General features: G+C 43.9%; 29 protein-coding genes and 2 pseudogenes. 21 read left to right on the forward strand and 10 right to left on the reverse strand.

Annotated features, from left to right (window positions below; translation table 11 throughout):
• The 7 genes and pseudogenes from QUA90_RS24115 to QUA90_RS24145 all read left to right on the forward strand — a co-directional run.
• Nucleotides 1-1257 (forward strand): annotated as a pseudogene (locus QUA90_RS24115) (hypothetical protein); the annotation flags it as partial.
• Nucleotides 1258-1271: 14 nt separating this feature from the next.
• A complete protein-coding gene (locus QUA90_RS24120) occupies nucleotides 1272-2267 on the forward strand; it encodes a hypothetical protein (RefSeq protein ID WP_333448148.1) in 996 nt (331 codons plus the stop codon).
• Between the two features lie 23 nt (nucleotides 2268-2290).
• Nucleotides 2291-3376, forward strand: coding sequence for a hypothetical protein (locus QUA90_RS24125; RefSeq protein ID WP_333054920.1), 1086 nt, complete (start codon nucleotides 2291-2293; stop codon nucleotides 3374-3376).
• Between the two features lie 186 nt (nucleotides 3377-3562).
• Complete coding sequence (locus QUA90_RS24130) at nucleotides 3563-4147, forward strand: hypothetical protein (protein ID WP_333448149.1); 585 nt, start codon at nucleotides 3563-3565, stop codon at nucleotides 4145-4147.
• 195 nt (nucleotides 4148-4342) lie between these two features.
• Nucleotides 4343-6340: a hypothetical protein gene (locus QUA90_RS24135; protein ID WP_333448150.1), complete on the forward strand. Its 1998-nt coding sequence runs from the start codon at nucleotides 4343-4345 to the stop codon at nucleotides 6338-6340.
• A 109-nt stretch (nucleotides 6341-6449) separates the two neighbouring features.
• Nucleotides 6450-7253 (forward strand): hypothetical protein, encoded by an 804-nt coding sequence (locus QUA90_RS24140; protein WP_333448151.1) that lies wholly within the window; start codon nucleotides 6450-6452, stop codon nucleotides 7251-7253.
• Nucleotides 7254-7721: 468 nt separating this feature from the next.
• Nucleotides 7722-10076, forward strand: coding sequence for an ATP-binding protein (locus tag QUA90_RS24145; RefSeq protein WP_333448152.1), 2355 nt, complete (start codon nucleotides 7722-7724; stop codon nucleotides 10074-10076).
• Nucleotides 10077-10224: 148 nt separating this feature from the next.
• Here QUA90_RS24145 and QUA90_RS24150 read toward each other — a convergent pair whose 3' ends face one another.
• Both QUA90_RS24150 and QUA90_RS24155 read right to left on the reverse strand, forming a co-directional pair.
• On the reverse strand, nucleotides 10225-11148 hold the full coding sequence (locus QUA90_RS24150; RefSeq protein WP_333314157.1) for a ParB/RepB/Spo0J family partition protein: 924 nt from the start codon (nucleotides 11146-11148) through the stop codon (nucleotides 10225-10227).
• Nucleotides 11145-11900, reverse strand: coding sequence for a ParA family protein (locus QUA90_RS24155; protein WP_333314159.1), 756 nt, complete (start codon nucleotides 11898-11900; stop codon nucleotides 11145-11147). The genes QUA90_RS24150 and QUA90_RS24155 overlap by 4 nt, the downstream gene beginning before the upstream one ends.
• Before the next feature lie 402 nt (nucleotides 11901-12302).
• Here QUA90_RS24155 and QUA90_RS24160 point away from each other — a divergent pair, with 402 nt between their 5' ends.
• Complete coding sequence (locus QUA90_RS24160; protein WP_333314164.1) at nucleotides 12303-12524, forward strand: hypothetical protein; 222 nt, start codon at nucleotides 12303-12305, stop codon at nucleotides 12522-12524.
• A gap of 545 nt (nucleotides 12525-13069) precedes the next feature.
• Here QUA90_RS24160 and QUA90_RS24165 read toward each other — a convergent pair.
• Nucleotides 13070-13261, reverse strand: a complete 192-nt coding sequence (locus tag QUA90_RS24165; RefSeq protein ID WP_333314167.1) for a hypothetical protein — start codon at nucleotides 13259-13261, stop codon at nucleotides 13070-13072.
• A 10-nt stretch (nucleotides 13262-13271) separates the two neighbouring features.
• A pseudogene (locus QUA90_RS30535) lies at nucleotides 13272-13382 on the reverse strand (hypothetical protein); the annotation flags it as partial.
• Nucleotides 13383-13438: 56 nt separating this feature from the next.
• Here QUA90_RS30535 and QUA90_RS24170 point away from each other — a divergent pair.
• The 5 genes from QUA90_RS24170 (at nucleotide 13439) to QUA90_RS24190 (ending at nucleotide 20580) form a co-directional block, all read left to right on the forward strand.
• A complete protein-coding gene (locus QUA90_RS24170; RefSeq protein ID WP_333314169.1) occupies nucleotides 13439-13645 on the forward strand; it encodes a hypothetical protein in 207 nt (68 codons plus the stop codon).
• A gap of 152 nt (nucleotides 13646-13797) precedes the next feature.
• Nucleotides 13798-14061 (forward strand): HNH endonuclease, encoded by a 264-nt coding sequence (locus QUA90_RS24175; protein ID WP_333230116.1) that lies wholly within the window; start codon nucleotides 13798-13800, stop codon nucleotides 14059-14061.
• A 66-nt stretch (nucleotides 14062-14127) separates the two neighbouring features.
• Nucleotides 14128-14823: a hypothetical protein gene (locus QUA90_RS24180; RefSeq protein WP_333448153.1), complete on the forward strand. Its 696-nt coding sequence runs from the start codon at nucleotides 14128-14130 to the stop codon at nucleotides 14821-14823.
• Nucleotides 14820-15581 (forward strand): DUF1822 family protein, encoded by a 762-nt coding sequence (locus QUA90_RS24185; RefSeq protein ID WP_333448154.1) that lies wholly within the window; start codon nucleotides 14820-14822, stop codon nucleotides 15579-15581. The genes QUA90_RS24180 and QUA90_RS24185 overlap by 4 nt, the downstream gene beginning before the upstream one ends.
• Nucleotides 15582-15639: 58 nt before the next feature.
• The gene (locus QUA90_RS24190) at nucleotides 15640-20580 is read left to right on the forward strand and encodes a CHAT domain-containing tetratricopeptide repeat protein (RefSeq protein WP_333448155.1); all 4941 of its coding nucleotides are present in this window, start codon (nucleotides 15640-15642) and stop codon (nucleotides 20578-20580) included.
• A 354-nt stretch (nucleotides 20581-20934) separates the two neighbouring features.
• Here the strand turns inward: QUA90_RS24190 and QUA90_RS24195 are convergent, their stop codons facing one another.
• Entirely contained in the window at nucleotides 20935-21909 is a 975-nt protein-coding gene (locus QUA90_RS24195; RefSeq protein WP_333313947.1) for a tyrosine-type recombinase/integrase, read from the reverse strand.
• A gap of 746 nt (nucleotides 21910-22655) precedes the next feature.
• Here QUA90_RS24195 and QUA90_RS24200 point away from each other — a divergent pair.
• Nucleotides 22656-22892 carry a hypothetical protein gene (locus QUA90_RS24200; RefSeq protein WP_333448156.1) on the forward strand — a complete coding sequence of 79 codons (237 nt, stop codon included), beginning with the start codon at nucleotides 22656-22658 and terminating at the stop codon, nucleotides 22890-22892.
• Nucleotides 22893-23580: 688 nt separating this feature from the next.
• On the opposite strand, the gene QUA90_RS24205 is transcribed toward QUA90_RS24200, so the two are convergent.
• Nucleotides 23581-23835 carry a hypothetical protein gene (locus tag QUA90_RS24205; RefSeq protein WP_333448157.1) on the reverse strand — a complete coding sequence of 85 codons (255 nt, stop codon included), beginning with the start codon at nucleotides 23833-23835 and terminating at the stop codon, nucleotides 23581-23583.
• A gap of 6 nt (nucleotides 23836-23841) precedes the next feature.
• On the opposite strand from QUA90_RS24205, the gene QUA90_RS24210 reads away from it, so the two are divergent.
• Nucleotides 23842-23994 (forward strand): hypothetical protein, encoded by a 153-nt coding sequence (locus QUA90_RS24210; RefSeq protein WP_333448158.1) that lies wholly within the window; start codon nucleotides 23842-23844, stop codon nucleotides 23992-23994.
• 426 nt (nucleotides 23995-24420) lie between these two features.
• Here the strand turns inward: QUA90_RS24210 and QUA90_RS24215 are convergent, their stop codons facing one another.
• Both QUA90_RS24215 and QUA90_RS24220 read right to left on the reverse strand, forming a co-directional pair.
• Nucleotides 24421-24696: a hypothetical protein gene (locus QUA90_RS24215; protein WP_333448159.1), complete on the reverse strand. Its 276-nt coding sequence runs from the start codon at nucleotides 24694-24696 to the stop codon at nucleotides 24421-24423.
• Nucleotides 24678-27665, reverse strand: coding sequence for a DUF3987 domain-containing protein (locus QUA90_RS24220; RefSeq protein WP_333448160.1), 2988 nt, complete (start codon nucleotides 27663-27665; stop codon nucleotides 24678-24680). The genes QUA90_RS24215 and QUA90_RS24220 overlap by 19 nt, the downstream gene beginning before the upstream one ends.
• 290 nt (nucleotides 27666-27955) lie before the next feature.
• Between QUA90_RS24220 and QUA90_RS24225 the strand changes: the two genes are divergently transcribed.
• Nucleotides 27956-28321, forward strand: a complete 366-nt coding sequence (locus QUA90_RS24225; RefSeq protein ID WP_194060227.1) for a helix-turn-helix domain-containing protein — start codon at nucleotides 27956-27958, stop codon at nucleotides 28319-28321.
• A 154-nt stretch (nucleotides 28322-28475) separates the two neighbouring features.
• On the opposite strand, the gene QUA90_RS30540 is transcribed toward QUA90_RS24225, so the two are convergent.
• The gene (locus tag QUA90_RS30540; RefSeq protein ID WP_194060228.1) at nucleotides 28476-28676 is read right to left on the reverse strand and encodes an LD-carboxypeptidase; all 201 of its coding nucleotides are present in this window, start codon (nucleotides 28674-28676) and stop codon (nucleotides 28476-28478) included.
• Between the two features lie 50 nt (nucleotides 28677-28726).
• Between QUA90_RS30540 and QUA90_RS24230 the strand changes: the two genes are divergently transcribed.
• The 5 genes from QUA90_RS24230 to QUA90_RS24250 all read left to right on the forward strand — a co-directional run bounded on the left by QUA90_RS24230 (nucleotide 28727) and on the right by QUA90_RS24250 (nucleotide 40098).
• Entirely contained in the window at nucleotides 28727-31126 is a 2400-nt protein-coding gene (locus QUA90_RS24230) for a sacsin N-terminal ATP-binding-like domain-containing protein (protein WP_333448161.1), read from the forward strand.
• Entirely contained in the window at nucleotides 31123-36636 is a 5514-nt protein-coding gene (locus tag QUA90_RS24235; protein ID WP_194060230.1) for a hypothetical protein, read from the forward strand. Before QUA90_RS24230 ends, QUA90_RS24235 begins: the two co-directional genes overlap by 4 nt.
• Nucleotides 36637-36638: 2 nt before the next feature.
• Nucleotides 36639-39329, forward strand: coding sequence for an SNF2-related protein (locus QUA90_RS24240; protein WP_194060231.1), 2691 nt, complete (start codon nucleotides 36639-36641; stop codon nucleotides 39327-39329).
• A 132-nt stretch (nucleotides 39330-39461) separates the two neighbouring features.
• A complete protein-coding gene (locus QUA90_RS24245; RefSeq protein ID WP_333448162.1) occupies nucleotides 39462-39812 on the forward strand; it encodes a hypothetical protein in 351 nt (116 codons plus the stop codon).
• A complete protein-coding gene (locus QUA90_RS24250; protein ID WP_228056889.1) occupies nucleotides 39781-40098 on the forward strand; it encodes a helix-turn-helix domain-containing protein in 318 nt (105 codons plus the stop codon). The genes QUA90_RS24245 and QUA90_RS24250 overlap by 32 nt, the downstream gene beginning before the upstream one ends.
• Nucleotides 40099-40715: 617 nt before the next feature.
• Here QUA90_RS24250 and QUA90_RS24255 read toward each other — a convergent pair.
• On the reverse strand, nucleotides 40716-40973 hold a 258-nt coding region (locus QUA90_RS24255), incomplete at its 5' end, for a hypothetical protein (protein ID WP_333448163.1).

Genomic DNA, 40973 nt, shown 5'->3' on the forward strand with positions numbered 1-40973 from the left:
GCAGCCGATGCAATAGCCGCTAATATCCCAGTAGTCGGTATGGACATCTCAGCAGGAAGCGGCAGTACCTTTGAGACCGCAGTGAAACTGTTAGGCGACGACGGTGCGTACTACGACATCACCTCTGGCAGCTCGAATCTACTCGAAATACCCGATTTGAGGCGTTTTGACAGAGAAGAGCGATCGCGCCGACTAGACCAATGGAAAGAGTTTATCAGAAAAGCGCTGACTATTATCAGCATGGGCAAAGTCCGCGACCCAAAATTAGCGCAGCGAGTCGATGCCATTTTGCTGCTAACTCTGAAAAAATTTCTGGAAGACCCAGACATTATCGAGCGCTACAATACGGCTTTTGAAAAAGGCTGGAAATCGACCGCGTGGCAAGAAATGCCAACCCTCACAAACCTCCTGAAATTCTGCACAAAAGAGCAACTAAACCTACAAAACTTTACCGACTTCGACCGCATTGCCATCAACCAAATTATCACTCAATGTAACGCCTTACTAGCGTCACCTTTAGGGAAAGCAATTGGCAGACCGAGTACATTTTCACCCGAACCCGCTGTTAAGTTTTTTGCCCTTAGCGGTTTGGGTAACGAACAAGACCAGTATTTAATGGCCATTAACGCCCACGCTGCTTGCATCCGCAACGCACTTTCTCACCCTAAAAGCCTATTTATCGGAGATGAACTTTCGATTTTGTTTAAAAAAGATGGATTTGCTGAAGTAGTAGGCGAACTCTGTGCAGTGGGTAGAAAAAATGGCATTTCAGTGCTCTTGCTATCCCAAGATATCGACAGTATTTGCGATTGTAGTGCGGGAACTATGATTATGCAAAACATGGTGTATCGAATTACCGGAAGATTGACATCAAACGGAGCCACTTCTTGGATAAAAAATTTGGGATATCCGGCTGAAATTATTAGCCAAAATGCCACAGAAGCTTTCCTTCCCCGAGCTGCCGACCTTTATTCCAATTGGCTAATTGAAAAAGGAGGTCGTTTCTGGCAAAGCCGATACTATCCAGGCGAAATGATATTAGCAAGTGTGGCTAACAATCAAGCTGAATTGATGGCTCGTGCGCGAGTGATGGCTCAATATCCCAATACGTTAAAAGGGCAATTGCTAGCACTCAAACAATTTGCCTCTGAATACGTACAAGCTGTTAAAGAAGGACGTTCATTAACCAATATTGGCAAGAATGCAGTCACTGATATCAATGGACACAAATCCCCTCAAGACCTTATTGCTAGCTAGACGGAGAAAAACCGATGAAATCACCGAAATTTCTTGTCAAACTTGCCCTCGGCATTCCTGCAATTTGGCTGAGCTTAATACTAAATTCTGTTGAAGCAAAAGCTCAAACCTATGACAGCAATCCGACTGCAACACAGCTTCCCAGTTTAAACAATCCATCGGGCAGCACTTTCAACCGCTCCAGCTTCACAGTGCCCAATCAACAAATAGAAAGCCAAATTCAAAAATCAGCTAATAACTTCTTGAACAACCAGAAAGAAATAGGAGGTATAGAAAACACAATTAGCGACATAACAGGCGAAATTTCAGATACCATCTCCACCATCTCCGACAGCATCTCAGGCATCTGGGACAATTTGTTAAACAAAGTAGAAAAATTCAGCAGTGAAATAGAGTCCACCCTCTCTTCATTCCTGGGAGAATTGAAAGTTCCAGACCTAAAAGAAGCAGTTAAAAGCATAATGGACGGCAACACCTCCGAAAGCGAAGGGACAAAACTATCCGCTGCTTTAGAGAAGAGACCGCAAGATTCTTACAGCCTCAAAGAGAATACCGCAGAACTCGCAGAAAGAGAAAGTGCTGTCAGTGAAGCCAATAAAGCCACTCTCAGTAAAGAAGCTCAACAAAAGCAAGCTCAGATGAAAGAAATTGTCCAGCAGAACGTAGAGCAAACTAATCGCGAGAGCCAAAATTCAATGGAATTGGGTGCTGATTCAGAAGGTCAAGATGTCACCCAGAACATTATGAGAAACATATCTCAACAAAGTGCGCTCGCAGCTCAACAAGCAGCCTTATCAGCAGAAAATCAAAGTGCCTTAGTCATGCAGGGCCAGCAAGCTCAAATTGACCGCAGTCTTGCCAACATTCTCAACGCTCAACAAGCTGAAGAACTCAACGAAATTAACACAGCCCAGAGAAGGCAGGATGCTGCGGCTGCTACCGCTTCTTCTACTCAAGCTGGATTGTTTCAAATGCCGGGAGGCATCGCTCTAGGGGCAAACGAAGACTGAAATCACAGCAAGGAGATACCGCAATGTTTATACAATTTATTGCCCAAACTAGCACAGCAGGACAAGCCCTGGACACTCTCTCTGATGCCATAGAAGTCTCTCAAAAAACTATCGAATCGTGGAATTTAGTTTGGTTTAACACCTTCAATACTCAAGAATCCTCTCTCTGGATTGCCTTAGTTAAACTAGGACTAATTCTGGCCGGAATGTCTGTTACTTACCTCGCTGTCACCACCGGGAAAGAAATCATCGAAAAACAGTCTTGGTCAGAGTTAGTAGCCATGTTTATCTGGCCGCTTGTGATTGTAGTATTTCTCAGTAACAACGGCAAAGTCTTAGCTGAAAGCATCAAATTTATTAAAGCTGTAGGTAGCACTCAAGTTCAGGAAATTATGAAGATTCAAGTCGGAGAAATGACCTTCAGAACTGCCCTGAGCGACGTTAACCTCACCAGTGCTGGCAAAGAAGAGATTGAGAAACTCTATAGCGAATGCCAGGGCAAAGTTGGAGAGGCTTTAGTCCAATGCTGGAACAGCAAAAAAGAGCCTGCTCAACAAATTCTCCAGGCAGCCGAACAGCAAAATGGAGGACCTCTCAAAAGCTTGCAGCGATTTGTCGAAAACTTAGGCAATGTTGCCAATCTTCAAGATATAGGAAATGGCGATTTTGCAGGGCAAGTTTTTAGGTCTACTATCTTACCTATCATTCGCTTAATTCTTAGATCGGTACAGTGGGCATTTGTCAACATTTTAGAAGCAGCATTGTTGCTAACAGCTTTATTCGGACCGATGGCAATGGGTTTATCACTATTGCCGCTGCAAGGAAAACCCATCTGGGCTTGGTTAATCGGATTTATGTCATTATTTGGAGTGCAATTAGGCTACAACATCGTCGTTGGATTAGTCGCTGTAGTGATTGTCAAGTCCGATGCAGAGTTAGTTACAGATATCGCCTTTTTATTCTTTTTAGCTGTGTTTTCTCCTACTCTTGCTGTGTTAATTGCCAAGGGTGGAGGAACCGCTTTGTACAGTGCGATCGCTAATAGCACCAAACAGCTTACAGATATTGCCAGTAACGCGATTGGTCTTGTTGCCGGAAAACTCCTTTAGGACTGAATTCGTCCACCCAAATTTGTTCAAATTTACCACTACTCAACCTGAGAATTTATGAATGTCAAATTCAAGCAATCACAACCCTTACTCCCTGAATCTAAAAACACCTTAGCCTTGTGCTTTGTTCTACTAACAAGCTTTGTTTTTCTCCTGACAATTACTGTTTTAGTGAATACAGTCAGTTTGAGATCTTTATCTCAAAAAAAAGTTACCTTTGTCCAGTTAAAAGACGGAACCGCAGCCCGAATTGCAGAACAAGATGAGTTTTACAGAGAGCCTAAAACTATCCAAACTTTCGTGTCAAGTTGGGTGAATTTAACCTGGGCTTGGTCAGGCAAAATACCCGGCACAAATGACCCCGACCCCGGCATTAAAGTTAAAGGCAGTACCAAAGTTCCTACAACTGCTTGGATGGGTTCATTGATGATGGAGTCAGAGTTTGGAAAAGCTTCCCTTGTCGAACTTGCCCCACTCGTTCCTAACACCATCTATTCAGGAAAAACCCGCTCTGGAGTCTATATCTCTCACATAGGAGAACCCAGAGAAATAAAAAGAGGAGTTTGGGAAATAGATGTAATTGCTACTCGCGTAGTGCTAGAGCAAGGCATTGGAGAAAGCCGAGAACAGTTTAATCGAACCTTCACCATCAAAGCCGTAGAAATTCCCAAATCCCCTCTCCAAGAAAACGCTAATGAATTAGAGAAGACTATTCACTCTTTGAGAGCAGCCGGATTAGAAATTTCCCGAATTGTTGAATTTAAACCTTAGAGGGGGAAGGGGAAGGAGTACCGCCCCTACAGAAACCGATTTGTTTGTATTTCACTTACCTGACAAGTGCTGTATATGAACTTCAAGCGGTTGTATTTAACAACAAAGAAGTCGTGATTTTCGGCTCTTTCCCACTCACAGAAAAGCCAATCATTTGTTAATTAACCATCGTAATAAGCAACAACCGAGGTAGCCATGAGTAATAGACAAGAATCTTCAAACAATTCTCATCCAACAAAGTTGACAGCAGCAGAATTTGAGCAAAAGAATTCACTCCCTCTTGATAGCGAAAGTATCCTTAATAACGATAGTAGCAAGATGTCAGAAGATAACTTTTCCCCTTCCCCTTCCCCCTCGCAAGATGATATTGACGAGAACTTCATTGCTAACTTTGACCCCAATGCACCCCTAACATTGGAAACTCAATATCAACTTGCTCAAGATGAGGAAAGACCACTGCCCCCGCCTGTTTCCGAAAGAGGCGTTCCTAGAGCAGTGACAATGCTGCTGTTGACTGGTGGAATACTATTGCTAGGACTGCTGATTTGGCAATTTATCAAGCCTAAATCACCTCGCGAACCTATCGCACAATCAACACCAAAAGAAAGCTCTTCTGGCACCATTAAAGATGAAAAACCGGAGTTGCTGGCTAAATTAGCTTACCAAGACCAACAAAAACTGTTAGCCGAAAAACCGCAAAAAACCGCAAAACCCAAAACAGAACCGTCGCCCAAACCGTCAAGAGCCCCGCGAACTCCTCGAACTCCGCGTCCAGTCGCTACCCGGAGCGCTGCACCGCCACCTACTCCTCTACGCGAACCCCTACCCGCACCCAGAACAGTAGTGCGGACGGTAACACTACCCGCACCCATACCTCAAAGAGTACCCTCAAGAACACCCGCACCGGCCCCCATACTCAAACCGTTAATACCCCCACCTTTAATTCCAACTCCAACAGAAGAAAAAATCGACCCGTTTGAGCGGTGGAACCAACTCGCCCAACTCGGACAAATTAGGGGAAATTTTGACCCTAACCGAATAGCGAATGCCGTGAGTGCAACACCGGACACTCCAGCGACAACAAGTGCTACCGCCACCGCTAGTACGAACCCAACTCCAACAACTGAATTCCTAACAGTCAATATCGGCAACCAAAAGTCGCAATCCTCATACGTTTCTTTGGAGCAAATCCCAGAAAAACTATATAGCCACCCAAATAACGCCAGCGGGGAAAGGCTACACCCGGAGTTTCCTTATGGAGAGGACAGCCTCGAAACCACCGACAACTCCCAAAACCCCACTAACCAATTAACTCCGGCTTCCTTTTCCCCCCAAACAAGTTCCGATTCTACTGATAACTCAATCGACACGGAGGCTCGACTGAGCGCTCGTCCAACGTCCTTGCCCGATACAGAATTTCAAACCCTTTCCCCAGAAGCTGCTCCAGAGGCTTCTGCCTTAACAAATTCCCCAACCCTAGAACAAGTAAATTCCCCAGGGGCAAAAGGCATTCTCAACCGCACGCCCCAAACAGCTCAGGTTCCCCTTGGAACCACAGCCAACGGCGTAGTTTCGGTTCCCCTGCTGTGGGATGAAGGCTCAGGCAAACAGCTTTACGACAAATTTGCCGTCACCCTCACAGCCGACTTCACGGCAACTGACGGCTCTATTGCTTTTCCTGCCGGCACGGTTGTCATTGCCAAAGCCAGCAACGTCAGCAAAACCAATCGCATGGTACAAGCTACTGCTGTGGCGCTCGTCTACTCTGATAGAAACGGTCAGATTAAACAGCAGCCCATTCCAGAAGGCGCAATTTTGATTGCAGGAGAGGGCGGACAGCCGCTGATTGCTTCAGGCTACTTCGACCCTGGTTCAGATATTGCCGGACAGGATATCCTCACCGCAGTGCTGTCGGGAGTTGGACGAGTCGGTCAAGTGTTCGCAGAGCCTAAAGTCAGGAGCTCTAGCAATATTAGCGGTAGGTTTGGGAGCCGTACAACCACCGTTGAAAGTCGAGACCCCCAAATTTGGTCAGCCGTCCTCGATGGCTTCTTCAGCCCCCTAGCAAAACGGATGGAAAGCCGCTCAGATAGAGCAACTGAAGAACTTTTAAACCGCCCTAATGTAGCTGTGATTAACAAGGGAACCCCGGTTTCTATTACTGTTAACAGCTTTCTCAACATTTACCGATAACCAAACCGTTGGTAAACGGTTAAGTCGCCCCAACGCGACTGCGGCGATTAGTAAAGGAAATCCCCGTTTCTACTGTCAACAATTTTCTCAACATCAACGAATAACTGCCATGACGAATCGCATCCAATCCCCAAGAATGCTTTCCCTCGGAGGGCTTTTGTTCACAGCAGTGTTCGCTACTGCAAGCTACCCCGACTGTGCTTTTGCTCAATCAAGAGCAACAGGCTATCAAACTGTGGGTCGAGACATTGCCGTCAATAGTGCGATCGATATTTTAGTCTATCCCGGTCGCGCGAGTACGATCGACTTCAGCTCAACCGATGAAGCTGTCGCCTACGTTTTAATTGCCGACCCCTCAAAAATAGTTTTCAGCACCGACGCACAGTTGGCAAGCAGCCAAGCCAAAACTGTTTTCTTGCGTCCCATTCAAGCGCTCAATTTTCCGGGAGCTACCACAGCTACCATCACTAACCTTTCAATCAAAACTGTAGATTCAAAAGGGAAACAGCGACTTTACAACTTCAACATCGTTCCTACCAACAAAGAACCAGAACACTTAGGAATTCGCATCGCTCCCGTCACCCCAAGAATGTCGCCGATTGTGAACGTTGATAGAGGTCGCGCACCCACAGCATCAGATGTTGAAAAAGGATTGCTAATTGCCATCCAAAAAGGCTACACAGCAGCCAACGACCCAGTAGTCTACAGCGTGCGACAATTTTTAGCTCTGGTAAGAAATCAGAATCTATCGGCGGCCGATGCTGCTGCACGAGCCGGAGTAGACTTGTCTGTGATTGTCGAGCTGAGCCGCATTGCACGAGAAGAATTCAACTACCCTGGAACAAGATTTCAACAGCGACAACCGCCAACAGCCCGAACTACTCGGCTTCTTAAAAGTCGCTCTGCTTTTTGATTGGAGCCGGAGCTGCGGGAATAGGTAACGGGAATGGGGAGTGGGGAGCGGGGGAGAGGGGAGAAAGGGAGAGGGGGAGAGTGGGAGAGGGGGAGAAGTTTGAAAACTTGCAACAACCCGATAAAAACTAGAGGGCTTCAACATCTAACATATACTCACCCAATTGAATAGAAATGAGGGATTATGTAACTGCAATCTACGTGAAAATTCCAACAGCTTGCTGTTTACTGCACACCTATAATCTCCCACTCACCCCCTCTCCCCCTCTCCCCCTCTCCCCACTCCCCATTCCCTACTCCGCCCCCACTCCCCACTCCCTTTTTTCAACCAATGTTCCGCCCAAAAAGCTCAATTCAAAAAAAGTCTGCCCTCCCGCTGCGCGTTGTGCTTACAGTCCCCAACGCTCTCCTAATTTCAACCTTACTAGCTCTAACGGGATGGCTTTCTTTTCAAACAGGGCGGCAGACAATGAATGACTTAGTTGCACAGCTATTGGGAGAAGCAACGAGCCGCATCTCTGACCGTCTTGACAACTACTTAAAAGAAGGGGTTGGGGTTGGGAAAGAAGAAGGGACTTATAAGAAAATGCAAACTGGTTCGGTGAACCAACTTCCCCCAAGTCAAACAGCCGAAGTCACAATCAAACCAAATGGGAAAAGAAATGGGTCAGACTCTCCAAAAACAATATTGCCTCAACAAAAAATAAATCCTGCTTTTTCTACCCCAACCTCAAAATTCAACTTGCACGATTTCCACATCAGCCCTAACTGTCAAGCCTTTATCTTAGACCGTTCGGGACGTTTAGTGGCTCGGAACGAGGTAACTGAACCAAAACCGTCTATTTCTGTTGACGGACGGCAGCGAGAAAGCACTCAAGCTCTGCAACAAAAAGTAATCCAGCTTTCAACAGAGTATTTGCTTAAACATTATGGCAGCCTCGCTGCTATTAACAGCAGCCACAATCTTAACTTTACTGCCAGCAACTCACTATACTTGCTGCAAGTCAGACCTTTTAAAAACTCGAAAGGCTTAAATTGGCTGATTGTGGCAGTTGTACCCGAAACCGACTTCACCCAAAAAGTTCAGGCCAACACCCGCAACACTATTTTGCTCGTGCTGCTGGCTTTGGTTCTTTCTATCTGCCTTTTGCTGTCCATTTCCCTAAGAATAGAACAGCGGCTGCTGCGGTTAATTTCGGCAACAGAGGCGATAGCTGGTGGCGACTTCGACTCAACAGTTTCAGGTAGCGGTATTGCCGAACTCGAAGCCCTAGCCTGTGCTTTCGAGCGCATGAATTGTCAGTTAAAAGCATCTCGCCAGCGGTTAGAAGAATATTCTGGCGATTTAAAGCGGCAAGTTGCACAGAAAACAAAGGAACTAAAACAAGCTCTAATTGCAGCCGAAAGTGCCAATCGCGCTAAAAGTACCTTTCTGGCCAATATGAGCCACGAATTGAGAACGCCTCTGAATGCGATTATCGGCTTTGCCCACCTCCTTGTGAACTCTAAAAAAACTGCACCGGAACAGCAGTCGAGTTTAGATATTATCAATCGCAGTGGCGAGCATTTGTTGAAACTAATCAACGATATTTTGTCGCTGTCCAAAATTGAAGCAGGTCAAATCACCCTCGAAGAAACTGCTGTTGACTTGTACAGTTTGCTCTCGGACATAGAAGGGATGTTCCAACTCAAAGCTCAGTCGTCGGGATTGCAACTTGTTTTTGAACTCCGGAATGATGTACCGCAATACGTCCGAACTGATGAAAGCAAGCTGCGCCAAGTTTTGATTAATCTGTTGGGCAATGCTGTTAAATTTACTGAGGCGGGTAGGGTGAAGCTGACTGTAAAATGCCTTCAGTCTATGGCTAAAAAACCTTTACCCAAATTCTTTCTCCAATTCTCTGTGAAGGATACAGGCCCAGGCATTGCGCCTGATGAGGTTAGCCGTTTGTTTAAGCCGTTCGTGCAAGCTTCTGCTGGCAGAAAATCGCAAACGGGAACGGGTTTGGGATTGCCTATCAGTAACTCTTTTGTGAAGCTGATGGGTGGTGAAATTAAGGTCAAAAGTTCTGTGGGGAAAGGAACGGTTTTTAGTTTTTACGTTAAAGTCAGTCATGCTACTGAGAGCGAAGTTTATGACAGACTGCCGCAAAAACGAGTGAAGGGGTTGGCACCTAACCAACAAATGTATCGCATTCTGGTAGCGGACGATGAGTCGGCAAATCGGTTGCTGCTAACTCAGATATTGAAGTCGGCTGGCTTTCTTGTGTGGTTCGCGGATAACGGAACCCTGGCTGTTAAATTGTGGCGAAAGTACAAGCCGCATTTAATTTGGATGGATTTGAGGATGCCTGTTCTAGACGGCTTTCAAGCTGCTCAAAAAATTCGAGCACGGCCGAACGGTTCTAAGACTAAGATTATTGCTTTGAGCGCTAATGCTTTTGTTAAAACCCAGGAACTCGCCATGTCGAACGGCTTCGATGACTTTGTTGCCAAACCGTTCCGAGAAACAGTAATTTTTGAGAAGATGGCGCTTCATTTGGGTGTTCGCTATATCTATGAAGAGGAGCCGCCGAGTAAGTCCGAACAGGATGAGCCTGTTGTGCAACTGACTCCTGAGTCGCTATCTGTGTTGCCGAGGGAGTTGATTGAGAAGCTTTATAAAGCAGCCGCTTGTGGAGACGAGCAAGCGGTAAGGCTGTTGATTGAGCGAATTCCCCTGTCGCAGAAGCCTCTTGCTGTGGCTCTGACTAAATTAGTTGATAATATGAGCTTAGATATTATCAGCGATTTGACCGAGAAGTTAATTGCCAAGAAGCGTTGATAGCTCCCCAACCGATAGCGACTTGTCATCAACACCTCGAACCTTATACAGCTAAATATAGATCCGGTGTAGGTTATGACACAAGTTCAATAGCAATCGACTACAGCCTTTCCGGAGTACGGAAAATTGGCATCTTCAACTGGCACAATCATTCATCAGCTAGAAGTGCTTCCATCTGTTCGAGAAGTTTCTCTAAAACTTGCTGTTTTTCAGGACTGTCCCACAACTTCGCTTTTTGCAAGCGACTTGACGCTTGTTTAATTCGCTCCTTGAGCGAGTCCTGACTCCCGGATGGACGGGTGGCTTTGATTCGCTCAGCAATTTGACTCAGAGATAATTTCTCCTCTATAGCAGCTTTTAGCAGCGCTCTTCTGGCGGACACATCCTTGACGCGAGCGATCGCTGTGGCTTTAGTGTATTCAATCTCGCCGCGGCGCAGGGCGTCCAGTACCTCAGTCGGCAACTTTAGCAAAGGCAGCCTCGAGCTAGCGAAGGATTCCCAACTCATTAACCCTAAAGAATCAAACAGGGACTTAACCTCTTCCCCAGACTGACTACCCAAAACGTTTTGGGTAACTTTCCCTTTCGCCTCGTTTTGCATTCGGTAGAGGAGTGAAATCGTTTCTTCCACCGCCACGTTCAGTTTCAAACTGAGAAGTTGCAAGATGCCTTCTGTTTCTTCTACCGGATTTAAGTCTTCGCGGTGCAAATTTTCAATCAGCGACAAGGCAAGAGCTTCTTCATCAGTCAGCTTTCTAATAACAACAGGCACTTCGGCAAGTCCTAGTTTTTGGGCGGCTCGGTAGCGGCGCTCCCCTGCAACTAACTCATACTCGCCGCCCGGCCTCGGGCGCACTAACAAAGGCTCTAAAATACCGTGTTCTTTAATAGAAAGTACCAATTGCTCTAACTTGTCCGGATCGAAGTAGCGCCTGGGCTGCTGGGGGGGCAAGTGGATTGCTGTTACCGCCAGGGCTTTTTGCGTTGCAGCTTCAGGAGCAACCTCCCCGAGTAAAGCAGCTACGCCTCTTAATTTGCTCGTATAAGGTTGGTCTTTTTTGCTAATACTCATGGTAGTTTTTCCAAACATTTAACTATCTTTTTCATTGCAGCAACGGCCGGGTGTTTGGGGTTAGACAGAGCCAGGGGAAGCCTCGCTTCAGAAGCATCGGGAAAAGCGATGGTTCTGGGAATTGGTTCCAAGACAGCAGCGAGAGGGGAAAGCTGCTCGAGCATGGCTTTATAAGTCCGCGTCTCTTGAGCTGTGCGACCGTCGTACATGGTAGGAATAAAGCCTGCGATCGCCAGGTGGCGGTTGGCAGCTTTGCGAAGTCCCGCCACCGTATTCAGGAGCAAGTCCGTACCCTGAAACGCCTTGAATTGAGTTTGAATCGGAACTAAAACGTGAGTAGCAGCAACCAAGCTAATAACGCTCAGAATTCCCAGACTTGGGGGACAGTCTATCAAAATAAAGTCATAGTCATCCAATATGGGAGCCAAGGCTTCTTTCAAGCGCATCTCTCGCATCAGGGCGGATACCAGTTCGAGTTCAGCAGCGCTTAAATTAATATTAGAGGGAGCGACGTGCATCCCGTGAATGGGTCCTTTTATGGGCAGCGGTTCCTCCCCCACCACAGCTTCGTAGACAGTGTGGGTCAACTCTACTGGGTCAAGTCCCAAAAAAGTTGTCAGAGAAGCTTGAGGGTCCATATCAACCAAAAGCACGCGGTGCTTGCGCTCTTGCAGGTGATAGCCCAAATTCATAGTTAGAGTCGTTTTCGCAACTCCTCCGGACTGGTTAAATAAAGCAACGATCCGGGTCATCTTTTGTACCTCCAATAAAGTTGTATCCTGAACAATGCAGCCGGAGTTAACCCACCAGAGTGTAGCGTCTGATGAAGTCAGATTAGCTCAATCCGTGACAATCCCTCAAGACAAAAGTGCTTGCAAATTACTCCAAGTACCTGACGAGCTGTCAAGCTGAATTGAGTTCGTGGAGCAACTGCGGCTCGCGATCGAGATTTCCCGATTAACACGGTCGCTTTACACAGCTTTAGATAGCTTGGTTTATTATCGCCTACCTACTTATTCAACCCGAATTTGTACCTCCGAGCGTACAGTCGCATCTACAAAAATGATGGGGCTCTTTGAGGCGAGGAATTACTGAGGAAACTGCTGATGAAATGTCTGTCAAAAAGATTGAGAGCCTCATAGAAGATATTCGCTATGAACGCTTTCGATGGACACCAGTACGACGAGTTAACATTCCCAAAAATAATGGAAAAACTCGACCGCGGGCGTGTCCCTACTTGGAAAGACAAACTGGTTCAAGAAGTGGTACGTTCGATTCTTGAGGCATACTACGAACCTCAATTTTCTGACAGCAGTCACGGTTTCAGACCAGAGCGCGGATGCCACACGGCTTTAACTACTATAGAACCCATTTGACATCTAGCTATGCGCTAAACGCTTGAGCATTAGTCGAATGAAACAAAGGTTAAGCTTGGCAGTCGCATGGCTGAGCGTCCTCTCAAAGTTCTTGACTAAACTTTTACAACGTTCCATCCAAGCATTTGAGCGCTCAATGACCCATCGAGTTGCGACTACTACAAATCCCGTTTTTCCAAGTGCTGCTTTTTCGGCTTTTGTCGGTTTGGGTGACCGGGAAAATCGGATCTTGGTCATGATTTGGGGGTAGAGGTCTTGCAAAGCTGCCGTTATCACCTCGCTGATGATAGCCATTGTCCAGCAGAATGGTGATATAAGAGGATATTGACTGGTTTGGCACGAAAGTAGTCGAGATTCTGGCTCAACATCTCGATTAAGCCTTGATCATCGGAGACATTGGCTTTCGTGCAGTGGGTAAAAAACCCAGAGCAAGCGTGTATCAACGGCGAGATGTCGTTTGATGCCGTTGGTACATTTGTAAAAGCAAAAGCCTTTGGACTCAACACTGGCATTGCAGGTATTCTTCACGGCTTGTGAGTCAATCATCAGCAACGTTGTCCACTTGGCTTTTTTTTGACTTGTTCACGCACTTGTCCATGTAAGACGGTCATCAGTGCCAGAAAAGCTCCTGCATCCCGCCACTGCTTGTAGTGCCAATATACGGTTGAGTAGGGTGGCAGATATTCCGGGTAAATCTTGCCAATTACAGCCATTCTTAAGTTGGTAGAACATGCCATCCAACAGTTCTCGTTTCGTCCAATCACAGGGTCTTGTCTGCTTCTTCACCGGCAAGATCTGGGGCAGGAGGGGTTCAAGAATTTCCCATTCTTCGTCGGTGAGACTGCTGGAGTACGGCATAGTGAGTAGGATATGGCTTTTGCGCTACTTTAAGTCAACGGAGTCAGAGATGTCAAATGGGTTCTATAGTTGAGGCAAAGTTTGGACGATCTCTCTACGAACAATTACAAGCCACTGGAAACCGTGCGGTAATGGTCGAAATTCCTTGGGCTGAACACGCCTTTGATGCGGTTTTTAATGGTGTGAGCAATCAACTGGCTTTGTATTACACAGAACGCTTTTTGGCTTGGGCTTTGAAGTCTTCTAATTACCAACCAAAATAAAGAAAAATCCTCAAAAACGAGCCTGAAAACCCGCTCGACTTTAGTCCAGGGCTCAAAGGCAGCAGGAGAGTTTAAATTATGGCTGCGTAAATTTTTAGCAGGGAGCTGATACGTAAATGAACACGTAACAGCCGTGAGGCTCCGAAAGCTTTATGTCCCCAGCTTCAAGACGCAACAAGAGACGCCAACTTCTGGAACTGTACGGAAACCGCTGCCACTGGTGCAACAAGTCGATGCAGAAATCAGAAAGAACCATCGAACACTTACTCCCGAAAAGCCGAGGCGGGTCTAACGCACTCTCCAACCTGCGTTTAGCTTGCTTCAGTTGCAATAATTCGCGTGGAAATAGCCTCGAACCTCCGGACGGCAAGAACTTACGCACACAAAGAGCTCAACCACATGAGAAAATAGCTTAGGATTTTCGCACGCTCGCAAATTTTCATAGCTAATAAACAAACTAACTTGCTCCTCAAAAAAGTCGCATGGATGACCTAGATGGACGGTTAAGCGCTCTAATTGCAGAGGTGCGCCACAACCCAGCTAACAGTAGAAAATGCCGAACAGCCATGAACAAGCTGTTATTACAAATTCAGCAACTACCAGGAGTCAAAAAATCAGCCAATCAAAATTATCCTGCTGCCCTCAACCTTACTTTAGAATGGGTTAGTCGCGAGATTGCTAATTTTGAGCCGCGCCAATCTTCTGTTTCAAAAAGTTTTGTCAACTGGATCAACGGCTACCTGGGTTGGCGAATTAAAGATTTGTACTCTCCTGACAAAGATGCTCCAATTAGTTTAGATGCACCGATTGCGGTGGATGCTGGGGAAACAACTCGGCTCGAACTATTACCCGATTTTACGCTCAGCGGGTTGGATGGCATGATTGAAAGTGTTCAGAAAGAAACCACTCAGCGAATAGGTCTCCAAATAGAACTTTACATAGAACAAGATCCAGAAGGCAAGCTAAAAAATAGCTACCCTCGTTCTAACCCGGAGTGCAACTGCCAATTCCTCAGCATGAGAAGAGTATTAAAAGAACCTCCTGACAAGTTTCGAGACTTAGCAAAAGAGTTAAAGGTTAATTACACAACCCTGAATTCTCACTGGAACAGAAAATGCGAACCCTCGTTGCAAGAAATAGCCCGCACTCTAGGATATAAACAGGAACCACAACCATGAACATCGCAGAACTACCTCTGTTAACAGTACCAATAGAGTTAAAAGCTCACGAAATGGCGCGACAGTTGGCAGCCGTTCAAAGTACAGTCCAAAAAGGAAAACGAGTTTACTTGAATGCACTGGCAGTTTACGCAGTTCACAGCTATTTAAAATGGCTACAAATTGAAACAGATGTGAATAATTCCGATAGCTTCAATCCAGCAAAAACAGCGCTAGCTAATGTCGCTGACTTGGTAATCCCAGGTATTGGCTCCCTAGAATGCCGCCCAGTTTTACCTGGTGAAACAACCATCTTCTTACCCGAAGAAGTAATAGAAAATCGGATTGGATATGTGGGAGTACAGTTTAGCGATCGCCTTGACTCCGTGCAACTATTGGGATTTGCTCCCACCTTAGATAGCTCAAATCCCCCGCAACAAATAGCAGTAGCAGAACTGATGCCAATCGACACTTTAATTGAACAGATTACTCGTTTAGAAGAAGCGATCGCCTTCTTAGAAACAGACGATCCAGTGGCGGTACAGGTACGCTCCACGATCCAAACTCAATCGCAGAGCAATATTGTTGCCCAATTAGAGCGTATTTATCGAACTTGCGACGAGTACGAGTGGCGGTACGCAGGGGGAGAGATGTTAGCTGGGAGTACCGCAGGAGGGGAGTTTACTCGTGAAAGTGCCGATAGCGCCGACACTGATTTAGAAGATTTAGCCGAAGCACTGCTGGAGAAGTTAGCAGAAATATGGAGGGATGCTGCGTAATTTTGGAGCGGATGGCTGATGTGTATATGTAGTATCCCCTTCGTAACCTGTAAAGAATATGGCAAAAGGATTCGGCCCGAAGAAAGCTCCCCCAGCGACAAAACGCCAGAAAGCTTATTTCAAGCTGATTCAAGCGCTCCTCCAATGTCCTCGCGGTAAGCAACTGAAGATTTTAAGGAAGCACCCGGACTTGGTGGATGTTGGTTTGGTGGAAATGATGGAAATGGTAGCTACAATTCTGGTAGCACAGAGGGAGATTTCTGAGGCTAATTTGTTAATCGATTTGGCTGATTTTTTATACAGGTTTTACATAGGAGCAGATGCCTCACCAGTAACAGGCTCTTTTGTTAAAGCTCCAGCTTTCTTGTGGGAAGTATTGCGGACAATTCTGTTCAACCCAAGCGAGCGACAAACTGTTTACCAGATACTAGCAATTAACTCAGACGAACTGAATGAAGATTTTTTGTGGCAATTTTGTCTCTGGATAGATTGTACACTCCTGAGAACCCAGCCAAAAATAACAAAAGCGATCGCGGCAGTTATTATGTATTTCTGCGAGATCCTCTGGCTATTTCCACTGGGTAACAGAGCAATTAACCTGGAAATTGCCATTGCCGGTTTTGAAGGATGTGCCAAGATTTTGACTCGTGAGGTTGAGCCACAAGTGTGGGCGAAAACCCAAAGCGATTTAGCCCCAGCATACCGCAATCGGATTTGGGGCGATCGCTCCGAAAACCTTGAAAAAGCCCTAACCGCTTGTACCAATGCTTTGCAAATTTTCACTCGCGATACTTCTCCCCAAGAGTGGGCGATGGTGCAAAATAATCTCGGTCTTGTTTACAGTGACAGAATCGTCGGAGATGAAGCTGAGAATTTAGAAAAGGCGATCGCTTGCTATGAAGAAGCCTTGCAAGTTGTTAGCCGCGATCGAGATCCTGAACTTTGGGGAACACTGCAAAATAACCTGGCACTTGCTTACACTCGCCGAGTTGAAGGAGAGCGAGCGCAAAATTTCGAGAAAGCGATCGCTTGTTATCAAGTTGCCTTAAAAGTTCGCACTGATTCTGATTGGGCTAGTAGCCAATTTCACCTTGGTCTTGCCTATAGCGAAAGGATTTTAGGGGACAAAATCCAGAACCAGGAACGGGCGATCGCAGCCTACCAAGCCGCATTACAAATTTATACTCCCGAAACCTATCCAGAAAGATGGGCTAAAACCCAGTTAGATTTGGGTTTTGCTTACCGCAAATTGGCACAAATTGCTAATGCTTTAACCTGTTTTCAAGCAGCTTTAAAAGTTTTTACTCCTACTTCGTTCCCTAGAGAGTGCATCGAAACCGGACTTGAGTTGGGAAAGGTAGCATTGGCTACTGACAAAAAGGCAGAAGCTTTTGAAGGTTTTGAGATTGTAATTGAAGCTGTAGAGATGCTCAGCCGTTGGGGTGATTCTGAATCTTTATATCAAGAAATTCCTGCAAAGATTTCTGCTTACACAAAAATAGTAGCGCTTTGCATGGACTGTGGAGAACTAGAAAAAGCTAGAGAATATGCTGAACGCTCAAGTTCTCCTGTTATTTTAGACATCCTAGAAAATGTTCAGATCCAGCAAATAACTTCAACCTCACAGTTTCTTATTAAAGTTTTAGACACCGTTGCCAAAAGCGAAAATAATTCGCAAGCTTTGTACCAGCTTCTAGAAGCCAACCTAGATAAACTGGACAACAGTTTTGTGGAAAGATTAAGTATAATAAAGTTTGATATATCTCAATTAGGACCAGGGGAAGCAATCAATTTAGCGGCAAGAGTTCTCAACTTTAGCAGCCTGATTGAAGATTTTCCCGAAGGCAATGCAGAAAACAACTGGAAGATTGCTAAGACAGGCTACGAAGTTGCTGCTACTGTTTTTACCGAAGAAAATTTCCCCGAACAATGGAATTTTATTCAACATAAAATCCGCCCTAATTTACCATTGGAATTATTGGAAGTTATTTCCGAAAGTCAAGGTAAAATTCGAGTAGATACTTTACTTGAACATGAGCGAGAGCAACTTGAGAAGTATTTTGTTAAAATAGCGCAAAAACTTCTCTCGTTGAAAGCTGATCCAGAACCCATAGACGAACTTTTTATCAAGTGGGTACAGAAAATATTGCTTGACGCTAACCAAGAGCAACTTGACGAAATTTTTGTTAAGGAGATGCCAGATGAAGCCGATGCTATGCTATCCGAAGTCCCACCTGAAAAAAGAAAAGAAATTGCTTCTGGTATTTTGGCTTTAAGTTTGCACATCCACCAATTAAAAAAAGGGAATGAGGCTAATAATTTAGAAATTGCGCTCGCAGGTTACGAAATTGCTTCCACAGTCTTTACCCGCGAAGCTTTTCCAGAAGAGTGGACATTTTGTCAGATGTTCCTCGGTAACACTTACCACCGTCGTTTTAAGGGCGATCGCGCCGAAAATCAAGAACGAGCGATTGCTTACTCTCAAGATGCTTTACAAGTATATACCCGCGAAGCTTTTCCGATACAGTGGGCAATGATTCAAAATACATTGACTCTTGCCTATCACAACCGAATTCGGGGAGATCGGTTAGAGAATGCAGAATTGGCGATCGCGGCTGGCGAAGCTGCAATGGAAGTTCGCACCCGCGAAGCAATGCCTGAAGAATGGGCCCAAGTACAAAACAATTTGGGCATCGTTTACTGCGATCGCATTTGTGGCGACAAGGCGGATAACTTGGAACAAGCAATTACCTGTTATCAAAATGCTTTGTTGTTCCGCACCCGCGAAGAATCCCCGGAACTTTGGGCGCAAACTCAAATGAATCTTGCCTCTGCTTACCGCCACCGACTTCATGGCGATCCGGTAGAAAATGTTGAGAAGGCGATCGCAGCTAACAAAGCAGCATTGCAAGTTTACACTCAAGACGAGTTTCCCGTAAATTGGGCTGAAGTAAAAATGAATCTGGCTAATGCTTATTTGCATCGACTTAATGGCGATCCAAATGAGAATTTAGAAATAGCTATTGCTGCCCATCAAGCTGCCTTACAAATCTTTAACCAGGATGAGTTTCCTAGAGAGTGGGCTATGACTCAAATGAATCTGGCCAATAGCTACCTCAGCCTTGAGCGAAACTCCGAGGCGATCGCCTGTTATCGAAAAGCAATGGAAGTCTTCACGCCAACTGCTTTCCCATTTGAGTGCCTGAAGACTGGAGAAATGCTAGGAAACACAGCATTATTTATAACGGAAGATTGGCAGTTAGCCATTGAGGGATACGGTAATGCGATTGAAGCCGTAGAAACCAGCCGTACTTGGGCAACTTCTGAATTTCGCCGCCAAGAAATTTTGTCAGAGGCGATCGACATTTATGCAAACATCGTGCAAGCTTGCATCAATAACAAGCAGTTAGATAAAGCTGTTGAATATGTAGAGCGATCGCGCTCTAAACGCCTCGTAGACTTAATGGCAAGCAATGATCTCTACTCAAGTGCAGAAATTTCTGCTGAAATTCTAGAGTATTTACAGGATTTTGAACGCCTACAGCAGCAAATTGACAAGGAACGAGGGCGCAATCAACCTAGCAACGACTTTGATAATAGCAAACTTGATAACAGCCGTGCAGCACTAGCAGCTTACAATCAAATAATAGCTGATCTGGAAGCTGAAAAACTCCTAATTTGGGAACAACTTCGTCGCTTAGATCCGGTGCTTGCGGGTCAAATTCGAGTCAATCCTCTCAAATTCCCATCCATCCAGAAGCTTATCGACAAACCCACCACTGCAATTATTAGCTTTTACACCACTGTTAGCGACACCTTTATCTTCGTCGTGCGGCAAAACGAGATTACCCTGCAAAGTTGCGCTGATTTAGGATTTGAGACTTTGCACGGATGGATTTTCCAAAATTGGTTAGGACAATATGTTGAAGATAACAATTCTTGGAAAGAAGAGTTCGTTGGGATGTTAACTAAACTGGCACAACAGTTAAATTTAAACGATCTAATCTTATGGCATTTAGAAGGAATTTCGGAACTGATTATAGTTCCTCATTTTGCCCTTCACCAAATCCCCTTCGCTGCACTACCCATCGGAGACAACCGATATTTAGGAGACAAGTTTCTCATTCGTTACGCACCTAGTTGTCAAGTCTTAGAATTCTGCCAGCAACGCCCTTCCCCCGGCAATAATCTAAACTGTGGCACTATTGAAGATGCGACGGGCGACTTGCCTTGCGCCAGCTTTGAAGGAGAGCAAATCGCAGTTTTTTATAGTATCCCAGACAATCAACGCTTAAAAGGTCGCCATCAAGCTACTGTTAGTAACTATCGAGAACTGGCGCAAACCGTCCAAATCCTCCACTCTAGCCACCACGCCCAGTCGCGCTTTGACAATCCCTTAGAATCGACATTAATTTTAGGAGATGGCTGCATTACTTTAGGTCAGCTAATGACTCCTGCATGGCGTCTCCCTCAGTTGTCGGATGTATTTCTTTCCTGCTGCGAAACAGGATTGGGATTGAGTGAAATTACTGGTGATATCCTCACTTTTTCAACTGCTTTTTTGTCGGCGGGAGCCAGAAGTGTTATCAGTACGCTTTGGGCTGTCGATGATTTAGCTACGGCGCTTTTCTCCATTTTTTACTATCAAGAGTGGCAGCAGGGAAAGAATCGCCCAGAAGCTATGAGACAAGCTCAAGTTAAGTTGCGAGAGCTTACGGGCAATACCTTAGCTGCTAGTTATAAACCCCAACTCACAGAACTTTTGAAACAGAAACGTGAAGAAACCCACACCCTCCGCAAAATATCCGAGGCAGAACGAAAAGCTTGCTCCTCCGGTTCCTCAGAATATCAGCAATGGGATGAAGAATACAAAAAGTATGATAAAATTGGCAAACAAATTTATTTGTCTCTCAAAAATTTAGATAAATATTGTCAAGAATTAAAGCCGTTCTCTCACCCTTTTTACTGGGCCGCTTTTACCTGCACTGGGATTCGGTAAAATAGACTATTAAAGAGGAATTTAGCCACACCTGAATAAACCAGTATAGCAGTTCGTTCGAGCATTAGTTAGGAAAGTTCAACTAATTCCGCAGGAGCCTCACGTTTCACCGCAACGGGAGAGTGTGAGAGGAATGGGGGTAAAAGTTGGGGGTTCGATACCCCCAACTTTTACAATTTCTTGGCTAGTATTCGCAGATAATCTCGCTCACAAATCATTTTGAGTCCTAAATACTGTATCGCAGTATTTCAACCATATTTCCTTGGACTAGGAGTGTGAGACGAGAGTTAACAGTTTCGGTAAGTTTCCCCATAGTCTTGTAGTCGATTATTATCCGAACATATAAATCTAAACTTAGCGTACCAAACCAGCCAGCAGCCCCGACGCTTCCCGCTGCAAGCTCTGCCGATTGTCATCGTAGCAATTAAGGACGTTCGAGCTCGTATGGCGGCTCAACTTCTGCGCCATTCGCGTATTGCCGTTGCTTGCATCTAACAGCGTCGTAATTGCAGCGTGGCGTATTCTGTGCGGGCTGATTCTTTTAGGAATTCCCGCAGCGGAGCAAGTTGAGAAAACAAGCTTGTAAATAGCGTACCCGCTCAACCTCAACCCGTATTCCCGCTTTGTCAAAGCAATAAATAAAGGATCGAGGGGCATTGCAGCTCCCCGCACGCTCAGCCAATCAGAAATCGCATCTGCCGTCGCGTTGTGCAAGTCAATTAGCTGCGCTTGAGTTCCCCTACCTTTGCCGTAAATATTCAAAGTTCGGGCTAGCGGGTCAAAGTCGCCTATATTGGCTCCGCCGAGCTCCCCCCGGCGCAACGCATTGTCCCACAGCAGCCGAAGAACTGCATAGTCGCGCTTTCCCTGGGGTGTACTCCGGTCAGGAATGGACAACACCGACTGCATCGCCGCCACATTCTCAGAAGCAACTCGGCCAAACCCTGTAGTATCCCGGTAAGGAACCACCTTCTCTCCTTCAACATCTACCAAACTCCACTCGCACTCGCCCACCTTCCGAGCAAAATTCACCAAACTTTTGATCGCCGCCAGCCGCCGATTAATCGTCGCTTCCTTAAGTCCCTTGTCGATTAGTTTGGCTTTATACTTGAGAACCACTGCGACAGCGGCGAAGCGGTTCAGCCGTAGGAACTCGCGCACCAATGGCGGGTGAGGTTCCTGCCCCGTCATTGTCGCAAAGAAATCGTACAAGTCTTTCTCATAAGCACGCCTAGTGTTGACAGAGCGCTTGGCAGCTAACAGCTCTGCCACTAGGTCGCGCGTCGAAGCTATTTCTCCAAAGGAATTAGCAGCGTGTTCTAAGTCCATAGCCGGTCTGATAATTTGCCTTTCCAGACCAGATTACCCGATCGAGAGGTGCAAATAGCACAAGATTCAACCTTGAAAGACAACTTGAATACGTGCAGAAAATTTGCTGGGCTGTAAAAATACTCAGTTTCAATTTTGAGTCTCAACACTACTTATAACTAAAATTTATTGACGATTTGACGATTCTCCTGAACTTCCCTGTTTGTAAAGGTTTCAACTTCTAAGCTTCATTGACGATTTTTGACATTGTTTTTGACGATTCTCCCCAAATGCTTTCCAACTATAAGTTTGGGGAATAGCCCCTCTGTTTTTGACGATTCTGACGATTGGTTGATCGACCTGTCGCGATCGTCATTGACGACTTGCGCCTGACATGATCCGGTCGCCACTGCTATCTGATTGACAATCGTCAATGACGATTCTGAATTGTCAAAGCTGTTATTGACGATTGAAGTGCTTATGGAGTAAAAGTTTTAGGGAATCGTCAAATCGTCAACGCTAATTTTAAGCTTTTGCAAAAAAGGGATCGGCAGGCATTCGCGATCACACTCGGGAGCAACTAACTTCCCTGTAGCGTTTTGAACCAGCATCCGACATAACCTTGGCTTTTGAGGACTTGATGCCTCACGAGTGTCCTAACTCAAGGTCACGACAAATTTTGTTTGACGATTTGACGATTCTTCTAAACTATCGTATTTATAAGGCTTTCAGCTTCTAACTTTCATTGACGATTATTGACATTGTTTTTGACGATTCTCCCCAAACGCTTTTTCAGCATGGATTTTGGGGATATACTGCAAATTTTTGACGATTTTGACGATTGCTTGACGCCCATCGCCCTATCAAGCTGGCAGGGAAGCCGATTGTCCTTGTTATCGCGGGAGCGGGCGATCGTGAATTTATTGGGATGTGGCTGGGGAATCGTCAATGACGATTTTCAATCGTCAAAGCTGCTATTGACGGGGGAACTGCTTGATGTGTAAGAGTTTCAAACTATCGTCAAATCGTCAATGCAATTTTTAAATTAGCAGTAAATTAGATGCCGGATAGTCCGTCGCGATCGTCCACAACCAACTTGCACCCCAGCATTTTCCGCTTTTCTCCTAACACAGCTTCTACAAAGGGGTTGGGATTCAGTGTCAAGCCGTGAACCAGAGCGCGACTAAAAAAGAAATTTTCTTTGACGATTTGACGATTCTCCTAAACTCTTCTATTTATAAAGCTTTCAGCTTCTAGCTTTTATTGACGATTATTGACATTATTTTTGACGATTCTCGATAAACGCTTTCTCTGCAAGGGCTGTGGGAATGTACTGCGAGTTTTTGACGATTCTGACGATTGCTTGACAACCTCTGGTGGACAAGCGAACTGCCACTATCACATGAACTCGATGTAAGCGAATGAGCAGGACTTACGCAGTTACTCTATATATAGTTATTTAATGTAGACTTTAATTTACTAAAACACTATATATACCGTTTTTTGTAAGTCCCGCGAGTAAGATCAACAATGAATCGTCAATGACGATTCTGAATCGTCAAAGCTATTACTGACGATTGAAGTGCTTACGGGGTAACAGTTATAGGGAATCGTCAAATCGTCAACACAAAAATAGGACACCACACCATATATGGTGCTATATGGTGCTTGATGTAATTACCGTGAGTAACGTCAGCAGTGAATCGTCAATGACGATTCTGAATCGTCAAAGCTGTTATTGACGACTGAAGTGCTTACGGGGTAACAGTTATAGGGAATCGTCAAATCGTCAACACAAAAATAGGTGTACTTGGAGTTTTCTATGATTCTGACGATTGCTTGACGAGTCCAGCTTGCCGAACTAGCAGTTTGTAGGTTGCCGCTGTTACCAGTATGCTCACCTGCGGGCGATCGTAAATCTCTTGGGATGTGCTGAGGAATCGTCAATGACGATTGAAAATCGTCGAAGCTGTTATTGACGAGGGAACAGCTTGTTCTGTGGGAGTTTCAAACTATCGTCAAATCGTCAACGCAATTTTTAAACTAGCGGTAATTAGGTATCCGGTGACAATTGTGATCGCCCACAACCGACTGGACTTTATTTAGTTTCTTCCGCTCTTCTCCCAACACAGCTTCTTTCTTGAGGCAACAGACGAAGGTTTCAATGCTCAGCTTTAGCCCTGGCTGCCAACAGTTACAAATTTCGCCCAACGTGCAAGACAATTATAGTGAACTGTTCTCTCTGTAAAGGTTTCAGCTTTTAAGAATCATTGGTGATTTTTTACAAAATTTTTGACCACGACTCACCCCATATAAGGCAAGAGGGATGCGCTACCTGGTTTTGACGATTGAAGTGCAAATACCCGCTAAGGTCAGATTTCTATCATGCGGTTTGAGGAATGCCCTGCCTGGTTTTGACGATTCTGACTCCGGTACGAGCAGCCCCACCGTGTAGAGCGCTCCAGGCAGGAAGCGCGATCGTCAATGACGGTTGAGAATCGTCACAACTGTCATTATTGATAACGTAATGGCTTACTCTGGAAGACTTTGGAAGAATCGCTGCTGTCGGAGGACGGCATTTTTTGCAAGTTGCCACAAATACCCTGGACTGCACTTGCAACTCGGTTCGCGCGATCGCTCTGCGGGCTTGCAACTAATACCATTTCCGAAAAATTCTGCAACAGTAGCAACTTTTTTGTTGGCTTTGACTTGCGAATCAACCCAACGCTCGTGTTTGTAGCAGGGTTTTTCGGAAATGATATAACCGCCAAAACGTGGCCGAGCAACAATTATCTTAGAATCCGCCACTTGAAAGACTTGCCGACCTTTTTTGTTTCACCGAGGTTCATCGAAACCATTTGGTTGAAGACCGCAGCCGTAAAGTCCGTGTTCGACATCTGGCGCAGTTTAGCTCCTGCAACGAGTTCGCGACAGTTGCGGTATGCTTCACGGGTGCTGATCCAACCTTCAGCAACCGTGTCCCGCAACTCTTCTGATTTCTGAATCAGTTTCTGGATGACCGGGACTGTATCGTCCTCATCTTGCTGCTGCCCTTTGTAAAGCACTTCAGCCTGGTTGATGTAGAAGTAGCTGGTGGCGATCGCCTTTTGAATGATGTCGGCCCCAATCAAGGTAGGGATTTCAATCTCAAAAGGCTTCTCGGAATGTTCCCTGCCTGAGAGCTTCCACTCTTCTTTCAACTGCAAGTAAGTTTTGAGGGTGCCGTCCAGGTTTTTCAACTTGCAGATTTCGTGCAAGCAATGCAGGATGAGGGCAATCCGCAGGCAGTACCCACTCCACTTGGACATGGCTAGCTGGAAGCCTTCATTCAGTTCAGCTTCTTCGCGCTCGACCATCGGGTTGAAAAAGTGCTGTTCGTAGTAGTCGGCAGCCGAGTCGCTGAGGTGGTAAGTGATCGGAAAACCCTGGTAAACAGTGCGGTTCGTTTCATCTTTGAGCACTTCGCCTGTTTCCTCATTTTGAACGGGACGATAGTGCATTTTGAGGACGGAAAGTTTGTGGTAGATGTCTTTGAGAAAGGCGTCAATGTCGGGGTAGGGCAGTCGCGTCCGCCGGCGTTTGGGCATCTGGGCCAAGCAGATTACCCACCGGGCCATCCAGCCGCTGGAAATTTTGCGGGGCGTCATCTCTTCGTCGAGCGTCTTGCGCTGGATGGTGCCGGTGATGGGGACGCACGACCTCTCCACCTCGACTCGGCGATCGCGGTCAATGAGGATGACTTTGGGACCGCCGCCGTTGTTGAGGGTGAGGTAAAAAGCTTCGTCGTCCCCCTTGCCAGCCCGATATTTGTTGAGGGCTTTGAAGAAGCCGTCGATTTCGTCGCGGTGGACGAGGAAGCCGCGCGGATTTTCGTTGATGGTGCGGATTAGGGCTTCTACGGTGATGTGTTCGACCCAATACTCGCGGGGAACGGGTGGGGGCGGGAGTTCTTCTGGCGGGCTGTCAGGGTCTCGATTTTGCTGGGTGGCTTTTTGTGCTTCTTTGTAGCTTTTGAGGGCAATGCAGTATTCGCTGTTAGCATCCTGCTGCAAGAGCCGGATGGGATTGACCATAACTTCTTGAGTTTGACTTTTGAGCTTCCCCGACCGGGCGGTGCTGATTGTCCACAGCACGCAGGACTTTTGTCTGAATCCAGGCCAAGCAACAACTTCAGCGGCCGTGCCGATCGCGCAGCCGAAGGTTGACCAACCTACTGTCATCAGGTGTTCGGCGCTGGTGGGCATTGCAGCAGCGATTTGTGCCAGGATGCAGGCAATTTCAGGCGGTAAAATTTGGTGCAAGTCGAGACTCTGCTTGCGCTTGCTAACTAAATCTTCAATAAGGGTTTTTTCGCTTTCGACTTCTGCGAACTGCCATTCTTGCAGTCGGGTTAAAACGATTTGTTCGACGTATTTGGGGTCGAGTTCCAAAGCTTGAGCGATTTGGGCGCACTCGGATCTTCGTTCTGACAGGGGAATGTTGCCCCGTTCGAGGAGCCGATCGATATATTTCAGGAGCAGGTTTTCTTTCTCTTTACTGTCAGAATCCGGCGGGTAAAAATTATCTGTAACCTGACCGTTGTTTGGCGGGATGCTCTCTGACGCTACATCATCTGCTTGTAACTTTTGAGAGTTGAGCTGCTGCTGGCTCGCTGTCAGTGATGCCCTGGGGCGCTTGTCGATACCCCATTCTCCTAAAATCCTGTCTTTAATGTGAGGGGGGCATGAAGCCTGGAAGGTTTCTCGATCCAGCCGGTAAATCTTTTTCCAGCAATTTTCAGAGTCTCCGCTGTGATATTCGGCGGCGGTTTGGCAAGCGGAGGGGCTAATGGTTTTGAGGATGCGCTGCCATTTGTAGGGATCTCGGCTGCTGTCTTCCATTTGCCCCCAGGCGTACTCGGCTAAGATTTCAGTGGTGCCGGAGTAGGAGATACTGTAGCGGTGGCAGAACTCTTCCCAGCCGTAGCATTCGGAGGCGAGAGCGGTCAGGGCGTCGGAGCGATCGCCTGTTTTGGCACCACCTGTCAGAATGTCTTTGGCGCGGTGGGAGAGGAGGTCTTCTAGGCGAATTGCGCCGGGGACGTAACTTCCTGCAGAACGGGGCGAGGTGTTGGCAGGAATAGACGGGTGCTGTTGCCGTGTTGGGTAAATACCAACATCTTCCGGTTTGGCAACTGTAGGCGGATATGCAACAAAATATTCCCAGTGGTATGGGATGCCGTTCGCGCCGACAGTAGGGGGCAGCAGGGTGTGACCGCCGTTTCGGGCAAGCAGTTCGCCCATTCGGGACCTGTCTCGATCTAGGCTGAAGGCTGTCCAATCTGGTTCTTCTGTGAAGGCGAGGATGACTCGGTATCCGCCCGAAGGGGTGCGAAATCGAGGGGCGACATTCAGGAGGGGGTAGTCGTTGAACCACTGTTCAAGGCGCGCCTCAAAAGCTTGTGGCGAGGAGAAGACTTTTTCTTTGCGATCTAGATCGACAAAGGCGATGTAGTGACCATGTGCATTAGGTCCGCCGCCGAGAGTGCCGATGCCAGTGGTGCGGGCGAACCACTTCGTTAAGTTTGCCTGAGTTGGCAATTGGTTTTGATAGGGTTTCCAACTGACTTTGACTGCTTTTCCTTTCTGGTTTATCCAAGCAGGCGCTTTGCCTCCGGGAACGTCGCAGTCCCTTTCGCATTCCTTGGGACATTCCGGCAGCGCAGGTCGGCCCAAGCAATTGTGGAGCCAGTCGATTGTCTGGGCGAGCGTTTGGGGAGCCTGATTAATGTCGCTCATCGGCGCACTCCCAAGCGATATGAGAGGAATTGGGCGATGCCTGTTTTGACATCTTCCAAGTGCCGGCTCCGGGTTACCGAGAAGTTTTTGCTAAAAATTTGGCAATCTGTGTTGGCAAACCTCCTAATTTTGCTAAAGTTAAATAGCATCCAATTTTGCCTCCCCAGCCAAAAAGCTTTATGCAGCTGTGGATGCAGGTCAGTCTTCATCAAAAACCTCCATTTTGACCCCAATCATTTACCAATAGTAAATCTAGATTCACCCACAGTGAATTAAGGTGACAAATCTTAATGCTGATTTATGAAGCCTTCCACAATACGTTGAAACGTTATGACATCAGTGGCAAAGCCCTAGCTGGAGTTGCTGGGGTCAGCGAGAGTCTTGTGTCGCAGTTTAGACACGGCAAGAAGGGTGTAACGGACGAGATGCTCGACAACCTGTTGCAGGCGATGCAGAAGATTGCTCCGGGAGCACGCAAACATTTTTGTTCGCTGGTAGCTGGGGAGCTGGTGGAAGGAGCGGGTGTGGAGAATGCAATTAAGGAGATTTCTGCTGAGGATATTCCTGAATTGTTGATGGCGATCGCGCGTTGCTGGAAATCAGTTGACCATCCATCAATTTATGCAACAAGTGCGTTGATGGAGTTCCATCGCTAAAATGGTAGCACTCTAAGATAATAGATGTAGCGCCAAATTTTTAATAATTTTAGGCGGGGAAAATTAACCTTTAATGCGGTCGGGAATTAATTTTACTACTTATTTTACCCAAATATAACAACAAAAAGTAGTTATTTATCAACTAAAAGTACCATCACAACTTGGATAGTGGTGTATCTTCAGCAAAATGGCGCAAATTTAGACCATAAAAGGTCGGGATATTAGCCTTTTGCCAAAGATGCCAGCAGAGAGTGGTAATGTCACTCATGCCAATAAAAGGTTTCAAATACCTAGCAATTAGTTGGTAGTCTATATGTGGGAGTATTTCACTAGCCTGAAATCTTACGGTAGACAAAGCTCAACACTACGAATTATCTAATCGTTGTTATCAAACCCATTTACTATATGGCTGAACATCATCCTTTAGGGGATATAGAATATCTCAGAGAAAATCTTCTCAAGAGCTATAAGCTTGGCTTTCCAATTCTCAAAGAATTAATTCAGAATGCTGAGGATGCAGGCTCTACCTATTTTGATTATGGATGGATTGATGGTATACCAGAGGCGAATCATCCTCTCCTGAAATCTCCAGCCTTATTCGTATTGGATAACGGCAAATTTACTGAGGAAAATGCCAGATCAATTCGATTCATTCTTGGAGGAAGCAGTAAACCTAACCAGGAGAACACGATTGGAAAGTTTGGACTTGGATTGAAGAGTGTGTTTCACCTATGCGAAGCATTTTTTTACATTAGCCCTGAAATAGAAAACGCAAAAAAACCACGACGATTTGATATCTTTAATCCTTGGGCAGAACAAGATGGAGATCACTATCATGAAGGATGGGATAATTTTTCTCAGGATGACTGCAAGAAAATTCAAGCATTGCTGAAACCTCTTCTTAATCGTGAAGAATATAGCTCGGAATGGTTTATTCTTTGGATTCCGCTTAGACAGCGTACCCATAGTACACAAAAGTCCGAAGAAGATGGTATCCCGCTAGGTCATATTAAATACTCAGATGACGACTTTTTCGGCAACATTTCTCCTAGCTTCTTAGACGAAGAAACTACCAAACAAGAATTTGCATTACTTTTACCTCTGCTCCACTCTTTGCAGACTGTTCGTTACTGGTCAAGAAGTTTAGAACAAGAAAAGTTTTCTATATCAATTGGTGCTAGCGATCGCCGCTACTCATCCTTATCTCAACAAAATCAACTTTTAGAGCCACATTCCTTTAAAGGAAATATCACCATTAGTAGTGAATCTAAAATTGAGTTCAACTTTTCAGCAAAAGAACTTATTCTGGACACTCCTACTTTTAATGATATTCTTTCGAGACCTAACTTTCCGAGCAAGTTCAAGCATATTAAACCTCACATTGCTGTGGTTCTTAGCCACTGGAGGACATCTCCAGAAAAACAATCTACTTTGACTATACGGAATGCTGTTTTTCTTCCAATTGGTTCCCCTTCAGATTTGGATATTTCTGGAAAATCGTCACGAAGCTACTGCTTGACGTTACACGGATATTTCCTTGTTGATTTTGCTCGGACGGGAATTCTTGGTTGGAATGCAGAAGATTATAGAATCAATAGCCAAAAAGTTGAGGGAGATGATGGAGATAGTCTACTCAAAAAAGAGTGGAATTCGGCTCTTTACGAGAAATTATTGGCAGAAGTGATACCAGAACTGAAAAATTTACCTGAGTCAGATATTACTTCTGTTTGTCAGGCACTCAAGAATTCTAACCTCTTCAAAAATAATAAGGAGAGTATTTGTAGTAAATGGCAATTTGTATATCAAGTAGACAGAAAATCTTCACAATGGACAATCAGCCCTTCACAGGAAGAAAAGCGCATTTTAAAAATACCTAAAATACCTGAACCAGTTTGGGAAATTGCATCAAATTTTGAAGATATTGCTCGTGAAGTGTATTTAATTCAAGATAACTCTCCTAATTTGATTCTTTCCAAACGCTTAAATTCTTGGCAAGATAACGATATTATTCGTATTTTTGCTCCTCCTTTTGATTATGGAAAAGTATTTACGGATTCAAATGTTATTAACTTCTTTATTGAACTTCTGAAGTCTCCATCAAAGGAATTGAGTTATCAACTTCAGAAAACGTGGAGACAGTTTCTTCAGAAAGTTTTTCAAGAAACCGGAATACCAACTGAAGCGATGGGGGATTCAGTTCGTAAGGCGATCGCTCTCCTTGATGAATGCAACTGGTTTGAACTTAAGTGTTGCGACTCACAATTATTTCAAGATTTATCCAGGGAACATCTTGATATTCTCCTCATTCCCCAGAAGTTCGCTCCGCCAAGTAAGTCTAGCCCTAAAATCTCTGGAAATGATGCAGAATTGTTAATTCCTCACCTAATAAATTATCGAGAAAGGAACCTTCAACAAAGTAAACAGTTAATACAGCAGGTAGTTGAGGCTATTCCTTCTGTAGAAATACCTAAATTTCGACAAGCCGTTAATAATTTAAAGTTGGTTCCCGGATTTAACTGTCGCAGCAATTGTAAGGTTTTTTATTCCTATATAAAAATTGTAGGGCTACAGAAACAAGGATTACTATTTAAAGATTCATCAAAAAATCGGGAATTTTCTACAGATATCCAAATTGCCCTGAGAGAGCAAACACTCGTTTTAGTGGACGAAGTGATTGCAAACAAGCTGTTGCAAGAAGAGGTTAAAAATTGCGATCGCTCGGCTTGTCTGAGTGTACTTCAGCAAAAACCAGAGTTATCCGAAGTAGAGAATCGTACAAACTTGTTAGAGAGGCTATTGTCATGAATTGGACCACACACAAAGATTTTTATGAACTGCGCTTTTTGTTGCATGGAAACAGAGACCAGTATAAAAACGAGGAGACTCTATACATTATCACCTCAGAGAAAAATCGTGAATTATGGCAAAATGTCGCCTGCAAAGTGTTACCACCGTGGCGTATTATTCCAACTAAACTTGCTAAGTATCTACCACCTTGGCTGTGTGATACGCTAAATATCAAAGCAATTAACCCTAGAAATATTATTGCTGAATTATCATCGCCCAGGTTAATTACTGTAAGTGACTTTAACTCGGACGAAAGAGAAGAAATTTTAAAAGAAATTTGTCTAGATGAGCAGGATCGCCAACAACTATGGCAAGGGCTAGCACTGCATGAAACTGTTGATGGTAATTTTATTTCTATAGATGGTAAAACCTATCTGGAAAACCCTAACTTTGATTTCGATAAAAATTTTCAAGGTATTATTACACTTATTAAGCGTAGTGATACTCAACAACAAAAACGGGCTTTAGAACGTGGGTGGATTGCTGAGTGGACACCCCAAAGAGCGATCGCTGTTGCTCTTAACCAGCCGCAGCCACAACGTTTCTGTACAATGCTGCTGAATCTTCTACATCAGGCTGATAAAGATTTGCTATTAAAATTGGAACGAAGCGAATGGCTTCCTTTAGATCGAGAGGGTGTAATTGCTCCAGAAAATGTCGTTCTTCTACCCTCACACTTATCAGAAAAGCTAGAAGAGGGGTTAGAAGAAGTGTTTCGTGCTGAAAAGAACAGCAAATATGTCAGCTTATCTATGCTTTCAAGTCTGGTTCAAAATAATGTTCAATCTCTTGCAAAAGTGTGTACTGAATGGAAGCATGAGACTAAAATCTTGCAATTCTTGCTTAAGGAAACAGCTAATCCTTCAAACCATTGTGAGTTTATTATCAAGACATTGAAAGTTTTAGTTAAAAGAAGGCAAACAATTGGGAAGGATAATCTTCAAATATTGAATGATAAAGCATGGATGGTAGATTGTAATAACCGAGCTATTAAGCCAGAAAGAATAATTTATTTTCCTCCGTTGCATAATAAAATAAAAGAGATTTTAGAGCAAGTAGAGCCTTGGGATTATGTCACGCCCGAAATGGTCAAAGATGACATTAGTTTTTGTAGTTTATCATCAGAATTACAAAGTTTATTTCTTACAGATGAGCGTGCAATTAAAGCACTTGGTTACGCAATTTACTATCTTGACGAATATTATATCGGTAAATTTAATCCAGAAGAATTTGCTTTAGATAAGTTTTTAGATGTTTTCAACACTTTTGAGGGTCTACCTGTTTTGGGACTGGCACAAAAAATATCCAAAGAAGCTTTTCAAAAGTACATTTTACCACAGGCTTTGGAGCCAATTGGCAGCGAACGCTTAGTCAAAATTTTTCAGTGGCTAGCCAAGACTTATGAAACTCTTTCAGAAGATGCGATCGCTATCTATAACCAATATTTACGACTTGCCTGTCCTGACTTACAAAAGCTTGGACAAGAAATTTTGCCTAATATTAAACTACTCAATCAGTGTGGTAGATGGAAATCACCTAATGAACTTTGTGATGCTAAGAAATATACTGGTATTGATGGAGAATGGATATTGAGAGAGGATCAGCGAGAAATCTTAACGTCCTGGTTAGATAATTCCTCAGCGAATAAAAATTTTCCATCATTACCTAGAAGTAGTTCTGTTCAAGATGTAACCAGCTCTGTTGACGATACTCCTAAGAGTAACGCTAAACTACTGGAAGATTACTTTCGTCCTTGGCTTTCCTATATTCCTTCTGAAGCAATTGGTGGTTTTCTATGTTTGCTTGCTGGTACAGATCCAGAGATTGAAAAACTTGCTACATATTATTTACGAAAACGGAATTTTGATAACCTAAGAAATCGTTTGCTTTGGAGTAATGTATTTAAAGAGAGGAACTTTAGCATCTCCATACAACATGATGAAACCTTACAAATAACCAGCCTTTTAGGAAGCAGATTTAATGTTAAAAATTTAACTCAAGATAGATTAACTAATCTTTTTATAGGCGAACTAAACAAAAATATAACGCAGATCACATTAATTAATTTCCGACCAGAAAAATGTCTTTCAGATGGTCTTTCCGAAATGCTTTTGGAATCTGCGAAATTTTTTCTAAAACGGATGGAAACTCAAACCAATAATGAATCACTTGATGAAATCTGGAAAGATATTTATAATTCCACACAAAGAGATATTTTATTTACCAGAAATTATCTTTTAAAAAATTTACCTCATATTTTGGCAACATTAGGAGTGAAAAATCAACAAATAACTAAGTGTCTAGCTGATGGGCGAAAATTAGACTATTACTTAGACGAGCCAGGTCACCATCACAAAAATATAATTTTTCTGAATCAGATTAATGATTCTATAAACAAAATTAAAAGTTTGGTAGAAACGGATGAAACTGTTAAAAAAGATATTTTAGACGCAGTTCGGAAAAAGATAGGTCAAGGACAGTATGGGTATAATGTGGGGAGCATCCCTTTTGAGTTGTTTCAAAATGCAGATGATTCGCTTGTAGAATTAAAGCGAATATTAGGTAATATTGATGTGAATAGGCAGCACTATGTTCTTGAATGGGATAGTGATAGCTTAACCTTAATGCACTGGGGAAGAGCGATCAATCTTTTCATTCATCCAGATGCTCGTAACAAAAACTTTGAAGGAGAGGGTTTTGATCAGGATCTCCTCAAAATGTTGTCTTTCAATGTTTCTGATAAATCAGAATGTGAAACAGGTAAGTTTGGACTTGGATTCAAAACTGTTCATTTAATTTCTAAAGAACCAAAAGTCATTAGTGGAAATTTGAACTTTGCTGTTCAAGCTGGGTTACTCCCCCTTGTCTTACCCAGATGTGATCGCGAACAAGAAGACTGGGATCTTTTACAAAGGCTCCGCAACCGACTAAAAAGCGAACAACCTTCTCCAGATATCACCGATGGTACACTAATCCACTTGGAAATTGATCCAGAGACGAATACCAATGTTAATGATGTTGTGAATGAGTTTGAGAGTAAAGTAGGGTTGCTCCTTGTCTTTGCCAAATTTATTAAAACTTGCAAGCTGATTGGGCTATCCTCTCCCAAGGAATCCTTGACATGGAATCCAACATCAAAAAATTTACTCGGCATTTCAGGGATTGAGTTCGGGCAAGTAAAGATTCTACAAGTAAAACAAAGTGGACAAGAGTGGGTCACTCACAAATTGTTGTGTTTTCGCATTCAAAATGCGTCCTTTGCGGTTCAAGAGGCGTCCTTTGCGATCGTGTTACCAGAAAACTTATCCTCTAAAAGTTCGCCTTTATCAGACTTTCCCACATTCTGGGTAACTGCTCCCACAAAAGAAAAATTGGGCTTAAGCTTTGTTATCAATGCTAAGTTCGATGTGACAACAGGACGCACTAGCCTAGATCGCAATTCCATACACAACCAGAAGCTTGCCAAAGCTATTGGTGAGGGTTTGGGTGAAAAACTTGGCGAACTCTTCAATAAGTCACAGGGTAATTGGGAAACACTGCGTCAAAGTCTCAAACTAAAGCACGAAGATGAATATGGGTTCTGGGAATTTCTTTGGAATGTGCTAGTAGTGGATTGGTTAAAGAAAAGTGGCGATCAGACTATAATGCAGATCGTTCAGACTACACTTGGGGGTAAAAATTGCAGTATAGGTTATCTAATTTCAAGTCATGCAGCACTACCCAATGGCTTGTATGGACACTATCGTGAATTAATCCTACTAAGAAATATCAACTATATTATTGAAGGCCTTCTTAGTAAAAAAGAATACTTTGAAAAAGTTGTAAGCTGGCAAAGCTTTCAGGAAAATTGTCCATCTAAATGCGCTGTTCACAACACGATCTGGCAATACGTTGAAAAATTAATTGGAACAAGTCCTACCAGCCCGAAAAAGTTGTGTTTTGCTGACGTGCTCGCTTGGGAGCTAGGAAATAAGAAGATTTCGCCTAATTCAGCATTTGCATTAAGCGGAATAGTCACATCTGATTTTGTGAAAAATCTACCGATATTGCAGCGTGAGGAATGCGATCGCATCAAATCCGAACTAAACAATATCTGCTTTGAAAGTGAAGATAGCACAGAAGATAACAAACAATATATTACAGCCTCAAGACTGCTAATAAAGAGGACAAATCGAGAGGAAGAGAGTTTACTTGCTGCATTTGCTCCAAATGATCGCTTGCTACATAGAAATTATTATGTGGAAAACAGCCTTGAGTTTTTCCAGGCTTGCCGCAAGCAACGAGAAACTGTCGAGCTTAATGAGATGGTACACTGGGCGATCGCCGCTGACACCGATGCTAAAAAACAAGCTGTGCGTGAATACTTATTATTCGGCGATCGGAGACAAACTTTTGCAAGTGAGCTACGAAACAGCATCGCTCCAACCTGGATGGAGAACGATCAAGGCATTCAAGAAATTCTCAAGGTTAACTCTCAACAAGAACAAGTTGAACGAACAATCAAGAGTAAATTTTCTTGGGCTGATTTTACCAATGAATGGTCACAACGAGAAAATTTAGAAATTGGCTCAGAAATTATCCTAGAAAATACAGAGTCCAATATAAATAAAATTCTAAAAAACATTTATGGTTGGTGGAAAACTAACCATATTACTGAAATTTCTAAATATAACGATCGCTTGTATCCTATCAAGATTGATGAACTGAAACAGAAGCTAGAAGAACGCGATCGCGGTGCATGGCTGATGCTATTCTTCCTGGGTACAACTCATAGGATGGGACGTACAAAACACGAACAACATAAAGAGTTTATAAAACTTTGTTTACAGAAAAGTTGGTGGGAAACTTTTTCCACATCCAATCCTCAAGCTCATCCTGCGGAATGGATGGATGTACTTAATGATTACACGGAGTCTCTTTCAGACCACACTACATGGAATTACTGGATGGAGAAGTTCCCAAGCATTTATCGGATTGCCAGCTATTTAGATGCTTATATGGATTCTTTTTGTAGTGTTGATAAGATCCAGAATGACTTTGACTTAGACTGTGTTATTGCACCACGAAGCAGTCCCATCTTCCAAGGTGGTGGATTTGATGCACCACGACTACCACTTGGTATTGGAGCAAATTTTGTAGTTAGAGAATTGGTACGCTTGGGCATTGTGCAAGCCAATGAGTACGTTATCCCTCATTGCTTTGTACCACGAGCTAATGTAAGAAAGCTGCTCACCTTTCTTGGATGTGACGGTCTAGATGCTCCTTGTTATAAAAACTCTAAAAATATTTATAGATTTTTGCGTACTCGTTTCAATGAGTTAGATGTATCAAATTTCCCAACGTTTCAGAACGCCTTCGACATTCCCTTTGAACTATATTCAGAAGATTGTTCTAGAGCAAAGCATCTAAGTTTAAATGAAATTTTTATAAAAGAAGATTACGACTTTAACGAAGAAGAGGATAGCTAAAAATGCAGGAATCATTCAAGTGTGGCGATCGCCTCTCCCATCCCAAACACGGCATCGGTCAAGTACGATCTGATGAAGAAACTACAGTTATTGTTCGATTTGAGCATGGATTGGAGGAGTGTCCAAAGGAGGAAGTAACCCGCCTCTTTTCGCTACAGGAAGCCATCAACTCTTCTGAATTGCACAATCCCCTGGAAGTCATCGCTCGCGTGCAGGCGCTAGCTATACGCTCAGTAAATGACGTTTGGGGCATATTTTCTCTAGCACGTATTGCCCTACTTCCTCATCAGTTATGGGTATGTCGCCGTGTAGTTCAAGAACTTCCTACTCGTTGGCTGGTTGCTGATGACGTAGGACTCGGAAAAACTATTGAAGCCGGCCTTATTCTCTGGACATTATTGACTAAAGGAGCAATCAAACGCATTCTAATTGTTTGTCCTGCTTCTTTGGTTGAACAGTGGCAATACCGTCTGCGAGTGATGTTTGATATTCGCTGTACGCGATACACAACAGAAGCAGATACCTCAAAAAGTGATTTTTGGAATACCCACCATCAGGTTATTGCTTCATTGCCTACACTCCGCAAAAACAGTCGAGATCGCCACAATCGACTATTCCAGACAGAACCTTGGGACTTACTTATTGTTGATGAAGCGCACCATCTCAATGCGGATGAAAAGAGCGGTCCCACTCTTGGATATAGCCTGATAGATAAGTTAGTCAATAAACACAAACAAGTACGTTCTGTTGTCTTCTTTTCAGGAACGCCCCATCGTGGCAAAAATTATGAATTTTTCTCCCTACTGAAGTTACTTAGAGAAGATTTATTCGATCCCAAAAAACCCTTAGAAAGTCAATTACAGTTATTGCGAAGTATTATGATTCGCAACAATAAACAATCTGTCACGGACATGAAGGGAAATAAATTATTTTTGCCCCTCAAAGTATGCTCAGAAATTTATGAATACTCACCCGAAGAATCTCTATTTTACGAAAAGCTAACTGAATTTATCCTCACAGGAAAAGCTTATGCCTCCAGACTCGATGATTTTAACCAACGAGCTGTTATGCTAATTCTAATATGTATGCAGAAGCTGGCTTCTAGCTCAGTAGCAGCGATTCAAAAAGCATTGTCAGGTCGTCTTAAACGAATTGATGCCAACCGTAAGGCTCTGGAAAAAATCAAGCACCAAAAACGAGAATTCGAGCAAAAATTGAATGACCTTGAAGATGAGGAAAATCTTAATAGTGACCAAATGAGTAGGTTAGAGGAGCAAATGCTAGAACTTACAGAGTCTATTAGGCTTATGGAAGATGAAGAACCTCGACTACAAGAATTGATACAAGCAGCTAATACTCTAAAAAAAGAAACAAAAATCCAGAAAATTTTGGATGTGGTTGCCAATCAGTTTGTTGACCGTCAGGTACTTTTTTTTACCGAGTACAAAGCGACACAATCTCTACTGATGTCTGCACTGATTTCTCGATATGGTGAAAATAGCGTTACTTTCATTAATGGTGACGAACAGGCTGAGGGAGTTATTAATACATCGGGTCAAGTCTTTAGCTTGAGAGAGAAACGTGAAACTGCTGCTGAAAAGTTCAATAAGGGAAAAGTCAGATTTCTGATTTCCACTGAAGCCGGTGGTGAAGGTATTGATCTGCAAGAGAATTGTTATTCTCTCATTCATGTAGATTTGCCTTGGAATCCCATGCGTCTACATCAACGAGTTGGTCGATTGAATCGTTACGGGCAAAAACTGGCGGTTGAAGTGATTACGCTACGCAATCCCCAGACTGTAGAAACATTGATTTGGGATAAACTAAATCGCAAAATTGACAATATTATGCAGTCTTTACAGCAAGTAATGGATGAACCAGAAGACTTGCTACAACTTGTTCTAGGAATGACATCACCTAAATTATTTCGAGAAGTTTTTAGCGAAGCCAACAGACACCATGAGGATTTAAATCAGTGGTTTGACCGCAAAACGGCTCAATTCGGTGGAAAAGATGCGATCGCTGCTGTACGTGAAATTGTTGGTAGCTGCGATAAGTTTGATTTTCAACAAGTTGCACCCTCACTTCCACAATTAGATTTACCCGATTTACAACCATTCTTATCGACAATGCTGTATCTCAACAAACGTCGGGTCAAACTTATAGATGAAAGTTTCTCATTCCTGACACCTGATAGTTGGCGCGTCGATCCAGCAATTCAAAAAGAGTACAATCGAGTACACTTCAATCGTTATCGAGGCGATGGAGATGTTACGCATCACTTGCTTGGTGTTGGTCACAAGCTATTCGATGCAGCTTTATCACAAGCTATGAGTTTCTCTGCTTGTGTATGTGTCTTGCCTGGTTTGAAACAAAGCTTATTTATCTTTCTAATAATCGATCGCGTGACAGGAATAAATTCTAATATTCGGCAAGCTGTTGCAGCAGTAAGTATAGATTTATCCAAAACAGCAACTATCTTAAAGGACTGGGAACTAATAAAGGTACTCAACGAATTACCTGAGTTAAAGAAATTGCCTGAATTCTCTAATTACTTTGAGCTAAGCTCAATTGAAATCTGTCAATTACTGATTGATGCAGAACAATTTTTAGAGAAACATCTAAATGATTTGGATCTCCCCTTCAAAATTCCAGCTATTCAAGCAATTAGTGTACTTATTCCATCTGGTTAGTTTTTAGTTGCTCAGTTAGAGATTCCAATTGATTGATTTAAGGAAATATCGCGCTGCAATTTCTTTATCAAGAAATTGGCCTAAAAACCTATCAAAAAAAATCTGTTGCAGTCGATGCACACTTAAGAACTCATGTCAATTTCAAAAGGAAAGCGAGATTTGATTTCGGCCCTGGCACTAAAACAGTTGAAGGATATACCACCTTCAACTGAGTTGCCTGCAAGTTTTGCCAAAATTCATCCCCCGCGCTTTGAGTGCGGCTTTAGGGTGCGCTGGACTGATGTTGGTGAAGAAGGTGACAGAGGAATGGTTATAGGCAAATTTTACAACTATGAACAGCGTCAGCGTTGTTGGATGTGGTGCTACATCATTTGCCTTACTCCTGATTCCAAGAGTGCAAAGTGGTGTCAGTTTGATACTGCCTGGGAGGAAGATTTGGAGAAGTTTGAGGATGATAAAAAAGCAGCAGACTTTGACAGATAGAGAACGCAATTTGATTGCAGTTTACAGTGAATGCCAATTGCGAATGACACCGAGGCAGTTTTATGCAAAGTGGGGAGTGAGTTATGAGGAAATTGCTTTTATTTGTTCTCGTTCTGATTCTACAGTGCGGGGTTGGTTTAGAAAGGGGGAAAATCGCCGATTTCCTACTGCTGTCGATTTGCGTCATTTGGCTTTAATGGATTTTCTGCTGGAGCATTTTGAGGAAATTCCAGAGGGATTGGTGGCTTTCCTGTGTCCGCCTTGCGAAGAGAATAGCCTGGATTAATGGCGCGTATAACGGAAAGACTGTTTAGGGCAACGACTGTATACGTTGTCGCAATCATATACTGCTGACTTGTTCAAACAGTTTTGGTGGCTGCCATACATCAAGCTTTTTCAGCATCAAAAGATAATTTGAGCTTGTATTAGCACAAACCTTGTCAAATATCAATATCACCGTGACCTGTCTTTGACAAGATTATTCAATTACTGTCTTGGCAAGCAATGAAACAAGAGCAAAATCTGTTACTTTTACTGCTGAGGTACTAAAATGACCTACTCTGAAAAATTGCACCCGTGGTGTATCATTAGCCTGCTTCCTAATTGTCAGCGTGTTATTGTGGCACGATTTCGTAAGAGAAACGATGCAGACGATCATCTACGGGTTTTGAAGCGATTAGTGAAAACGCGCACATTTGTGATTATTTTTGACATGCAACCAAAGCCTACTGTGCCTAAAGAATAACGGCGAATGCAGCGAAGGTTTGAATTTGAATTAATCAAGATACCTGCGTTAGTTGAACAAACCGACTTTCCAGCGATTTCTCCCAGCGACAGAACCTACTAATAGCTGGGAGAATTTTTTATATATTTTACCGATCATCTACTAACTACAACTTTTTATCATAGTGTTGATTTACGCTCTAAAGCGATCGCATTTGTACGGATAGTTACAATTGCATAAGTAAATATGCTCTGATTGATAGCTGGGCAATCGTAGATGTGGCTAATAGTAATATAGCTTGCGAGCGCAATAGATATTCCTTCTCTATCAATACTTCGGAATTTTGAAGAGTTTTTTTGAGAGATGGCTCTGGCGCAAGGTTCGTAGGTGGCTAATGTTGCGCTGAGTTTTTGGATTTCTTGCCATAGCTCTACTAT

The sequence above is a fragment of the Microcoleus sp. D3_18_C4 genome, assembly GCF_036702355.1.
GTDB lineage: Bacteria > Cyanobacteriota > Cyanobacteriia > Cyanobacteriales > Microcoleaceae > Microcoleus.

Bases quoted from the DNA above. Each gene is read 5' to 3' on its own strand.
- QUA90_RS24120 (WP_333448148.1), top strand. From the start codon at position 1,272: ATGAAATCACCGAAATTTCTTGTCAAACTTGCCCTCGGCATTCCTGCA.
- QUA90_RS24125 (WP_333054920.1), top strand. From the start codon at position 2,291: ATGTTTATACAATTTATTGCCCAAACTAGCACAGCAGGACAAGCCCTG.
- QUA90_RS24135 (WP_333448150.1), top strand. From the start codon at position 4,343: ATGAGTAATAGACAAGAATCTTCAAACAATTCTCATCCAACAAAGTTG.
- QUA90_RS24140 (WP_333448151.1), top strand. From the start codon at position 6,450: ATGACGAATCGCATCCAATCCCCAAGAATGCTTTCCCTCGGAGGGCTT.
- QUA90_RS24145 (WP_333448152.1), top strand. From the start codon at position 7,722: ATGAATGACTTAGTTGCACAGCTATTGGGAGAAGCAACGAGCCGCATC.
- QUA90_RS24150 (WP_333314157.1), bottom strand. From the start codon at position 11,148: ATGAGTATTAGCAAAAAAGACCAACCTTATACGAGCAAATTAAGAGGC.
- QUA90_RS24155 (WP_333314159.1), bottom strand. From the start codon at position 11,900: ATGACCCGGATCGTTGCTTTATTTAACCAGTCCGGAGGAGTTGCGAAA.
- QUA90_RS24160 (WP_333314164.1), top strand. From the start codon at position 12,303: ATGAACGCTTTCGATGGACACCAGTACGACGAGTTAACATTCCCAAAA.
- QUA90_RS24165 (WP_333314167.1), bottom strand. From the start codon at position 13,261: ATGGCATGTTCTACCAACTTAAGAATGGCTGTAATTGGCAAGATTTAC.
- QUA90_RS24170 (WP_333314169.1), top strand. From the start codon at position 13,439: ATGGGTTCTATAGTTGAGGCAAAGTTTGGACGATCTCTCTACGAACAA.
- QUA90_RS24175 (WP_333230116.1), top strand. From the start codon at position 13,798: ATGTCCCCAGCTTCAAGACGCAACAAGAGACGCCAACTTCTGGAACTG.
- QUA90_RS24180 (WP_333448153.1), top strand. From the start codon at position 14,128: ATGGATGACCTAGATGGACGGTTAAGCGCTCTAATTGCAGAGGTGCGC.
- QUA90_RS24185 (WP_333448154.1), top strand. From the start codon at position 14,820: ATGAACATCGCAGAACTACCTCTGTTAACAGTACCAATAGAGTTAAAA.
- QUA90_RS24190 (WP_333448155.1), top strand. From the start codon at position 15,640: ATGGCAAAAGGATTCGGCCCGAAGAAAGCTCCCCCAGCGACAAAACGC.
- QUA90_RS24195 (WP_333313947.1), bottom strand. From the start codon at position 21,909: ATGGACTTAGAACACGCTGCTAATTCCTTTGGAGAAATAGCTTCGACG.
- QUA90_RS24220 (WP_333448160.1), bottom strand. From the start codon at position 27,665: ATGAGCGACATTAATCAGGCTCCCCAAACGCTCGCCCAGACAATCGAC.
- QUA90_RS24225 (WP_194060227.1), top strand. From the start codon at position 27,956: ATGCTGATTTATGAAGCCTTCCACAATACGTTGAAACGTTATGACATC.
- QUA90_RS24230 (WP_333448161.1), top strand. From the start codon at position 28,727: ATGGCTGAACATCATCCTTTAGGGGATATAGAATATCTCAGAGAAAAT.
- QUA90_RS24235 (WP_194060230.1), top strand. From the start codon at position 31,123: ATGAATTGGACCACACACAAAGATTTTTATGAACTGCGCTTTTTGTTG.
- QUA90_RS24240 (WP_194060231.1), top strand. From the start codon at position 36,639: ATGCAGGAATCATTCAAGTGTGGCGATCGCCTCTCCCATCCCAAACAC.
- QUA90_RS24245 (WP_333448162.1), top strand. From the start codon at position 39,462: ATGTCAATTTCAAAAGGAAAGCGAGATTTGATTTCGGCCCTGGCACTA.
- QUA90_RS24250 (WP_228056889.1), top strand. From the start codon at position 39,781: ATGATAAAAAAGCAGCAGACTTTGACAGATAGAGAACGCAATTTGATT.